This is a genomic window from Micromonospora sp. HK10 (genome assembly GCF_000982955.1).
Classification (GTDB): Bacteria; Actinomycetota; Actinomycetes; order Mycobacteriales; family Micromonosporaceae; genus Micromonospora.
Genome location: NZ_KQ058878.1, coordinates 1 through 57401, shown reverse-complemented (window position 1 = coordinate 57401; position 57401 = coordinate 1). Strand labels below are relative to the sequence as shown.

Here is a 57401-nt window from a genome sequence, read left to right as displayed (position 1 = left end):
GCAGCAGCAGACCCTCGTCGCCGAGGGCGTTGCGGTGCCACAGGTAGGTCGGGGTCTGCGCGGTCAGACCACTCGCCCGCATATCGGCGAACCGTTCCCGCAGGGTGGACATGAGCCGCTCCGGTTGGGCGAGCCGACCGGCCTCGCCGTCGTCGAGCAGTCGCAGGACCTCCCGGCTGAACAGTCCGGTGCGCCGTACCCCCAGGTTGGCCGCGGCCTGGCCGAAGCCGGCGGCGAACAGGACGTCCTGACGCCGGCCGGCGACCGGCGTTCCGACGGGGAAGGTCTCGCTGCCGGGCATGGCCAGGCCCTGCGGTCGATCATGCAACTGGCACGCGTCGATGATCCACACCTGCTGATCGAATGTCGGCACGAGGTCCGACGCGAACGTGGCAAGCATCGAGTCGAGGTCGAGGGAAGCGGGGTCGGTGGCGCTGGCATCGGCGTAGTAGAGCCGCCGGCGACGGCCGGTGTCGACGTAGCCGTGACCGCCCCAGATCACGTAGAGGGTTGATGCCTGCCGCGCCGGCAGTTCCCGCACCAACACCTCACGGACGGTCGCCCGGTCGGCGGGGCGCAGGACAACTCCCGGCGGGACGGCGTCCGGGCCGGGACAGGGCGACGACAGCACGGTCACCTGCCCGGGCGGCACGTCCCGCGCCACGAACCAGCGGGCAAACCGGAGGGCGTCATCGGCCGGCCCGACCAGGCTCCACTCGCGGCCCGCCGCATACTGGTCGATGCCGACCGCGACCACGTGCACCTCGCGCGGATCGTGGTCGCGGCCCATCGTTCACTCCTCATCCACGTGCGCCCACCCGGGGCCCAATTCGCCGTTCGCAGGAGCGTGTCCGGGATCCCGCGCCGGCCGTGTTCTCGTCCCAGGGACTGGCGGTTTCGCCTGAGGCTCCCGCAACAGTAGTGAGCATCGGCCATGCCGGCCATCGGCATCGCGTGACCGGCGGCCGCGGTTCGCTCGGCGGCCGCATTGCCGGCTCATGCGAGGTCAGCCGCCGCCGGGAGGGCGGGAAACCGCCTTGCGCCGGCAGCGCGTCGCGGGCCATAGTCGCACCATGATCTCGTACCGGAAGGGCGGCGACGCCCTGGCGCGTTGAGCGCCCCCACGCGGCGCGACGACGCCGCGAATCCGCCACCGGCCGTTCGCAGCGGCAACCCGCTCGACCTGTGGCAGCAGGCCGTCCGGATCCGCCAGGAATGGCTCGACCACGCCCTGTCCACCCAGTCGGCTGACCCGCCGGCCGTCGAGCGCTGCCTGACCGCCATCTACGCCCGGGCAGCACGGCCGCGACCCCGGTTCGAATGGGTCGACTCGCCGGACCAGGCGCGTCCCCTGATCCGTGGTTGGCCCACCCTCGATCAGCTCGCCGAGCGCATCCGAAGCCCTCGGCCGCGCGGGACACCGCCGCTGGCGAGCGACATCGCCATGGTCGTCGCCCAGCTACGCGGCGCGCTGAGCGCGGGCGTCACGCACACCGATCCCGAGTTGTCGCCGGTACGCCGGGCGAAGACCACGCAACCCTGGCCCGAACTGGCGCCGGCGCAGGCGTTCGACCGTGGCGTGCCGCTCGCCGTGGTGCTGCACCAGGGGGTACGCACGGCCCTGCACCGGAGCCTCGCGCCCGGGTACTACCTGCCGGTGCGGGCGGCGCTGGCGGTCGACGGCCCGGTACCGGTCTGCTGGTACGGGCAGCAGGACGCGTCCTGGATCGCCTACTACGACGTGCTGCACCGGCTCGGCCTCGCCCGGTACGGCCCGGACGAGGCGGACCACCTCGACGCCTGGGCGGGCCTGGCCCGCTCCGGTGGTTGGTGGTGGCCCGGCGAGGACGTCTGCGTCGTGGTGAACCGCCCGCAGGAGATCCGCACCGAGCCGGTCCCCGGGGCGGTGCACGACCAGATCCGGCTGCAACCTCGCGGCGTGCGCTACCGCGACGGCTGGCAACCACGCACGACACCTTGACCTGACCTGAGCCGACGAGCCGGTCACGCGAACGCGACGGCCGGCTGACGGCACCGGACCGGCAGCGCGGTCGGCCCCGTACGGTGGTGCGGTGCCTGCCACCGCGAGAATGCCGATCACGGCCCGTACGGTGCGGCTGCTCATGCCGCTGGCCGCGCTGCTGGTCCTGGGCCTCGCGCTGCTGATCCGCGCTGTCGACGACGGGGCGCTGCGGCAGTACTCGGGCACCGCGCTGTACGCGTCGATGGTCTGGGCCGGGGTGCTGTTCCTGTGGCCGCGGTTGGCGCCGGTGCCGGCCGGGGCGGTCGCCACCGGCTTCTGCTGGCTGGTGGAGTGCGCGCAGCTGACCGGAGTGCCGGCCGAGTTGTCGGCCCGGAGCCTGGCGGCGAGGCTGGCGCTGGGGGTGCAGTTCGATCCGGTCGACCTGGCCTGGTACCCGGTCGGCGTGGTTCCCCTGGTGCTCCTGCACCACCTGGTATGCGCCCGAGCCCGCACCGAGCGGCGGCCGCCGCGCGACGTCCTGCCCGCGCCGGCCTCCGTCCCGTCTGACACCCGCCGGTAGCGGGGAGCGGGAGCAGGCTGGTCAGGCCCGGCCGGTGAGCCGGTTCACGGCCGGGCCTGGTCGGCGAAACCGGGGACGGCGCCCTCGGCCAGCTTGAGTCGGGTCCAGACGTTCATGTTGATGACGATCCCGATGATCTCGAGGATCTGGTCCGGCGGGAAGTGCTCGGCGAGCGCGGTGTGCCGGGCACCGACATCGTCGGCGGCGGTCGCATCCGCGACGCGGGTGATCGCCTCGGTGTAGGCGAGGGCGGCGCGGGCCGCGTCGTCGTGGAAGTCGGTCTCCCACCAGGCGGTCAGGGTATCGATCACCGGTCGGGGAATGCCGGCGTCCCGAGCCGCCTCGTAGTGGAGGTTGAGGCAGTAGGTGCAGTTGTTGATCTGCGACACGCGCAGCCGCAGGAGCTGGGCGAGCCGGCGGTCGACGCGCAGGTCGGCCTGGTAGCCGAAGGCGTCGGCGCCGTGCCGGGCGAGCCGGGTCAGGTCCTCGTTGGCGGAGCTGTCGGCCCGCCGGTTGGTGATGGTCACCTCGCTCACCTGGCTGCTCCTGTCGACGTCGGCGACCTCGCAGCCAACGTACCTGCCGCGAGGCGCGCCGGAGCGGGGGCGACCGAAAGTGGTGAGAGCCAGCGGTGGCTATCGCCGCATGGCGGGCCGCTTGCGGTGGGTCCACGCGCGCAACGCCCATTCGACCGGGCCGTACCGGAACCGCCGCATCCACCACCAGCTGGCCGCCACCTGCACCGCGAAGATCGTCAGCGCGATGAGCAGCGTCTGCGCCGGCGAGGTGCGGCCGGCCAGGCCCAGCCCGACGCCGGTGAAGACGAGCACGCAGATGAGCGACTGGCCCAGGTAGTTCGTCAGCGCCATGCGTCCCGCCGGCGCCAGCGCGTCCGCCACGCGCGTCCGCCGGCTGAACAAGCGCACCAGGGTCGCGGCGTAGGCCCCCGCGAGGAACGGCGCGGTGACGATGCTGACCATCAGTCCGGTCATGTTCGCGGTGCCGCCGCCGATCGCGAACAGGGCGGCGCCGGCCAGACCGACCGGATAGCCGATCCGCTCGCACCGGCGCAGCACGGTCTCGTGGCGGTGGACGGCGACGAGCATCCGGTGCTTGCCGGCGGCGAGACCGACGAGGAAGGCGGCGAAGGCCAACGGCCCTTGCACGGCAAGTGCGCCGAGCATTGCCGGCAACGAGCGCAGATGCTCCAGGACGACATCACCGATTCCGCCGTTCAGGGCCTCCGTCGAGCGCGCGCCGGCGGTGAGCGCGGCGGCCTCGTCCGGGACCACTGCGCCGCCGAGAACCGCGGCCACACCGACCACGAGCGCGATCACGCCCACGATGGTCGCCGCGGTGACCAGGGCGGTGCGCGCCTTGATCCGCCGGACGGCGAGCAGCACGAGGCCGAGCAGCGCGTACGTGGTGAGGATGTCGCCGTGGAACAGCAGCACCGCATGCAGCGCCCCGAGCGCGAACAAGCCGGACAGCCGGCGCAGGAACGGCCGACGGAAGTCCGCCCGACGCCGGGCCGCCGAGTCGAGTTGCAGGGTGAAGCTGTAGCCGAACAGGAAGGAGAAGAGCAGGTACGCCTTCATCGCGAACAGCAGTTCCAGCACGCCGGTGAGCAGCCGGTCGAGCGCGCCGTACGCCGGATCGTCGACCAGGTGGAACTCGTAGCCGGAGCTGAAGTACCACACGTTCACCAGCAGGATGAGCAGCAGCGCGCTCCCGCGCAACGCGTCCACGACGTTGATCCGGGCGTCCGCATCCCCGACCGCCGTCGCCGGGCCGGCGTAGCTGCTGCGAGGCGGGCCAACACGATTGAGATCAGTCATGTCGTACACCGTATTGGTGCACTAGTGGCGGTAGCAGTGGTGCTATCACCCGTATTCATCGTCGGGGTACCGTGACTGAACTAGTGCACAGGAGGTCGTTGTGGAGGAACCGCCGTACCGCCGGATCGCCGCCGATCTCGCGGACCGGATCGCGTCCGGCGAGTTCGCGCCCGGGGCGAGGATCCCGTCGACTCGGCAGCTCATGGCCGAGTACGGGGTCGCGATGGCGACCGCCACCAAGATCCTGGCGACCTTGCGCGAGCGGGGGGTCGTCGAGCCCGTACGCGGCGTCGGCACCGTGGTCGCCGCGGCGAGGGCGGGTAGCGCACCCAACCCCGACCGCGGGCAGGTGGTCGCCACCGCCGTCACCATCGCCGACGTCGAAGGGCTGCACGGCCTGTCCATGCGCCGGCTCGCCGGTCAGCTCGGCATTCCGACGATGGCCGTCTACCGGTACGTGGCCGACCGGGAAGAGCTGGTGCTGTACATGATCGACAAGGTCATGGCCGAGAACCCGCCGCCGGCGCTCACCCCGGCTCGCAACGGCTGGCGGGCCTGCCTCGAGGCCATCGCCCGGCTCCACTGGGCGATGTACCGTCGGCACACCTGGTTGGCCCAGGCGATCTCCTTCACCCGGCCCCTGCCGGCCCCGCACGCCATGGCCCACACCGAGTGGATGATGCGGGCGCTGGACGGGCGCGGGCTCGACCTGAACGCCCAGTTCACGGCGGCGGTGACGGTGGCCAACTACGTGCGCGGCACGGCGGTGAACCGGGCCGAGGAGGCGCAGGCCGAGCAGGACAGCGGTCTGACCGACACCCAGTGGTTGGCGGCCCAGGAGGAACGGATCGCCGCGGTCCTGGCCGACGGTCGACTCCCGTTGATGGCCCGCTTCGTCGCCGCCGACGACGGGGCCTGGAACCTGGACCTGCTCTTCGAGTTCGGCCTCCAGCGCCTCCTCGACGGCCTCGCCCCGCTCCTGCGGTGACGGGCCGCGAGCGGTCGCCACCGGTGGAGCGTCGAATCGTGCCCGGCGCCGGCGCGGCAGCCCGGGTCTCCCTGGGCTGCCGCACCGGTGGCTGCGGTCTACGGGCCGGCGATGACGACCGTGCCGGTGCCCGGGCGGTACATCAGCAGCCGGTCCGGGCGGCCCTCGTGGTCCAGGTCGTAGCTGATCACCTGGTCGGCGGTGCTGGTGAGGTCGAAACCGGCCACGCCCTGACGGGCCTTGAACGCGGCCCCGAAGGTGTCATCTGGTCTGTGCCGCACGACCCAGAGGATCCCGGTGCCGGGCCGGTAGAGGGCCAGGTGGTCCGGATTGCCGGTGTGCTGGTGGTCGAACGCGACGATCCGGTCCTGCGCCGAGGCGAGGTTGAACCCGCCGATGCCGCCGGTGCCGGTGCGGTGGACCGGCCACATGGTGCCGTCGGCCGCCCGGGTCACGATGAACACCGCACCCTGCCCCGGCCGGTACAGCACCAGCGTGTCCAACATGCCGGTGTGGTAGTAGTCGTACGCGATCACCTGGTCGTTCGCACCCGTCAGGTCGAACCCACCGATCCCGGTCGAGGAGCTGAACACCGTCGCGAAGCTGCCGTCCGGCTTGTGCTGCACGATCCGCACGACGCCGGTCCCCGGCCGGTAGATCAGCAGATGGTCCCGTTTCCCGGTGTGCAGGAAGTCGAACGCGACGATCCGGTCCTGCGGCATGGCCGGCTTGAAGCCGCCGATGCCGTTCGCCGAGGCGTACGCGGGCCGCCAGTCCGGGTAGGTCAACGTGTCGGAGACGGCGTCGTACAGTTCCTGGTTCTTCGGGACGTAGTTCTCGTCGACGACGCCGTACTCGCACGCCGGATCGTCGGGGCACCCCGACACGTCACTGAAGGTGAACAGGAACAGCGGCCCGGTGTACGGCAACGAGCGCCACAGCTTGATCCCGTTGACCATCCACTTCTGAAACAGTGCGGCGGGTTGGTTGAGGCTGCCCCGGGCCCCGATGTTGTAACCCCACTCGGTGGCCCAGATCTTCCGCGTGGTGTCCCCGTGACGCACCATCACGTCGTGCAGCCGGGCCAGCTCCCCGCAGAGCCGGCCCTGCGCGTCGGGGTACGGCGGGCCGAACGCGTTGAGCCACGGCTGGGTGCAGTTCGGCTCGTCGGGCGCGTGGAAGTCCGAGTACGGGTGGTGGGCCACCGCGTCGAACGAGTTGCCGAACCCGTTGGCGTACGCCCAGTCGAGCCAGGCCGACGAGGTCCGGTCCGGGTGGCCCGTCATCTCGTGGAGTCCCCCGGAGCCGCCGGCCAGGACCACGCAGGTCGCGCAGCGGGCGTGCACGGCCCGGTAGGCGACGTCGACCAGCTGCCAGTAGCGCAGCCGGGTGGCCGCGTAGTCGGCGCTGTCGAATGTGCCGTCGCCGTTGCCGTCCCACTTGCCGAAGGCGGTCAGGTTCGGCTCGTTCCACACCTCGACCGCGTCGATCAGCGACGACCCGTCCGGCGCCGTGAAGTGCGCCATCGTCCGGTCGACGATGCTCCGCCAGTCCTCGTCCCGCAGCGGGAACCACAGCTCGGGCTGCGGCTCGTCGTTGCGGTGGCCGTTGGCCCAGGGCGCGGAGAGGCCGAACATCAGCAGCACCCGCATCCCGCGGGCCCGCGCCAGGGTCACCTGCCGCTCCACCCGGTCCCACCGGGGTGGGCTACCCGGGATCCCCTCGACGTACCACCAGTCGAACCAGACCCGCACGATCGGTGATCGCCCGGGCACGAACTCCGCCACCCTGTCGAGGTGCCGGGCGACCTCCTGGTCGCTGTCCGCCTGCGGCATCAGGCTGGACTCGGCGAACCCGACGTCCTGGTTGGTGAAGGCCACGGGCGTACCCGCCGCGGTGGCGGAGGTGGACGTCGCCTGCGGCGCGACCACGGGGCCGCTGGCGATCAGGAACGCGATCAGTGTCGCGGTCAGCCGTGCAGAAAGCCTTGCCATTAGTGAGTAGCTCCCCCGCTCCCAACAATGTGGATCACAGGGTAGGCGGACGCGGACCGGAAATGTGTCCCCGAGCCGGTCGCGAGCAGCTCGATCGATTGAGCGTGTTATCGATAACATGCTATCTTTTGCCGCGCGGGCGAAGGGCACGCTCGCGTTCACCGATCCAACCGGCAAGGCGCGCCGAGGGTCAGGCCACCCACGCCGCCTCGCCGGTGGGGTGACCAGTCCGGGCGTTCCGCGGGGCCAGGCGACCACACGTGGTCGCCGGTCGACGCCGGTCCGGTCGCCTGCCCTTCCTCCAGGCCGTCGCGGACGATCCCGGCGCCGACGGACGGCCGCACGCGCGCGGGTGTGCCGGGCCTGGGACACGAGCATGCCGATCGGAGCGGAACGGGCGTCGCCATGCCCATCCGGCGTCGCCGGAGAAGAGCCTTCAGCACCTCGCTGACCCGTCGGTCGCGGAGCGCGCCCAGAGTCACCGGACCCGGCCCTGCACGACACCACCGGTACACGACGACCAATGGCAAGGAGCCAAGCAGACATGAAACGGAGACAACTTCTCTCATCCATCTCGGCCGCGGTGGTTCTCCTCGCCGCGACCGCCGGTGGCGTGTGGAGCGCGGGCTTCGGCAACGCGGCGGAGGCCGCGACGAACGGCACCCTCGCCGCGACCGCGGGCTGCGGCAAGGCGCCGACGCTCACCAACGGCACGCGCACGATCCAGAGCGGCGGGCAGAACCGGAGCTACATCCTGCGGATCCCGGACGGGTACGACCGGAACAACCCCTACCGGCTGGTGGTTGGCTTCCACTGGCTGAACGGCTCGGCGAGCAACGTCGCCTCGGCCGGCTACTACGGGCTCGCGCCGCTGGCGAACAACAGCACGATCTTCGTCGCGCCGCAGGGCATCGACGCCGGCTGGGCCAACACCAACGGTCGGGACCTGACCCTCTTCGACGACATCCTCCGGCAGGTCGAGGGTGACCTCTGCGTCGACACGACCCAGCGCTTCGTGCTCGGTTGGAGCTACGGCGGGGCGATGAGCTACGCCGTGGCCTGTGCCCGGCCCACCGTGGTCCGGGCGGTCGCCGTCCTGTCCGGCGCCAACCTGAGTGGATGCAACGGTGGCACCTCGCCGGTGCCGTACTTCGGCATCCACGGCACCCACGACAGCGTGCTGAACATCTCCATGGGTCGGTCGCTGCGCGACACGTTCGTGCGGAACAACGGCTGCACCGCGCAGAACCCGCCCGAGCCGGGCCAGAACACCCTGCGCCACATCACCACCGTCTACTCGGGCTGCCGGGCCGGTTACCCGGTGCAGTGGGCCGCCTTCGACGGGGACCACACCCCCAGCCCGGTCGACGGGTCGTCCAGCCCGAACGACTCCAGGACCTGGACCTCGGGGGAGATCTGGCGATTCTTCACCCAGTTCACCTCCACCACGCCGCCCACCACCGCTCCCCCGACCACCGCACCGCCGACCACCGCTCCCCCGACCACCGCTCCCCCGACCACCGCACCGCCGACCACCGCTCCGCCGACGACCGCACCGCCGGGCACCTGCGCCGCCACCTACCGCACGATCAACACCTGGCCCGGCGGCTTCCAGGCCGAGGTCACCGTGGCCAACAACACCGCCACCACGATCAACGGCTGGACCGTACGCCTGACCCTGGCCAGCGGCCAGGCCATCAGCAGCCTCTGGAGCGGCATCAACACGGGCACCACCGGCAACGTCACCGTGCGAAATGCCGACTACAACGGCACGCTGGCCGCCAACACCTCGACCACCTTCGGGTTCACCGCGACCGGGAATGGCGCCACGCCGGCCAGCAACATCACCTGCACCAGCCCCTGACCGGGGCACTACCCGGGGCCCGGTGCCGGCTGGCACCGGGCCCGCGGGGCAGGTGGGCCGGGATGGCCGCGGGACACCGCGCACCGCGCCGACGCCACGCGGGGTCGCGGCTGCTGGTCAACCGCCGCGACCGTCCAGGTGGTACCGCCCGGGTGGCCTGCGTGCGGCTCCGCACCCGCCCGACACCGTGGCGGATCAGGCGCCGCGCTCCGCCGGACCCCGGGAAGACCTACGTGACGCGGTAGGCGGTGTAGCGCACCCGGTCGGCCTCGCGGATCGCGGAGGCCACGAAGATGCACTGCTCCAGGACGGCCAGCGCGGGCACCGAGGTCTCCAGTCGTACGCCCAGCCGGAAGTAGTACTCGGCGGGGTCGACCGGGTCGCCCCGGAGCAGCGCCTCGAGGACCTCCGGCCGGCCGCTGCGGACCCCGAAGGTACGGATGTAGACGTGGCCGCCGTCGGCGGTGCGCGCCGAGTAGCGCGTGTCGATCTCGATCCCGCCGTCGGGTCGGACCAGCTGCCAGTCGGCGCCGCCGGGGAGGATGTCCGCCGTGAAGAGGCCGGTGACCTGTCCGCCGACGATCGGCACGACGCGGCGGTGACCGGCCCGGGTCACCCCGTGGTCCTCCAGCGCGCCGAGCCGGGCCTCCACCTCGAACGCGGCCTCCAGACCGGGAACCGCCGGCGCCCTCACGGGGTGCCGACCGGGAGGTCGACACGGCGGGGGCGGGAATGGGGGTGGCGGCCGTCCCGGTCGGCGCGGTGCGCCGGCCGCCGTGGCGGCGTGCTCATGAAGCCTCCTTGACCTGCGTGAGGGCGTCGCGCAGGCGTTCCAACGCGGGCACCGCGGCGGCGAGGGCCGCCCGGTCCGCCGCGGGCAGGGTCGCCGCGGCGCGGGCGACCAGATCTCCGCTCGCCAGGTCGAAGCGGTCGAACAGGTCGAGGGCCTTCTCGGTGGCGAGGACGTCGACGTGCCGGTGGTTGCCGGGACGGGGGCGGCGCTGCACGAGGCCGTTGCCCTCCATGGCGGTGAGCAGGTTGCTGACCGTCGAGCGGCTCAGCCGGAGTCGTTCGGCGAGTTCGCCGGGACCGGCCACCGTGCCCCGGGGCAGCGCCCGCACGATCTCGATCTGCGCGTCCGGGATTTCCGGCAGGTGCTCGGCGGCCCGGGCGGCGGCCAGCAGCGTACGGCGCAGCGGCGAGATCACCGAGGCCAGTCGCGCGGCGTCCAGCTCGGTCGGGTCCGGCCGCGTCACGGCAGGATGCCCGAGAAGACCGTCGGCGTCAGGGAGGCCCGTTCGTTGAGGGCGGCGGGCAGGAAGCCGGCCGCCTTCTTGTAGCCGGTGGCGATCTCGGTGAGTTCGTCCGGCGGGATGACGTCGTGGATGTGCGCGAACCCGTCGGGGGCGCGCTCGTGGGCGAGCACCATCACCTGCTCCGGACCCTGCCGCCGGTTGCTCAGCACGAGCGCGGTGGTCGCCGGTCGCCGGTCCGCCTCGTAGGCGTCGAGCGCCGCCCGGACCGTCGGCGCGGTGGCCAGGTGGAGGGCGAGGGTGCGCGCGTCCAGGATCGCCTGCGACGCTCCGTTGGATCCGTTCGGATACATCGGGTGTGCGGCGTCGCCGAGCAGCGTCGTGTTCCCGTGGGTCCAGGTGTCGAGCGGGTCCCGGTCCACCATGGGGTATTCGAGGATCTCGTCGGCGGCGGCCAGCAGCTCCGGCACGTCGAGCCACGGGAACCGCCAGCCGGCGAAGAGCGAGACGACCGGCGCCGGGTCGACCGCCCGGTTCCAGTCCGCGTTCGGCCCGGCGAAACCGGGACCGCGCCGCTCGGCGACCACATTGATCAGGTCGGGACCGATCGGGTACGCGACGAACTTCTGCTCCGCGTCGCCTGCCATGATCATGGTGCGTCCGTCCAGGAATCCGGGTGCCCGCGCCGTCCCCCGCCACAGCGTCAGCCCGTTCCAGAGCGGCGCGCCCTCGCCGGGCTGGTACTGCCGGCGCAGCGCGGAATGGATGCCGTCCGCGCCGACGATCAGGTCGGCCGCGACGCGGACCTCCCCGGCCGCCGTCTCGAAGCGGGCGACGCCGTCCTCGACGCCGACGAGCCGGTGCCCGGTGCGCACCGCGTCGGCGCCCAGCCGTTCCCGCACCACGCTGAGGAGTTCCAGCTGGAACCGGCCGCGGTGCACGGAGAGCTGCGGCCAGCGATATCCGGCGTCGAGCCCGCGCGGCTCGCTCCAGATCAGCTGCCCGTGCCGGTTGTAGTAGGCCAGCGTGCCGGGTGCGGCGCCCAGGCCTGCCACGCGTTCGCCGAGGCCCAGTTCGGTCAGTTCCCGGACGGCGTGCGGAAGCAGGTTGATCCCGACGCCGAGCGGCCGCAGTGTCGCGGCGCGCTCGTAGACGGCGATCTCGCGGAACCCGGCCCGGTGCAGGCTGAGCGCGGTGGTGAGGCCACCGATACCGGCACCCACGATCACGATCGCCACGCCGCCGCTCCCCTTCCCGCCGCACAACCAACCGCACAGTTTGGTCACAAAATCGTCGCACGTCAAGACGTTTCTCAATGGAAAGTACGACGGGCCGGCACCCCGCTAATCGCAATGCCACCGGTGATATCTGCATTCTTGACAACCAATCTGTTCTGCCTGACGCTGATCGACGCGGCCGGATGGTCCACGTCACCTCGCCGGCCCCCAACTCGTCGGGGCGCACCAGCGCTGCGCACGGAAGGGCTCGTCCATGAAGAAGGTCACCGCCCTCGCTGTTCTCGCCGGCATCACGATCGCCCTGACGGGTTGTACGGATTCCGATGCCACCTCCCCGTCCCCCGAGGCGAGCGGCGACCTGCGGAAGGTCCGGGTGGCGGCGCTGCCCATCAGCGAGACCGCGGCGCTGTGGGGCGGCATCAAGGCCGGCATCTTCCGGGAGCAGGGACTCGACGTGGAGGTGCTGCCCGCACAGGGTGGCGCGCAGGCCATCCCGGCCCTGATCAACGGCGACATCGACTTCGCCATCGGTCAGCCGTTCGGCCCGTTCCGCGCCGATCTGCAGAACCTCGGCGTGGTGATCGTCGGAAACTACGCGTCGTCCTACGCCGACGGTGACGACATCAACGCCGTGGTGGCCTCGGCGAAGTCCGGCATCACCCGGCCGGCCCAGCTCGCCGGCCGCAAGGTGTCGGTCAACAGCCTGGGCGCCGCCGGCGATGTCACCATCATGGCCGCGGTGGAGAAGGACGGCGGCGACCCCACCAAGGTCAAGTTCGTCGAGGTCGCCTTCCCGGACGCCCCGGCCCAGCTCGCGGCCGGCAACATCGACGCCGCCTGGGTGACCGAGCCGTTCATCACCCAACTGCGCAAACGCGGCGACGTGCTGGTGGTCGCGCCGTATCAGGCCACGGTCCCGGGGCTCGCCACCCTCACCACGATCACGTCGGCCAAGCTGACGAAGTCGGACGCCGCCCTGGTCGCGGACTTCTCGGCGGCGATGAAGAAGACCCTGGCCTGGGCCAAGGATCCGGCCAACGAGGCGAGCCTCCGGCAGGCCATCAAGGACAACCTTGAGCTACCGGATGCGGTCGCGGACTCCGTGCGGCTCCCGGCGTTCGGGTGGGAACTCGACCGGGCGAGCCTGCAGCAACTGGCGGCGCTCGCCCAGAAGTACCACGTGCTCGACCGGCAGCCCGACCTCGACCGCCTCATCCAGCAGCAGTAGCCGGCCGTGCGGAAGGTTCTGCTGGGCGCCCTCGGCCTGCTGGGGTTCCTCGTCGGCTGGCAACTGATCCCGACGTTGGGACTGGTCGACCCGCAGTACCTGCCGTACGTCACGGACGTGCTCGGCTGGCTCTTCCATGAGCTGCGGGACCTCGCGTTCTGGCGGCGGCTCTCGTACACCATGACGGCGTGGGCGACCGGCCTGGCGATGGCGACGTTCGCGGCGGTCGTGCTGGGCGCGGGGATCGGGCTGGTGCCGTTCCTCCGGCGGGCGACGCACACGATGGTCGAGTTCCTGCGACCGGTGCCGTCGGTCGCGCTGATCCCGCTCGCCGTGCTGATGTTCGGCCTGCACCTGCGCGCCGCCCTCGTCATCATCGTCTACGCCGCGTTCTGGCAGGTGTTCGTGCAGGTGATCTACGGGGTCGCCGATGTCGACACGGTGGCCCGGGACACCGCACGCAGTTTCCGCCTCACCCGCCGCGAGCGCCTGCGGTACCTGGTCCTGCCGACCGCCCTGCCGTACCTGCTGACCGGCCTGCGCCTCGCCGCGGCGGTCGCACTCATCCTGGCCGTCACCGCGGAGATGGTGATCGGCAACCCCGGCCTGGGGCGCATGATCGAGCTCTCCCGCTCCGCCGGGGACGCCGTCGGCCTGTACGGGCTCGTCGCGGTCACCGGGCTGCTCGGTCTGCTGGTGAACGTCGTGTTCCGCTTCGTCGAACGCCGCTCGTTGGCCTGGCACCAGTCGGTGCTCGCCGAGGGGGCCGCCCGATGACCGCCCTCGGCGCGAAAAAAGCCCGGCTGCCCGGCCCGGTCCTCCGGGCCGTCGAGAACGTCCTGTTCGCGCTCGGGCTGCCCGTGCTGACCGTGCTGCTCTGGGGCATCTGGTCGGCCGGGTCGACGAACCGGTTCTTCGTCGGCCCGCTCACCATCCTCGACGCGTTCCGGCGGACCTGGATCGGCCCGGCGTTCGTCGACGACGTACTGCCGAGCCTGTACCGGCTCGCCCTCGGCCTCGTCGCGTCCATCCTCCTCGGCGTCGCGGCCGGTGTCGTCATCGGCCGGCTCCGCCTGCTCCGCGAACTCCTCGAGCCGCTGCTGGAGTTCTTCCGGGCGCTGCCGCCGCCGGTGCTGATCCCGGTCATGATGCTCCTGCTCGGCATCACCGACACGATGCGGGTCGTCGTCATCGTGTCCGGCGCGGTCTGGCCGATCCTGTTGAACACCATCGACGGCGTCCGGGCGACCGACAGCGTGATGCGGGAAACCGCCGACTCGTTCCGGATCACCCGCTGGGAACGGCTGTGGCTGCTGGTGCTCCCGGCGGCGAGTCCGCGCATCATGACCGGCGTACGGCAGGCGCTCTCGGTGGCGCTGATCCTCATGGTGATCTCGGAAATGTTCGCCTCGTCCGCCGGCCTCGGATACCGGATCGCCTACTTCCAGCGGAACTACCTGGTCGCCGAGATGTGGAGCGGCATCCTCCTGCTCGGGCTCATCGGCGTCCTCCTCGCCGTGGCCTTCGGTCTCGTCGAACGCCGCGTCCTGCGCTGGTACCACGGAATGAAGGAGATCACCCGTGCCTGACGGGAGCCCGCTGCTCAGGGTCGAGCATCTGCGGAAGGTCTACGCCTCGGCCCAGGGCGAGGTCGAGGCGATCGGTGATCTCAGCTTCACCATGGCTCCCGGCGAGCTGATGTGCGTCGTCGGTCCCTCCGGCTGCGGAAAGACCACCCTGCTGAAGTGCCTCGCCGGGTTGCTCCGGCCGACCAGCGGCCTGGTCGAGATGGAAGGCTCGCCGGTGACCGGCCCGAGCCCGGCGATGGCGGTGGTCTTCCAGGAGTACGGCCGCAGCCTCTACCCGTGGCTGACGGTCCAGGGCAACGTGGAGCTTCCGCTTCGCCACAAGAAACTCTCCCGCGCCGAACGCCGGCGGATGGTGGCCGACGCCATCGAGGCGGTCGGCCTGGCCGGGTCCGCGGACAGCCACCCATGGCAGCTCTCCGGCGGGATGCAGCAACGGGTGGCGATCGCCCGTGCCATCGCGTACCAACCCGAAGTGCTGATCATGGACGAGCCGTTCGCCGCGGTGGACGCGCAGACCCGCGCGGACCTGGAGGACCTCGTACGCGAGCTGCACCTGACCCGCGGCATCTCCACCATCTTCGTGACGCACGACATCGACGAGTCGGTGTACCTGGGCCAACGGGTCCTCGTGCTGTCCAACTCCCCGACCCGGGTGCAGGAGGACCTCGTGATCGATCTCCCGGCGGAGCGCGATCAGCTCACCACCCGGGCCCTGCCCCGCTTCACCGAGCTGCGGACCCACGTCTACGCGCAGATCCAGCGGGCCAAGCGCGGGCCGGTCACGGCGCCACCGGTGGCGCGGTGACCACACGGACGACGGGCAGCCGCAGAGCCGCCCGGCGACCACGACCGGCCTGGCCACCGGCGGTTTCTGGACCGCGCACCGCAACGCTGGCCCCGCAGGACGGGACCAGCGTTGCGGAAGGCCTCAACTCCGCAGGCTCCACTGCTGGTTGGTGCCGCCGTGGCAGTCCCAGAGGACGATCTTCGTGCCGTTCGCGGTGCCCCAGTTGTACGCGTCGAGGCAGCGCCCGGACTGCACGCCGCTGATCGTGCCGTTCGCGTTGACGTTCCACTGCTGGTTGGTCCGACCGTTGCAGTCCCAGATGATCACGCGGGTGCCGTTCGCGGTGGCGCCACCCTCGGCGTCCAGGCACTTGCTGCCGAGCACCTGCAGCTGTTTGGCCGTGGTGTAGGTCCACCGCTGCATGGTGCCGCCCCAGCAGTCGTAGAGCTGCACCTGGGTGCCGTTGGTGGTGCTGCCGTTCGGCACGTCCAGGCAGCGCCCGGACTGCGCGCCGACGATCGCGGTGGTCGACCCGCCGCCGGTGCCGCCCGGGGTACCGATGCTGCCGGGGACCGCCTGCAGGGCGGCGTACCAGACGGCGGCCATCTTGTCGTAGCCGGTGGCGGTGGGGTGGATGCCGTCGATCAGGTCGCCGGTCGTCACGGCGCTGTGCATGTCGACGAGGTGGACGTGCTTGCCGGCGTTCACCTTGCCCTGCACGATGCCGGGGATGGCGGCGTTGAAGGTGCGAACGGCCGACTCCTGTCCGCTGTTGGCCAGCGGAGTCAGCTGCGCCACGAACACGTCGGCCGCGGGGGCCGTGTTGGTGATGCGGTCGATCAGGGCGGACAGCCGGTTCGGCGCCGTGGAGACGTTGTAGTTCTGCAGGATGTCGTTGGTGCCGATGTGCAGCAGGACCGTCCGCGGCTGGTAGGCGTTCAGCCAGCCGACGATGTTGGCGTCGATCTGGTCGATGCGCCAGCCGGGGTGGCCCTCGTGGTCGTGGTCGCCCAGACTGCCGGGCCCGTTGAACTGCGAGCCGACGAAGTCGGTGGTGTACCGGGCGTTGGCGAGGCGCTGCCACAGTCCGATCCGGTAGCCGCCCGGCACCTGCGTGCCCTCGGTGATGGAGTCGCCGAGCGGCATCACCCGGACCCCACCGTTGGATTCGGCGTGGGCCGGGGCCACCGCACCGACGATCGTGAGGGCGATCGCGGCGGCCGCGGTGAGCCATCGCGTCATTCTTCTCATGCCTGCTCCTTCCAGATCGCGTACGGCAGGGGGCGCAGAACGACGCTGCGCGGAAGCCATCGTCCTCAGCGGACGGATGTTATCGATAACATCGACGGCAGTAATTAGAACACGGGACCGGGGCGGTGTCGATGACCGCCTCCCCGGCGGCCTCGTGGGCCCTTCCTGGCCGAGGGGTTACGACGTCCGGGGTCGATGCCGGGGCGGGACGCCCCGGGTCGCCGCGCATAATCATGGACCTGCCGATGTCGGCGGCCCAGCCCGATCCCGAGCACCGGAGCGTATCCGTGGTAACGCCGTACGAAATGGAGGACGTGGTCCCCGAGCTCGCCGGCGCCGTGCGACTTCCCCGCCGCCAGGCCGGCAGTTCGCCGCAGGGCCTGGCGATGACCCTGATCGCGGACTACACCGCGCGTACGCGTGCCTGGCTGCCCTCGGCGGCGATCGTCGCGCTGCTCGCCGAGACCGGGGTCAGCACCGCCGGCGCCCGTACGGCCATCAGCCGGCTGGCCCGCCGGGGGGTCCTCGAGAACTGCCGGGACGGGCGGCACAGCTCGTACCGGCTGACCCGGTCGGCCGCCGACGAGCTGATGAGTGGCGGGGCGTGGATCGCCGGGTTCGCCGCCGGCGCCGACTCGTGGGACGGGTGCTGGACGCTGGTCGCCTTCTCCCTGCCCCAGGAGGCGAACGGGCACCGGCGCGCGCTGCGCGACCAGCTGCGCTGGCTGGGCTTCGCGTCGCTCTTCGACGGGCTGTGGGTCTCCCCCGACGCGCTGAACCCGACCGTCGAGACCCGCCTGCGGACCTTCGGCGTCGGTGCGATGAGCATCTTCCGGGCGCGTCACGTGGACCTGGCCAGCCCGAGCAACCGGTCCCCGCTCGAGGCCTGGGACGTGGCCGCCATCGCCCACCAGTACGAGACCTTCATCCAGCGGTGGCAGCCGCTGCTCCGGCCCGTACGAGCCGGGCGGATCACCGGCGCCCGGGCGGTCGCGACCCGCACCGAGGTGATGGACACCTACCGGCGCTTCCCCGTCCTCGACCCGCAGCTGCCGATCCAGCTCATGCCCCCCGGTTGGCCCCGGGCCCGCGCCCGGGAACTGTTCGTGGCGGTCTACGACGGCCTCGCCGCGCCCGCCCAGGAGCATGTCCGCGCGGTCGTCGCCCGGTTCGCCGACGCACCCGACCTGGGCATCCGCGCGCACACCACCCGGGATCTCAGCGCGGGCGCCGGGTAGCGGCCGGTCCGGTCCAGATCGGCAGGTCGATCCGGGACGGGTGGGCGCCGTCGTGGGAGATCTCCTGCTCCGCCCGTACGGTGGTGGCCGCGCTGGCGGCGGGTTCGCCCGTGCCGGGGTTGCGGGCGTAGCGCGGGTGCGCTCCGGAGCTGACCTGCACGGCGATGCGGTGGCCGGCGGCGAAGCGGTGGAATGCCGGCCACAACGGCACGTCCAGCGCCACGAAACCGTCCTCGTCGGGCCGCGGGTCGGTCGCCACGGTGCCGATGCCGCCGATCCGGCGGATGCCGTCGCACACGCTCATCGAGCGGCCGTCGGGGTGCACGTCGCAGATCCGGATGAACAGGTCCGCGCTGGCCGCCGTCGAGCGGAACCGGACCCGGGCGACCGGCTCCCCGGCGAGGACGGTCGCGTGCTCCAGCGGTGCGCTGCGGAAGACGACCACGTCGGCACGGCGTTCGTGCGCGCTGTTGTCGACCGGCCCGGGGTTCGGGCCCATGCTCGGGCCGCCCAGGGCGGGCGTGGGCCGGTCGGGATCGTAGCTGTACCGGGTGACGCCCGCGTCGGGGACGGCCGGATCGAGCAGCCCGGTCGGGTGCAGGTGCCACCGCTGCGCCGCGGTGCCCGGCGGTGGCCAGGCGGGCAGGTCGTGCCACTGCTCCGCGCCGGTGAGAAAGGCGCGCACGGGCGCCGGCCGGGTCGCCGGTGCGCCGGCGAAGTGTTCCTTGAGGAAGGCGACCGACTCGGCGAGAAACGGGTTCTGGTCGCTGTGGTGCCCCCACGGGCCGACGGTCAGCCGCGGCGGGCGACCGGCCGCGACGAGTTGGGCGTAGTTCCGCAGCTGCCAGGGCAGGAAGATGTCGTACCAGCCGGTGGCCAGGTACACGGGCGCACGGACGTCCGGCACCGAGGCGGTGTGCGACTGCTGGGTCCAGTAGTCGTCGGTGAGCGCCTCGTGGGTCAACCAGTCCTGGTACCAGCCGATCGGGTGGCCGGCCACCGCGGTGTCGCCGCGGGACAGGGGCAGCACGTCGAAGGCTTCGGCCAGCTTCCGGTCCGGCCGCCGCGCGAGCCGCGCCCGGACCAGGGCGCCGCGCACTCCCCGCAGGTCCATCAGGCGCGACCAGCCGAGCGAGCCGCCCAGCGAGAAGGCCCCGTTGGTCCAGGTGATCGGGCCGAAGTCGGCCATCGTGACGTTCAGGCACAGGGCGTCCGGGGCGTTCGCCGGGTCGTCGCGCCACATCCGTCCCGCCACCGCCCACTGGGTGTAGCCGAGGTAGCTCTCCCCGTGCGTCGCGACCGTGCCGGTGCACCAGGGCTGCCGGCGTACCCACCGATGGGTGGCCATGCCGTCCCGCTGCTCGTCGAGCTGGGGCCGGAACCTGCCACCGGAGCCGCCCGTGCCCCGGCAGCTCTGCACCAGCACGGTGAACCCCTCGCCGGCCAGCACCGAGGCGTGGGTGAGCGAGTCGTGCCGGCCGTACGGCGAGCGGATGACGATCGTGGGCAGCGGCGGTTCCACCGCGCCGACCGGCAGGTAGAGGTCGGCGATCAGCTCGACGCCGTCGTCCATCGGTACGCGCAGCTTGCGCCGCACGGTGACGGCGTACGGGGGCGCCGTGGCCGCAGGGCGGCGGGCACGCCGGAGCCGACCGGACAGTCGGCGGCGGAGACTTGTCATCACTCATTCCTCGGTTCCGGAGATGATCGACGATACGACGGCCCGGAACCCGGTGCGCGGGAAGGACACCGTGCCGGGCGGGCTATGCAGACACGCGTCCGTGTCGCATGCTGACCCGGCGCCGGCCGCCGCGCCGCGCACCCGCGTCGCGCCCGTACCAGGGAAGGGGTCGAGAGATGGAACCGGTGCCCGCGGAGGGTGACGCCCTCAGCTACCGCAACCCGATCCTCCCGGGTTTCTGGCCCGATCCGAGCATCTGCCGGGTCGGTGACGACTACTACCTGGTGTGTTCCAGCTTCGAGTACACGCCCGGCGTGCCGATTTTCCACAGCCGGGACCTGTGCCGCTGGCGCCAGATCGGCAACGTGCTCGACCGCCCCAGCCAACTCGAGCTGCCCGCCGACACGCTGGCCTCGCGGGGCATCTACGCGCCCACGATCCGCCACCACGACGGTCGGTTCTGGATGGTCACCACGAATGTCACGCTCGGCCGGCACCTGATCGTGACGGCGACCGACCCGGCCGGCCCCTGGTCGGATCCGGTCTACCTGGACCTGCCCCACGTGGACCCGTCCCTGGCCTGGGACGAGGACGGCAACTGCTGGCTGACGGTGTCCGGGGTGGAGTCGTACCGGATCGACCCGCGCACCGGAGAGGTGTTCGAGGGGCCGGTGGCGATGTGGTCGGGGACGGGTGGCCAGTATCCCGAGGCGCCGCACCTGTACCGGGTCGGCGACTGGTGGTACCTGCTGGTCTCGGAGGGCGGCACGCACACCGGCCACGCGGTGAGCGTCGCCCGTGCCCGCTCGCCGCGCGGGCCGTTCCAGCCCGGGCCGGCCAATCCGATCCTGACGCATCGCGGCACCGACCGTCCGGTGCAGGCCACCGGACATGCCGACCTGGTCGAGGCCGCCGACGGCAGGTGGTGGATGGTGCTGCTGGGCATCCGGCCGCGGGGCCAGTGGCCGCCGTACCACGTCCTGGGTCGGGAGACCTTCCTGGTGCCGGTGCGCTGGGTCGACGGGTGGCCGGTGGTCGACCCGGTCCCGACCGACACCGGCGCGGCGGGTACGAGCAGGTGGGACGACCGGGATGACTTCGACGGCGACCGGCTGGGGGCGCAGTGGATCTCTCCCCGGAACCGGTCGGCCTCGGCGTGGTCGCTGACCGACCGGCCCGGCTGGCTGACCCTGCACGCGACCGGGGCGAGCCTGGACCGCAGCGGTGCCACCATCGTCGGCCGCCGCCAACAGCACCACGACTGCCGGGTCAGCGCCCGCATCGATCCCGGCACCGGGCGATCGGGCCTGACGATCCGGATCGACGAGGCGCACCACTACGACCTGGAGATCGCGCGCGGGCAGGCCCGGGTCGTCGGCCGGGTCGGGCCGTTCCGTCAGGTGTTCGGGGAGTGCCCGGTGCCCGCCGGGCCGGTCACCGTGGCCTTGACCATCCGGACCGACAACGTGCTGCCCCCGACGGTCACCTCGTCCGACGCCCTGACGCAGGCGGGAAACGTGGGCGTCCTCGCCGCCGGGAGTGACACGATCAGCTTCGAGGTGGAGACCGGGGCCGGCTGGTCCTGCCTGGCGGAGCTCGACGGGCGCTACCTGTCCACCGAGGTCGCCTCCGGATTCACCGGCCGGGTCATCGGCATGTACGTCACCGAGGGAACCGCCCGGTTCGACTGGTTCGACTACCGACCGGCACGGTGACCGGCCGGCGCCGCCGCCCGCCCGCTGCCGGGCGGGGCGGAGGGCCACCCCTGGTGTCGCCGGCCGCCCGGCCGCGGCCGGGCGCGGACAGCGGCCCCGCGGTGCCGCCGTGGCCGTCGTCGTGGTCAGGGCAGTCGCACCACCCCGGCCTGGATGGGCCCGTTCTCGGCGTAGTACGGGCCGGTCACCACGAGGACGAGGCCGGGTTCGCGCCACGATCCGGTGGTCGCCAGCGGCAGGGTGAACCGGCTGTAGCCGCCCGGGATCGCGCAGGGCACCCGCTCCCAGGCGTCCGGGTCGCCGAGGTCGCGGTTGAGGAACAGGTCCTGGTCGCTGTTGGCGGTGACCACGATCGTCCCCTTCGGGCCGCCGGAGTCCGACCAGGAGACGACCGGGGCCGCCGAGGGGACGTAGCCGGCCTGGTCGTGCAGCACGAGGGCGGGTGCCGGACCGAACGCCTCCGGGTCCTTCGCCAGCTTGTAGTGGACGGCGTAGAAGTTGTCGCCGGTGTCGCCGCCGCCCTCGTACGTCATCACCCACAGGTTGTGGTGCACCTGCGCGACGGTGGTCATGCCGGGGCGTTGGCTGTAGTCCGTGCCGACCGCGTCGTTCACCACCGGGCCCCAGGTGCGCAGGTCCCGGCTGGTCTGATGGGCCAACTTCTGCCCGTACTTCGGGTCCCGCTGATCGGAGTAGTAACAGATGAGCCGGTCCCGGTGCAGCAGCAGGAACGGCTCCCAGATCGGCGTGTACCCGTTCTCCGGGACCGGCGCGCCACCCTCGGCGACCGTGCTGAGGAACGTCCAGGTGGCCCCGCCGTCGACACTCGCGTACAGCTGGATCGTCGTGCTGGAGAAGTTGTCCAGCGAGTTGCCGGCACACAGCACCGCGCCCTTCGGCAGGCCGGCGAAGGCCCGCGGCAGCACGTACAGGTGCGGCTGCAGCCACCATCCCGCGGCCTCGTCGGCGCCCGGCACGTTGCTGTGCCGGTGCCAGGTGTGACCGCCGTCGTCGCTGCGGAAGATCGGGAACCCGGGCGCCCCGAACTGCTGGAAGGTCGCCAGCAGGGTGTTCGATCGCTCGAGCCGCACGGCGCGGGCGTACGACGCACCGTTGCCGGGGTCCGCCACCACCACCGGCCCGAACGGGCCCGTGCCACCGGGCCCGGGCGGCTTCGGCGCCGCGAAGGCCGGTGCCGACAGGCCCAGCGACAATCCGGCGAGCGCGAGCGTCCCCTGCCCCAGCAACGCTCGGCGCGACAGGTGAGGGCCGCGCACCGGCCCTCCCGGTCGAGCGGCGGCCGGGCTCAGCTGGGATCGGATGTCATCCCGCACAGTTACCTCCCGTTGGGCGACACGACGTGATGGAGCGGGCTGACCGGCGGTGCCGGGCCCAGGAACAGCGGCGGCAGCTCATCCCTTGAACGCGCCCTCCATGATTCCCTGCACGAGGCGGCGCCCGACGAAGACGAAGAGCACCAGCAGCGGAATGGTGGCCAGGAATGAGCCCGACATGGCCAGACCCAGGTCGATGTCCCGGTTCTGCTGCAACGCCTTGATGGCGATCTGGACGGTGTAGTTCTCCGGCGACTTCAACACGATGAACGGCCACAGGAAGTCGTTCCACGCGTAGACGAAGGTGAACAGCCCGAGCACGAACGCCGCCGGTCGGACCAGCGGGAAGGCGATCCGCCAGAAGATCTGCCAGGTGGTCGCGCCGTCCACGCGCGCCGCGTGCATCAACTCGTCGTCGATGCTGCTGCCGATGTGCTGGCGCATCCAGAAGATGCCGAACGCGCTGACCAACCCGGGCACGATCACCGCCTGCAGGGTGTCCACCCAGTTGAACTGGGAGATGATCAGGTACTGCGGGACCACGGCCAACTGCGCCGGCACCGTCATGGTCAGCACGACGATCAGGAACAGCGTGTTGCGTCCCGGAAAGGACAGCTTGGCGAACGCGAAGCCGGCCAACGCGCAGAGCACCGCCTGGCCCACGGCGATCGTGGTGGCGACGATGAGGCTGTTCAGCAGGGACTGCACGAACGGCACGATGGTGAACACCAGCTTCGCCAGGTGCAGGAAGTTGCCGCCGGGGGTGAGGTGCGGTGGGAGGCTCGTCGCCGTGGCGGAGTCCGTGGTGGCCACCACGAACATCCAGTAGAGCGGAAAGACACTGATCAGCCCCATGAGGGTGAGCAGCACGTACGACGCGAGCGGGACGCGGTTGGCGTGGCGCCGCCGGCCCCGCGTGGGCGCGGGGGTCGCGGGTCCTGGCTTCATGGGCGCTCCGTGCGGATGCGGGTGGCCAGCAGGTAGTTGAAGGCGGAGAAGGCCACCACGATGACGAAGAGTGCGACCCCGACGGCCGCGCCGTAGCCGAAGTGGAACTGCCCGAAGGACTGCTCGTAGAGGTACAGCGTCACGGTCTGGCACTGCCGTGCCGCCCCGCAGGTGAGGCCACCCACCGGGTTGACCAGCAGCGGCTCGGTGAAGACCTGGAGCCCGCCGATGGTCGACGTCACGACGGTGAACGCGATGATCGGCCGCAACGAGGGGATGCTGACGTGCAGGAACTGCTTCCAGCCGTTCGCGCCGTCGGCGGCGGCGGCCTCGTACAGTTCCCGGGGCACCGCCTGTAGCGAGGCGAGGTACAGCAGGGTGTTGTATCCGGTCCAACGCCAGGCGATCATCGTGGCGATCATGATGTGGCTGCCGAACAGCGACGCGGTGAAGTCGATGTGCTCGAAGCCCAGCAGCTCCAAGAACCAGTTGATCATGCCGTAGTCCCGGTCGAACAGCTGCGCGAAGACGATGGTCGTGGCCGCCACCGAGGTGACGTAGGGAACGAGCACCGACATCCGGAACAGCGTGGCCAGCCGCAGCCGCGCATGGTTGAGCAGGTGCGCCAGGCCGAGCGCCAGGAGCAGCTGCGGCACCGTCGACAGCACCCAGATGCTGAACGTGTTGCGCAGCGCCCCCCAGAAGCGCGGGTCGTGCACGAGCTCGGTGAAGTTCTCCAGCCCCACGAAGCGGTGCTCGCCGATCGGGTTCCAGTCGAACAGGGAGATGTAGAAGGTGAACAGCAACGGGAAGAGGCCGAAGATCAGGAAGAGCACGAAGAACGGCGAGATGTACGCGTACGGCGCCAGCCGCTCCCGTACGCTCTGCTGGACCCGCCGCCGGCGGCCGGGTGTCCGCAGGTGCGGTGCGGCGGCGGCCGGGCTGAGCATGGTGGTCAAGGCGTCACCTTCCCGAGACGCCGCAGCCGGGCGAGACCCGACTGCGGCGCATCAGTCGTCCGTCAGCCGCGTATCGCGTTCTTGACATTGGTCAGCGCGGTGTCCCAGGCCTTTGCCGGCTCCACCTTGCCCTGCTCGACGCTGGTGAGCGTGTTGAGGAACTCGGTGCCGATCGGGCCGTCCTGCGGACCGAAGTAGAACGGCTTGATCCCCAGCACCGACTGGGTGTAGATCTTGCCGATCGGCGCGTTGCTGAAGAACGGGTCGGTCCTGCCGACCAGCTGCGGGTCCGTGTAGACCGACGGCGTGGTGGGCAGCGACCCCTGCATCAGGAAGTGGTCCAGCTGGCCCTTGGGCGACTGCATCTCGGAGATGTAGTTCCATGCCGCCTTCGGGTTCTTGGCGCGCTTGGGGATGGCGAGGAAGCTGCCACCCCAGTTCCCCGAGCCACCGGGAATGGTGGCGATGTCCCACTTGCCGTTCGTCTCAGGGGCGTTCGTCTTCATCTGGCTGAGCATCCAGGACGGCGAGCACACCACCGCGTAGTCGCCCTTTTTCATGGCCGCGGTCCAGCCGGTCGAAAACGACCCCTGCTTGGCGGAGATGCCCGCGGAGAAGGCCTTCAGGGTCAGGTCGAACGCCGCCTTGACCTGGGCGTTGCCGTAGTCCAGCTTGCGGTCGGCGCTGTAGTAGCGCTCGCTGCCCTGGTTGACCGCCTGGAAGAAGACGCTGGTCGGCGTGTTGTCCACGAACGGCTTGCCCGTCTTCTGGACGTACGTCTTGCCGACGTTGATGAAGTCGTCCCAGGTCGGCCAGAGCTTGGCGACCTCTTCCCGATCGGTGGGCAGGCCGGCCGCCTTGAACAGGTCCGTACGGTAGGCGACCGCCAGGCCGCCGACGTCGGTCGGCACACCGATGATCTTGTTGTCCTGGGTGGTCGACTGCGCCATCACCCAGTCGAGGTAGTTGCCCTTGATGTCGCCGGCGCCCATCGTGGTGAGGTCGACGAAGTTGTCCGGAGACTGCATGAACTTCGGCAGGTCGTCGGCCTGGATCAGCACCAGGTCGGGCACCTTGCCACCGGCCAGCGCGGTGGTGAGCGCCTGGGCGGTCTCGGTCGTGCTGCCCACCTCGGTGAGCTTGACGTGCACGTCCGGGTGCGCCTTGGTGTAGACGTCGACGTCGCCCTTCTGGTTGATGTTGGTGAACGACCAGAACTCGAAGGTCTTCGAGTCGGACTTGCCACCCGATCCCCCACAGCCGGCGGCGGTGAGCGCGACGGTGGCGAAGATGGCTGCGGTGGTCAGGAGGCGTTTCAACGGCCCTCCATACGGTGATCGTGAGCCGCGGCGGTCGGGCTGACCGCGCGGATCGGGGTGGCGGTCCCACCCGCGGTGGACACCGCGGACAGGCGCTGGCGAGTGGCCGCATCGACGGGTCAGCGGTGGCCCCGTCGTTGGCGGAATCGCCGGTCGGCGCTGTGAAAATTATCGAGACATTTGCATGTCGCGATTTCGTTCGCTGAGGCTACTAAGTGCCACGTCATCCGTCAACGACCCTGCTGCCAGCAGGACCGCGGGCCACCAGCGCGGCTTGCTTACCGGACGGTACCGAAAGTTTCGGCCCTTTTCCCGGGCGGCCGGGGTCGCCGCGGCCCACTCCGGGCTGGCATGCTCGGCCTCGCCGCCGTCCGGGGCGGCCCGTCGGGCGGGAGCGTGCAGATGCGGGTGGTGCCACCGGAGCTGAGGTTCCTGGCCGCGGCGCAACGCTGGCAGGAGGCGCTGCCGGTGGGCAACGGCCGGCTGGGCGCCATGGTGCACGGCCGGTTCCCGGACGAACGGATCAGCCTCAACGAGGACACCTTCTGGTCCGGTCCGGGTGAGACGGCACCCCCCGACGTGCCCCCCGGACTGCTCGAGGAGGTCCGCGACCTGGTCCGGGCCGGGCGGTCCGTGGCGGCGGGATCGCTGCTGCGCGGCACGCAGGGCGCCGACGCCGAGGCGTACCAACCGGTCGGTGACCTGCGGATCAGCCACCTGGGTCCGGCCCGCCCGGACGGCGCGGCCTACGCGCGCCGGCTGGACCTGCGCGACGGTGTCGCGGTGGTGGAGCGCGGCCCGCTCCGGCAGGAGGTGTTCGCGAGCGTCGGGCACCAGGTGTTGGTCGTGCGGCTGTCCACGACGGACCCGGACGGCCTCCGGCTGGACCTGCGGTGGTCGACGCCGCAGCCCCGGGCGGAGATCCGGGGGTACGGGCCGGCCGGGCTGGCGCTGGCGCTGACCGCGCCGCGCCACGTGGTGCCCTGGCCGCGTACCGACGGGGTGGTGCTGGGCGACGGGGAGAGCCCGGCGATGCGCGCCGCCGCCCTGTGCACGGCCGCGGTCGAAGGGCCCGGGGCCGCCGTGCGGATCGAGGAGCGTGCCGACGGGCCGGTGCTCACCGTACGGGCGGCCACCGCCGTGACGGTGCTCGTCGCGATCCGCACCGGCTTCACGAACTGGGACGTCCCACCCGGCCGCGACGCCGAGGCGTGCCTCGACCGCTGCGCCACCGAGGTGCGCGCGGCGGGCGCGGCCGGGTGGGCGGCGCTGCGCGCGGCGCACGTCGCCGAGCACCGGACGCTGATGGACCGGGTGCGCCTGGTCCTCGACGCCACCGCGCCGGAGCTGTCCACCGACGTCCGGCTGGCCCGCCGCGCCGCCGGCGACCCGGACGAACAGCTGTGCGTGCTGGCCTTCGCCTTCGGCCGGTACCTGCTCGCCGCCGCCTCCCGCCCGGGAAGCCAGCCCGCCACCCTGCAAGGCATCTGGAACGACCAGGTGGCGCCGCCGTGGAACTGCCAGTACACGGTGAACATCAACACCCAGATGAACTACTGGCCGGCGGAGACCACGGCGTTGGCCGAGTGCCACCAGCCCTTGCTGCGACTGGTCACCGACCTCGCGGTGGCCGGCCGCGCCACGGCCCGCCAGATCTACCGGGCGCGCGGCTGGACCTGCCACCACAACACCGACCTGTGGCGCATCACCGTGCCGGTGGGCAAGGGGCACGGTGACCCGAAGTGGGCGCAGTGGCCGTTGGCCGGAGCCTGGCTGTCCCTGCACCTGGCCGAGCACTGGCGCTTCGGCCAGGACCTCGGCTTCCTGGCCGAGGTGGCGCTGCCGGTCGCGCTGGACGCGGCGCGCTTCGTGCTAGACCTGCTCGTCGACGCTCCGGACGGCCACCTGGTGACCTCACCGTCGACCAGCCCGGAGAACGAGTTCGGCACCGGCGACGGCCCGGCCAGCGTCGACGCCGGTACGGCGATGGACCTGACGCTGGCCCGTGAGCTGTTCGAGTTCGTCCTGGAGGCGCAGGCGGCGCTGGCGGCCGCCGGGCTACCGCTCGGCGACGCGGCGATGGCCGGCCTGCATGAGGTACGCGCCGCGCTGGCCCGGCTGGCGCCGCCACGGGTCGGCTCGCGCGGACAGCTCCTGGAGTGGTCGGCCGAGTACCCGGAGGTCGAGCCGCACCACCGGCACCTGTCCCACCTGGTCGGCCTCTACCCGGGGCGGACGATCGCCCGCGATCCCCGGCTGCGGGCGGCGGCGCGCAGGTCGCTCACCGAACGCGGTGACGCCGGAACCGGATGGTCGATCGCCTGGAAGATCGGCCTGTGGGCCCGGCTCGGCGACGGCGACGCCGCGCACCGGCTGCTCGGCGCGTACCTGACCCCGGCCGGCGCGGAGCACCAGGGCGGGGTGTACCCCTCGCTGCTCTGCGCCCACCCGCCGTTCCAGATCGACGGGAACTTCGGCGTCACCGCGGCCGTCGCGGAACTGCTCGTGCAGAGCCACCTCGTGCATGACGCCGCCCCCGTCATCGAGCTGCTGCCCGCCCTGCCCACCGCGTGGGCCACCGGCTCGGTGGCCGGCCTGCGGGCCCGGGGCGCGGTCACCGTCGAGGAACTCGCCTGGGCGGACGGGTCCGTGCTGACCGCGACGCTGGTGGCCACCGCGGACACCACCGTCGAAGCCCGGTGGCGCGACCGGGACGGGAGCCGGCGCGCCCGCCGGCTCACCCTCGCCGCGGGGGAACGCGCCACCCTCGCCTAGTGCGCGGCGCGGGTGGGTTCAGCCGCGCGTGTCGAGGTCGACGGCCTGGGCGAGGTAGTCCCGCAGCGCCGTCTCGTTGATCCCGTCGCGCGTTTTGATTTTCACGTGGCGGGTCTTCTTGCCGACGCCCTCCAGGAGGCCGTGGCGGTCGGTGAACTCCGCCCCGCGCTCGAAGGCGAAGGTCAGGTGGGTCTTGCTCGGGCTGATCACCGCGAGAATCTTCCGGCCACGCCAGGCGGGCGAACCATAGGTGAGGCATTCGGTGGCCTCGGGAGCGGCATCGGCCACCAGGGCCCGGAGGTCGGCGACGATCTCCCGGTACCGGGGGTCAAGCTTGGTATCGACGTACGTGTCGACGTCGCTACTGCTCATGGCTGTTCGCTTCCCTTCGGCGTCGGTCGGACCGCTGGGTGCATCATGATCGCGCGAGCCGTGAGGGTCAAGGTCCGTCCGGTGGCTGCCCCCCGCACAACCAGGCCCGTTCTTCTCCCCAGTCAGGCCGCATTAGCCGCCATACCGGGAAAGCTCCCGCATTGATGGCGTTTTGTATTCATCGGCGACGACGGGTCAGCGTGGCAAGGACCTCGCGGGTACGGTCTCGGCAATCGCCGCTGCGCGCAGCGGCCGTAACGGGGGAAAGGCACACGTCATGAGATGGCTGAAAGCCGGCCTGCTCGCCGCGACACTGGTCGCGGCCACCGCCGTCTACTACCTGCCGGCCGAGCCGGCCCACGCCGCGGTCGCCCTGGTGTCGGATCCGGCGGCGCTGGTCAATCCCCTGATCGGTACGCGATCAGCGGCGGGCAAGGACGCCGGCAACACCTCGCCGGGGCCGAGCATGCCGTTCGGCATGCTGCAGTGGGCGCCGGACACGGCGCCGCGGGTGCCCGGCGGCGGCTACGACCACGCCGCGACCGCCACCTCCGGTTTCAGCGTCAACCGGATGAGCGGGGCGGGCTGCTTCGCCTACAGCAATCTGCCCTTCCTGCCCGTCACCGGCGCGCTGCCCACCGACAAGGACAACGCGACGGTCGGCTTCTCGCACACCGACGAGTCGGCGTCGACGGGCTACTACTCGGTGAAGCTGGCGAACAACGTCCGCACCGAGCTGACCACCTCGCTCCGCTCGGCGCTCGGCCGGTTCACCTTCCCGTCCGGCCCGACCGCCTCTCTGCTGGTCAAGGCCAGCGCGGGAGCCGCCGCGTCGAACGCGGGCGTGACGGTCGCCAGCACGACGGAGATCACCGGATCGGTGACCGACGGCCGGTTCTGCACCAAGGACAACGTCTACACGATGTACTTCGCGGTGAGTTTCGACCGGGCCTTCACCGCCAGCCAGAAGTGGACGCCCCGGCCCTTTGTCACCGGCGACGGCGGGATCGCACTGACCTTCCCGAGCGGCTCTGTCGTCAAGGCCAAGGTGGGCATCTCCTTCGTCAGCGTGGCGAACGCCCGGACGAACCGCGACACCCTCAGCGGCTGGGACTTCGCCGCGACGCAGGCCGCGGCGCGCAGCGGCTGGAACCAACTGCTGGGCCGGGTCGGGATCGGCGGTGGCACCACCGACGAGCAGAAGATCTTCTACACGGCCTTGTACCACTCGCTGCTGCACCCGAACGTGTTCAGCGACGCGAACCGGCAGTATCGCGGCTTCGACGGGCAGGTCCGCACGCTGCCGTCCGGCCAGGACGACCAGTACGCCAACTTCTCCGGCTGGGACGTGTACCGGTCGCAGGTGCAACTCGTCGCGTTGCTGGCTCCGAAGCGGGCCAGTGACCTGGTGCGGTCGATGCTCAACGACTACGACCAGAGCGGGCGGCTGCCGAAGTGGTCCGTCGCCAACGGCGAGTCGTACATGATGGTCGGCGATCCGGCCGTGCCGGCCATCGCCGCCATGTACGCCCTCGGGGCACGCGACTTCGACACGGCCAAGGCGCTCGCCGCGATGGTCGCGCAGTCCGAGCGGCCCGGCAACGCCCGACCGGGCACCGTCTACCTGGACGACCCCGGCTACCTGCCGGAGGACGGCGGCTACGGCTGCTGCAACCACAACGCCACCACGGCGACGTCCCTGGAATACCACAGCGCCGACTTCGCCCTGGCGGCCTTCGCCAAGCAGCTGGGTGACACCGCGACGCACGCCCGGTTCGCCTCCCGGGCACAGGGCTGGCGGTACCTGCTGAACCCCACCAGCGGGTTCGTCCAGCCCCGCCGCCAGTCGGGCGAGTGGCGGCCCGGCTTCGACCCCACCGATCCGTCCTACGACGACTGGGCCGAGGGCAACTCCTGGCGGTACACGCTCATGGTGCCGTTCAACGCGCGGGGCCTGTCCGCCGCCAAGGGCGGCAACGCGGCCGTGAACCAGTACCTGGACACGCACTTCACCACGCTCAACAACACCGCCGGCTCCGGGGCCTGGATGGGCAACGAGCCGAGCTTCGGCGCCCCCTGGCTGTACGCCTACACCGGCCAGCCCTACAAGACCCAGCAGGTCGTGCGGCGCGTCCAGACCCAACTGTTCCGCAACGCCCCCGACGGCCTACCCGGCAACGACGACCTCGGCTCGATGTCGTCGTGGTACGTGTGGGCGGCGCTGGGCATGTACCCGGCCGTGCCCGGCACCGCCGATCTCGTCCTGGGCAGCCCGATGTTCCCGCAGACCGTGCTGACGCTGCCCGGCGGCGGCACGTTGACGGTCAACGCACCGGCCGCCCAGGCGTCCGCCCCGTTCGTCCAGTCGATGCAGTTCAACGGCGCCACCTGGAACAAGGCATACCTGCCGACGACGGCGCTGACCACCGGAGGCACCCTCGACGTCGCCCTCGGCACCGCCGCGAACACGACCTGGGCGGCGGACGCCGCCGCCGCGCCGCCCTCCTACGACACCAACGCGGTGGCCGTGGCGGACAACGCCGGCAGCAGCGCCGACGGCGCCCCGGGCGGAAGCAACTACGACCAGTGGACGTCGAGCTACTCCGCCGAGGCGCTCGCCGCCGCAGGCATCGTGCCCGGGAGCCGGCTGGTCCGCGACGGCGTCACCTACACCTGGCCGAACGTCAAACCGGGCCAGCCGGACAACGTCATCGCCCAGGGCCAACGGCTCACCGTCAGCAGCCCGCCCGGGGCCGCCGCGATCGGGGTGCTCGGCAGCGCCGAGGGGCACGTCGACGGCGCCGCCGGCACCGCGACGATCCACTTCTCGGACGGCACGAACCAGCAGGTCGCCCTCGGCTTCAGCGACTGGACCCTGGCCGCGGGCCAGACGACCCCCCGACCCGGGACCACCGTGGCGGCCACCATGCCGTACCGCAACCAGGCCCTCGCCGGCGGCAAGGACCCGGTCACCACCTACCTCTTCGCGGCCTCCTTCGCGATCAGTCCGGCGAAGACCGTGGTCGGGCTGACGCTGCCGACGCCGGCCGCCGGCCGGCTGCACGTGTTCGACGTCGGATTCGGTGGGCACCGCACCAACGCGGGCATCAGCGACGACGCGTACCCGGGCGGCGCGGACGTGGACGGCGCCAGCTACAGCTACTCCCGCCAGGCCCTCGCCGCCGCCGGGCTGAGCGCCGGCGCCACCGTCACCCACAACGGGGTGAGCTACGTCTGGCCCAGCCTTCCCGCCGGGAAGCGGGACAACTACCGCTCGGACGGTCAGCGCCTCACCGTGGCGCCCGTGGCCGGCGCCACGAAGATCGGCTTCCTCGGAGCGGCCACCGGCTGGCCCGACGGGGTGGCCGGCCAGGCGACGATCACCTACACCGACGGGACCTCCCAGCAGGTCACCCTCGGCTTCAGCGACTGGACCCTCGGCGGTGGCAGCCGCGCGGTCGGCCACGGCAACACCGTGGTGGCCCGGGCCGCCTACCGCAACAGCGCCCGCTACGGCCGGCAGACCGCCACCACGTACGTCTTCGCCAGCACCTTCGCGCTCAGCGCCGGCAAGACGGTGGCCACGGTGACGCTGCCCAGCAACACCTTCGGGCAGCAGCACGTCTTCGCGGTCGGCACCGGCTGAGCCGACACCGGGCCGCGCCCGGCGCCCGGACAGACGAGTGAGCTGTCCGGGCGCCCGGCCGCGCCCGGCGCCGGACACTCCGACCAGACCCGGGTGTCCTCCTGACAGCTCCGGCTGATGATCCGGTCGGTCTATCGCCAGACTGTTTCGGCCGTGTCACTGTGGGTCGACGACAGGGCTGCGACGGCTTCACCTTCCTCCGGGTCGAGTGCCACGCCGTGCGCGAACGCTTTCATCGCCGGGCGACGAGAGGACACCGATGGCCGAAGCCGACGACGAACTGCAGGAGATGATCCGGTCGCTGGATGAGCGGATCGTCGAGGTGCGGGCGAGGGTGGCGCACGCGACGGTGCAGGGCGGGTCGCCGGCCCCGCTACCCGAACGGTCCGCGCTGATCGCGGCCATGTCCGCGGCCGCGCTGGCGGCGGCCAACGCCGACACGGCCCAGGTTCCCGTCGCGCTCGGCAAGACGAGGGTCGACGGGGCGGCGACGGCGGCCGCCGAGGCCGTCTTCAACCGGTCCGCGCTGCGGATCCGGGTGACCGCCGGCGAAGGAGAGCGCGACGGCAGCCCCGGGGCCAGCAGCGGGCAGACCCTGGGCCGGCAGACGGGTGGCGACGGCGTCCTCGACGGCGTCTTCGACTACGTCGACGGCACCACGCTGGCGGTGCTGGGCGAGCCGGGGGCGCTCGCGTTGGGTGGCCTGGGCGGTGGGCTGCGGCCGGTGCCGGACCTCTCCGCGTACGCCGTACTCGCGCCCCAGCCGGTCCTGCCCGAGCTGGACGTGCTGACCACGCCGGAGACGCATGCGCTGCCGATCCTCCGGCGGATCGCGGACGCGACCGGGAAGCCCCTCGACACGCTGACCGTCTTCACCCACTCGATCGCCGGGAAGCCGTTGCACCGCACGCTCGTGGACCTCATGCGGCCCGCCGTGGGCCGGGTGATCGTGCCGCCACTGGTGACGATCGAGCCGCCGTACCTGCTCACCCTCGCCGGTCTCGCCGAACCCCGGATCGACGCCATGGTCGGCAGCATCGGACTGTCCGAGTTGGCCTTCGCCGCCCTCCTGCTCGATCTCGTGGCACCCGATCACGGTTTCGTCTTCCGGGTCGCTTCGGTGGCGGGGCCGCGACGCCACCCGGCGTCGGTGACGCTCGACCCCCTCTTCGCCTTCACCGACGAGGAGGAGCGGCAGTTGACGGCAGCCGGGTGGCGTACGGACCGGCAGTACACCAGCGCCGACCTCGTTCCGGCGGGCAGCGCCCGGCTGGCGGCGATCTTCGCCGTGACGGACGAGCCGATGCTGGGCCTCGCCGGAGCGGGCCCGGCGAGCGGCGGCCGTACCCAGGGGCTGCTCCTGGAGCCGGGCGGGCAGGTGACCCGGATCGACGTCCACTACCGCTGACCGCCCCCGACGATCAGGCCCCCTCGGCGACCTCCCGCCGCGTCGCCAGCGAAGGTAGGTACCAGTGAACTACGACACGACCATCCTCGCCTCGCCGAACGACGTGCCGGCACCTCCGAGCACCGACCGCCTCTCGATCAGTGGCTGCACGGTCATCTGCTATCACGCCCACCGCCTGGCCTCCCCGGCGCACCTGTCCACGGCGTTTGAGCGCGGCGCCCTCCAGGCGATCGACGACGACCGGTCGTACGCCTCGAAGCTGCGACCGGGAGCCGGGCTGGAGTACTCCACCTTCATCGATGCCGGACCGATCCCGGCCGCGCTGGCCCGCATCGTGCACAGCAGCCACGCGTCGAGATTGCAGCAGTCCGTGCTGTGGCTCGGCGAGGAGTACGTGGTGTCGGCCATTCCGATCCTGTTGTCCATGCCGCGTCCGGAGCGGGTCGGAGTGGAGCTGAACGCGCCGCTCACGGTGGACCGCCTGTTGCGGTTCCTGTCACTGCTCGCCGATCCGGATGTCGCCGGGACGCTCCGGCAGCAGTCGGCAGCGGCCATCGTGGCGCAGATCGGCATCACCGCCGACGAGATCGAGCGCAGTTGGTCGGTTCCCGGGTCGTTCGCGATCCAGATCTGGAACCTTGACGGCACCGATGGACGGGAGACCACCAGCCTGTACGAGGGCATCCGCGAGTCGGCGGAGTACGCGTGGGAGATTTCCGCGATCCTGTCCTACAGCTCCGACCACTTCAAGGAAGACGGACTGTGGCTGCGCCGCAGCCGGCAGCAGATCTACGGGCTGGTGCGATCAGGTTTCAGCTTCTTCGACGACCACATGGTCTTCGTCAACGCCGACTGCTGCCTGGAGATGGCCCATCTGCCGGCCTGGCTGCGCGACCGCTCCGACTTCCGGTTGCGGCAGTACGGGTACGACTCCTCCTCGATCTTCGTCTGGTGCAGCGGGGTGCTGCGGGCCGCGATCGCCGAGGATCTCAGCGAGCGCTACCGGGATGCGCTCGGCGAACTCAGCACCCGTCAGGACGTCACCGCGGGCGAGCAGGTCGACATGATCCGGCTCCACATCCGGCACACCCGGTTGTTGGATCGGATCGTCAACTTCCGGGAGCAGCTCGTCGAGGCCCGCAACCGGGCGCTGGACGAGCAGATCATCAGCAACCGGTCCAGCAACCGCGCCTTGAACGCGCTGACCAGGCACATGGACAAGTACGGGGCGCTGGCGGTCAGCCTGCACCGCGTGCACGAGGAGCGGGAACGTTCCCGCCGGGACTCGCTCATCGCCGTGCTCGCGGTCGTCCTCGCCGTCGTCCAGATTCCCAGCTTCGTGGAACAGATAGGCGACTGGGCGGACGAGCACGCCTGGAGCCGACTGGGCGTTTCCGGCGCGCTCATCGTCGCACCGCTGGTCCTGGTGTGGCTGGCGCTAAGACGCGCCACGCGGTGAGGCGGCCGGTGCGGATCCCAGCAGCACCACCGGTCCGGCCCGACGCAGTCGACCGAGGTCGTCGCGGTGCGCCAGCACCAGCTCGCCGAGGCGTCGCACCGCGGGCGCCAACGCGCTGTCGTCGTGGGTGACGATCTGCGCCGCCGACAGCTCGGCGACGAGCCGGGTCAGCAGGCGCTCCCGGAAGGCGTTGTCGGTGCTGGCCAACGAGCCGGAAAGGATCAGCGTCGGCTGGCCGCCGTCGGCACCTACCGCGCGTAGCACGGTCCGGACCCCGACCAGCACCTCGCCGACGGCGTTGTCGACGAGAGCGCCGGCAACCGGATCCCCGTGCGCGGCGACGGTGAGAACGCTCCGCGCGAACGACGCCACCGTGGGGCGGGCAGGCGTCTGATAGACCTTTCGGAACAGGTCCTCGCGCAGCGAACCGGATGGGGAACCGCCGCACCAGTCCCGGGCCGACCCGGTCAGCGCCGTCGCCGGGCCCCGTCCGTCCAGCGCCCGGGCCACCGCCCGCAGCCCCTGCAGCCCGAGGTCGAACCCGCCGCCCTCGTCGGTCAGCAGATAGTCCAGTCCGCTGGCCGCCGCGAACCGGTCGGTGCCGTGCCGGGCCAGGTACTCCGTGCCGGTCCCCACGATCACGGCGACCGTCAGCGTCGCGTCCACGCCGAAGAGCAGCGGCAGGATGTCCCCCGTGACCGCGACCGGGGCCGCGACGCCGGCCTGCCGCAGCGCGCCGTCCAGGAGGTGGGCGAACTCGTCCGCCGCCGCCGTGGTCGAGGCGGCACCGTGCGACGCCACGGCGAACGTCACGGCGTCCGGCCGGGTGTCGGCGGCCGCGAGCGCCGTGGCGACGAGGTCATGCAGGGTCCGCGCCGCCTGCGCCGGGCCGACGCTGCGCGGGTTGGTGCTGTCTCCATCGGCCCGACCGGGACCCGGGCCGGTCACCACCACCGTGGTGCGGCTGCCACCACCCTCGACGATGATCCAACAGTCCGCGTCGGCGTTTCCGGGCTGCGGGATCGCCTCCATCGCCGAATAATATCCCGATGCGCAGCATGCTCCCGGTTCCGTTTCCGGACGACGCGGCGGCACCCTCGGTCGCGCGGCCCCGGAAGGGCACGGGTCAGCGGCCGTTGTGGGTGCCGGTCGGGATCGACGGCTGAGTGAGCCGTGGACAGCGGACCCGACAGCCGTCTTGCCGTACCGTGGCGGGAGCTCCGCCGCCGCACGGCCTACGAGCGCTTCGGCCGGGCCGTCGTGGAGGTGGACTACCGTCTCCCCTCCGGTCGGGACGAAACCTTCAGCATCCGCGCCGAACGGGACACCGTTGCCGTGCTCGCGCTCACGCCCACGAGCGAGGTGATCCTCACCCGACAGTTCCGGCCCGGGCCGGGGCGGTTCATCTACGAGTTGCCCGGCGGCTATCTGGAGGACGGTGAGGACCCTTCCGACGCCGGCGCCCGCGAGCTGCTGGAGGAGACGGGGTACGCGGGCCGGGTGGACATCGTCGGGCAGTGCTACGGCGACTCGTACTGCACGGCCCGCAAATACTGCGGGGTCGCACGCGACTGCCGTCCGGAACGCGCGCAGCAGTTGGACGCGGAGGAATTCGTCGAGGTCGTACTCGTGCCACCGGTCCAGTTCCGTGAGCTACTGCGGGCCGGCGAGACCATCGACGTCGACCTGGCGTATCTGGCCCTCGACGCGCTGGCCATGTTGTAGCGTTTCTTGCCGGCCACCGGTAGACGACCGGTACGCGAGGAGGACACATGCCGCCCAGTGGCAGGCCGCCGCGGGCACTCGGTGTCATGTTCGACCGTGCCCACCGGCCGACGGCACTTCCCGACTTCGTACGCACCCTCGACGCGATGCGGGTCGACGATCTGTGGCTGGTCGAGGACATCGGCTGGGCCGGCTCGGTCGCACTCACCGCGACGGCACTGGCCGTCAGCTCCCGGTTGCGGATCGGCATGGGCATCTGTCCCGTTCCGCTCCGCAATCCGGTCGTGCACGCCATGGAGCTCGCCGCGCTCGCCGAGATGTACCCCGGTCGCCTGGTGGCCGGGCTCGGACACGGCACGGCGGCTCGCCTACGCCGCATCACCCGCCCGGCCCGGAGCCGGCTCGAGCAGCTCGACGCCACGTTCACCGCCGTACGGGGACTGCTCGCCGGCGAACACGTCACGCTCACCACCGACACCATCGCGCTGACCGACGCCTGCCTCGAACACGTGCCACCGGTGCCGCCTCCGCTGTACGCCGGAGTGGTCGGGCCGCGTTCCCTCGCCCTGTCCGGGCGGATCGCCGACGGCACCATCCTCGCCGAGGGCACCACGCCGGAGATCCTCGGCCGCGACCTGGCGCACGTCCGGGCCGGCGGGGCGGGTCGACCACACGAGATCGTCGTCTACCTCCACCTGCTCGTCCATCCCGACCCGGATCATGTGGCTGCCGTGGCCGCGCCGATCGTGAGCAAGTTCGCCGACCTGCACCGGGCCACGCCCACCCCCGCGATGGTCGCCTCGGGGACACCGAAGTCAGCGGCACAGCGGATCGCGGCGCTGTGGGAGGCCGGCGCGGACACGGTCGTCCTCCGCCCGGTCGGCGACGACCACCTCGGCCAGGTGAGCCAGGTCCTCGACGCGCTCGGGCGCTGAGCACCCGCCGTCCCTCCACCTGACGGCGGGACCGGGGACGTGGGGCGCGGAGCACCCGCCGTCCCCCTACCTGACGGCGGGACCGGGGACGTGGGGCGCGGAGCACCCGCCGTCCCCCTACCTGACGGCGGGGCCGGGGGCCGGGTCGCCGGACGCGGCCGGCCGCAGCACCGCGTGCACGACCCGGTCGATCTCCTCATCGGTCAGGTCCGCGGAGGTGGGCAACCAGGCGCACGACCGCGAGACCGCTGCCGCGACCGGCCACGGCCGGGGTGCCCGGTCGCGGTACAACGCCAGCTCCGGCAGGGCCGGCCAGATGCCCCGGACATCGACACCGCTGGCCCGACCCAACCGCACCAACCGCTCCCGGGTGCCCGGATCGGTCGCCACAGTGTGCAGCCAGCACGACGCCCGTACCCCCGGCCGCACCGGCCGGCGGCCGAACCCGAGCCCGTCGGCGTGGGCGGTGTATCGCTCGCCGACCCGACGGCGGGCCGCCACCAGTTCCTCCCACCGTTCCACCTGGGCCAGCCCGAGCGCTGCGGTCAGGTTCGTCATGCGCCCGTTGCGGCCGGCGACCTCGTGGACGTACGGCCGCTGCGGGGTCATCCCGTGATGGGCCAGCAGGCGTACCCGGGCGGCAAGCTCGGCGTCGTCGGTGGCGACGCAGCCCCCCTCGCCGGAGGTGACGGCCTTGTTCACGTGGAAGCTGAACACCGACGCGAGCCCGAAGCTGCCCGCCGGGGCGTCACCGACCGCAGCCCCGTGCGCCTGCGCCGCGTCCTCGATCACCGGCAGGCCGAGCCGGGCCAGCGCCGGATAGTCGCACGGATGTCCCAGCACGTCGACGGCGATCACCGCTCGGGTGTGCGTCGTGATCAGCTCGCCCGCTGCCACCGGGTCGAGTGTCCAGTCCGCTGGCGAGACGTCACACAGCACCGGTGTCGCGCCCACCGTCAGCACGGCCGCCGCCGGGGCGGCGAAGGTGAGCGCGGGCACGATCACCTCGTCCCCAGGCCCGACACCCAGGGCCGCGAGCGTCAACTCGAGGGCCGTCGTACCGCTGGAGACCGCGACGACGTGCGACCGGCACAGCCGCTCGGCGAGGGCCGCCTCGAACCGCTCCACGTACGGCCCGGTGCCGGACACCCAGCCGGAGGCCAGCGCATCCTGGACGTACGCCTGCTCACGCGGCCCGAGGCTCGGCCGGGACAGCGGTACCAGGGTGGTCACTTCCGCACGTCCAGCTGGAGCGCTTTCGCGCCGCCGGATGGACTTCCGTCGCCGGTCGCCGCCGTCAGGGCCGCCAGCACGTCGGAGAGCGTGCGGGTCAGCGGCCGGCGCGCCTGCCAGCCGATCTCACGGTTGATGCGGGTCGGATCGCCGACCAGTGACCGGGCGTCGAGCCGGCGTTGCAGCGCCGGGTCCGGAAGGACGGTCAACTCCGTGTCCGCCAGCGCGCACAGCTGGCGGGCCAGCTCGGCGATGGTGGTGCCGACGCCGGTACAGATGTTGTACGTACCTCCGGGGGCACCCAGCTGGGCGATCCGGGTGAGGGCGACCACCGCGTCTCGCACGTCGACGAAATCACGCTTCGCATCCCAGTTGCCGCTGGTGATGCTGGACAGCCCGGCGGCCCGCGCACCGAGGATCCGCCGGGACAGCGCGGGCACCACGTAGGACGGATGCTGGCCCGGTCCGATGACGTTCGTCGGGCGGGCGATCAGCACGCGCATCCCGTAGGCAGCGGAATAGTGCCGGGCGAGGGTCTCCGCCATCGCCTTGCTCGTGCCGTACGGTGAGATCGCCTGCACCGGTCGAGCCTCGTCGACCGGGCCGTCGAGCGCCGCGCCGTCGTAGACACTGGCCGTGCTCATCACCAGCACCCGCGCGGTCGGCGCGGCCATCCGCGTCGCCTCGAGCAGGGCGGCCGTGCCGAGCACGTTGGTGGACCAGGTCTCGGACGGTCGCGCCCACGACTCGGTCACGCTGGCGATCGCCGCCAGGTGGTAGACCGTTTCCGGGCGCACCCGGGCGATGATCGAGCGGAGCCCCTCGGTGTCCCGGACATCGCAGTCGACCAGGTCGATCGGTGTGACGTCGGCCCCGAGCTGATCGAGGAGCCGGCAGAGGTACGTGCCGATGAACCCCGCAGCTCCCGTCACGAGCACCTTCATCGACGCCCATCCCCGCTGCTCGTGCTGACCGTGCGATCGAGCATAGCGATCTATAGGGACCGGGACGAGTCTGTCACCGTGCCGGATGGACGGTGCCGCTCGACGCCCGGTACCCGTACCGGCCGGGCGGCGTCGCCTACCGGACGTCGAACACGCCGCGGGCACCGCGCTCGGCGTCGACCATCGCGTGGTTGACGAAGGGGTAGTGCCCGGCAGCGGGGAACGTCAGCTCGACGAACCCCCCGGCCGCCGGACCGAGCTGGAGCACCTGCGCGCCGCCCGGGTCGGTTGCCCGGTTCTCCCAGTGCCCCTCCCGGTAGACGGTGTCGAACTGGGCGCCGACGACGTGGAACGAGGTGTCCCGGTTGGGTCCGGCGTCGAGCAGCCAGACCCGGACCCGCTCCCCGGGGCGGGCGGTCAACGGCCGGTGGTCGTACTGGGCGGCGTAGCCGTTGAAGACCACCGCGTCGGGGCGCTCGGCCTGCATCTTGGCCAGGTCGCCGGGCTCGCCGTCCGGCCCGAGGTAGAGCTCGGACTGGACGAGCACGTACTCCCGGTCCACCCGGGGCAGGTCGGGCGGGTCGATGATCACGGTGCCGTACATGCCGTTGCCGATGTGGTGCAGCATCGGCATGGTCGAGCAGTGGTACATCCAGATGCCGGCCCGGGTGGCGGTGAACCGGTAGGTCAGCCGCTGCCCGGCGTCGATCGGGCGCATCACCTCGTCCGGGGCGACCGCGCCGGCGTGGAAGTCGATGCCGTGGTCCAGCGTGCCGTCGTTGACCAGGGTGATCTCGAACGTGTCGCCGACCCGGCCGCGCAGCACGGGTCCCGGCACGGTGCCGTCGAAGGTCCAGAGCCGCTGGCGTACGCCCGCGGCGACCTCGCGCACCACCTCCCGTACGTGCAGTTCCCGGCGGTGCAACCGGCCCGGTGGGGTGGCCGGCGCGACGGCGTCGCGGGCGGTGAAGGCCGGCCCGGGGTCGGCCATCACGTCGATGCTCGGCTGCGGCGCCGCCGACCCGGTCGGGGCGTGCGCCGCCGCCGACCCGGTCGGGACGATCCGCAGGGCCATGCCCGCCTGCCGGTGTCCCGGCAGCGAGCACCAGCCCTCGGTCGGGCCACCGATGATGCCCGCGTCGAGGCGGGCCGACCCGCCCTGGCCCAGCAGGGCGGTGCGGGCACCGTTCTCCAGGATCAGGTCGTGCCGGCGGTGGTCCCGGTTGCGGAACTCGACCACCAGGCGGTCGCCCGGGGGCACCTCGATCCGGGCCGGGTGGTAGCGCATGCCCTCGGCCACCACCTCGACGGTGGTGGTGTGCCCGGTGGGGGTGACCGCCGTGGCGGCGCCGGCCGCGGACGGACCGGCCGTCATCCGCTGCGCGGCCACGCCGACCAGCACGGCGACCAGGACGAGGGCGAGGCCGGTGGCCACGCCGCCGAGCGGGCGGGCCGGGGTGGGTGCGGTGGTCACGGGGTCATCTCCGGGCGGTGAGCAGGACCCGGGCGGCCGGTGCCAGGAACTGCACCAGCGCGGCGAGGATCAGCAGGGACGTGGTGATGCGGACGTACGGCGGGCTGGGCAGCGCGAAGACCGCCAGCGCGGCGTTGGCCATGGCCACCCGCTGCGGCCCGTGCCGGTCCAGCAGCGCGGCCCGGGCCCGGACGGAGGCCGGTCCCCCGCCGAGGACCACCGGCAGCAGGTACGTCAGCGCGCCGACCAGCACCTGCCCGACGAAGCCCACCAGCAGCGGGACCAGCACCTGCCCGAAGCGGTCGGCGGCGGTGACGGGCCCCGCGGCGGCCAGCAGGGTGACCGCGTCGACGCCCAGGGCGACCAGGAGCCAGCCGGCCGCGGCCGCGAGCGACCAGGTGGCGAAGGCGTACGGCGGGCGCGCCCGCGCCACGGCCAGCGCGGGCCGCAACGCGACCAGGACGCCGAGCACGAACAGGCCCAGGCCGACCGCGGCGACAGCTCGCCACCAGGCGAGCAGCCCCAGGCCGAGCAGGACCAGGCCGACCGAGGCCGGCGGAAGGGCGACGGCGGCGAGCCGGGCCGCCCCGTCGACCATCCGGGTACGCAGCATGGTCGGCCAGAGGGTGAGCAGCGTGCCCAGCACGGTCAGGGTGACCCAGCCGAGCAGGTTGACGTGCGCGTGGAACAGCAGCAGCCGGGGCCGGTGGGCGTCGTCGACCACGAGCATGCCGGCGCCCACCGGGACCCCCGCGAGCAGCGCCAGGCCGGCGGCCAGGTAGTAGCGGACGGTCACCCGGAACCGGGCCGGCAGGGCCCGGCGCAGCCGCCGCGCGAGCCACGCGAGGTGGGCTGCCACCGCGGCGAAGACGAGGGCCGCGCCACCGACCGCGATCCAGGGCCGGCCGGCCGTCCCGCCGACGAGGACGGCGCACACCCCGAGGTTCAGCCCGGCGAGGCGGACCGCCTCCGACCGGCGCCGTCGCGGCACCGGGGCGCGCAGCACCGCGGCGGTGAAGTGCGCGGACCAGACCAGGATGGCGTTGGTGACCGCGCCGAGCAGCAGCAGGTGGATGGCCAGCCAGCGCCAGGACGGCAGGAACGGATGGACGAAGCCCAGGACGACGAGCCCGCCCAGGTAGGTGACGGGCAGCAGGCCGACCCGCCGGTGCCAGCCGGCCCGGCCGGTGCTCGCCGCCGGCCCGGTGCTCCCGGTCGGCCCGGCGGGCGGGGGCGACGGGACGGCGGCGGTGGACGGGGCCGGGCCGACGCCGGCGGCCGGCGCGGGGCCGGCCGTCGAGGCGGGACCGGCCGTCGAGGCGGGACCGGACGTCAGTGCGGGGCCGGCCAGTGGGGTGCGACCGGAGGCCGGGGTGCGATCAGCCGTCGGCGCGGGGTCGACCCGCGCGGCGGCGGGCCGGGGACGGCTCATGGGTGCACCGCCGGTACGGGCGCAGCGGTGGGCCGCCGTCGGACGCCGGTCAGGACGCCGGCCGTCGCGCAGCCCAGGAAGGTGAGGACGGCGAGGACGTTGACGACGCCCGCCCAGCGCCAGACCGGCTCGACGGCCAGCCCGTCGCCGAGCACGAGCCGCACCAGCAGGCTGCCGTGCAGCAGGGCGAGCGGCGCGTAGAGCCAGGGCCGGTAGGGCAGCGGACGGCGGAGCACCCCGGGCAGGATGACCGGGGCGTGCACGAAGATCATCGACATGGTGAAGCCGAGGAAGGCGGCGTGCAGGGTGGCGTCATAGCGGGGACCGGCGGTGACCGGGCCGGCACCGGCCCAGAGCAGGCCGGCGACCGCCAGCCAGGCGTACCCGGTGAGCAGGCCGACCGCGACGAAGCGGGGCAGGCCGCGCCCGCGCACGGTGCGGCGGGCGACGTCGTACGCCACCAGCCAGCCGACCACGGCGAGCAGGCCCACCCCGAACAGGTGCGCCCCGGCGTCCGGCCACAGCACGGTGGCGGTGACCCCGGCGGTGAGCGCGCCGAGCGCGACCAGGAACCAGCGGACCCCGTGCGGCGGCAGCGCGAGGTGGGCCAGTTCCAGGCGCTCGCCGGCGATGGTGGCGACCACGAAGGTGGCCAGCCACGGCACGATCTCCGGCACGGCGGCGCCGGCCAGCCAGAGCAGGGTGGCGGCGTACCAGGCGAACGCGCCGAGCCCCTGCGCCAGCAGGGACGGGCCGGGCTGCCGGTGCCAGAGCCGCCGGTAGACCAGCAGGAGCAGTACGGCGGCGAGCATCAGCAGCAGCCGGGCGGCCAGGCTCGGGCCGCTGAGCAGCAGGGCCACCCCACCGGCACCCGAGCACGCCGGGGCGGACAGGGCCCACCGGGTGCCCAGCGCCACCGCCCGTTCCAGGGCGATCAGCGTGCCGACGAAGCCGAGCACCATCAGCGGGCCGTGCACCTGCTCCAGCGACGCCCGCGGGGTGGGCAGCGGCAGGCCGAGCAGCAGCAGCGCGGCGTACAGGCCGCTGAGCAGGGCGAGGCCGCCGGCCGCGAGGAGCGGGAGCCGCGGCCCAGTCCGGGCGCTCATCGGGGGGTCGGTGCGACGCCGGGCCGGCGGCGGCCCCGGGCCGGCGCGGGCTCCGGCAGGGCCAGGCGCACCACACAGGCGTCGGGTGCGCCGAACGGCTCGACCACGGCGCCGGCCGGCGGTGCCCCGGCGTGCTCCAGGGCACCCCGGACCACGCCGACGTGCAGGTTGCAGATCGCATCGGGGTTGCGCTTGACCAGCTCCAGGAAGGGACAGGTGTGCAGGTGGATCTCGGTCCGACCGTCGCCGCTGTGGTGCAGCCGAGGGCTGAAACCCAGGCTGCGCAGCACCTCGAAGAGCGTGTCGAGCGGGTCCGCGCCGGGCGGGGTGGCGGCGGCCAGGTGCCGGCCCCAGTCCTGGCCGGCCCGGGTGGCCTCGGCGCGGACGTCCCCTCCGGTGCGCCGGGACAGGTGGTCCAGCAGGGCGGCGGCCAGCGCCCGGTACGGCGCCGGCGCGGGGGCCTCGTTTCCGGCGGCGAGCCGGTAGCGCCACGCCGGCCGGCCGGGTTGCCCCCCGCTGGCCCGGGCCTTGACCAGCAGACCGGCGCCGACCAGCCGGTCGAGGTGGGCGCGGGCGGTGGACGGGTGCAGCCCGGTCCGCTCCCCCACCTCGGCGATGGTCACGCCGCCCTCGGCCGCCCGGACGATGCCCAGGATCGAGACCCGGCTCTCGGTGCCCAGTGCGCGGTGCCGGTGCGGGTCGATCGTCTCCCCGACCGGCCCTGTTCTCAGGGTTTCCACGGTATATAACGTTACAACGTCGTCTGACGTCAAAACTACGGGAGTCGCCATGTCCCACACCCGCTCCACCGCCGACCGCGCCGCCGCCCGGGCGGTGGTCGGCCACCACGGCCAGCTCGCCGCGGCGCTCGACCGGTACGTCCAGGATCTGCTGACGGCGGCGGCCCAGGGCGACGCCGGCCGGGCCGACCAGGTCCGCGACGACCTGACCGGCTGGCTCCGCGACGAGCTGCTGCCGCACGCGCACGCCGAGGAGACGGCCCTCTACCCGGTGGCCGCGGCCCGGCCGGAGGCGACCCTGCTGATCCGCGGCATGCAGGCCGAACACCGGGCCATCACCGGCCTCGTGGTCGCGCTCGAAGCGGCCGAGGAGCCGGTCCGGGCGGCCGCCACCGCGCAGGCCCTCGCCGGCGTCCTCGCCGTCCACCTGGTCAAGGAGAACGAACTGGTGGTACCGCTGCTGGTGGACGCGGCGGACGTGTCGTTGGCGGCGCTGCTGGACGGCGTGCACGACCTGCTCGGCGTGGCGGACGCGGCGGACTCCGCGGGTTCGGCGGGCTCGGCGGACTCCGCGGGTTCGGCGGGCTCGGCGGGCTCGGCGGGCGGCTGCGGCGGAGCCTGCGGGTGCGGCGGGGACCGGGGTGCGGCGGACGCCCCGGCCCCGACCTTGACCATCGACCCCCGGCTCGACGTCCGGACGCTGCCGCACGACCGGCGGCACGCCACCGTGCTGGCGGCGCTGGACGCGCTGCCGGACGGCGGGGCGCTGGTCCTGGTCGCGCCGCACGCGCCCCGGCCGTTGCTGGCCGAGATCGAGTCGCGCTACCGGGGTGACATGGCCACCGAGTGGCTTCAGGACGGACCGGAGACCTGGCAGATCCGGCTGTCCCGCCAGCCAGCCACCGCCTGAGCGGCCCGCCGCCGGGACGGCCGGGTCGGGGCCGCTGCCTGAGCGGCCCGCCGCCGCTGGGACGGCCAGGTCAGGACCCGCCGTCCCGGCGCGCCGGGCCGTTCGGCCCTGTCCGCCGCGATTACCGGCGAGCAGCCTGGGTTGGGACCGGGACGGCGTACGGCCACCCGGAGGGGGAGGCGATATTCGGTGTGCAACTACTGCGGATGCCGGGACTTTCCCCTGATCGGCCGGCTCTCGACCGAGCACGAGTCGATCTCCGACGCGGCGGGCCGGTTGCGGTCCGCCATCCTGCGCGGTGACCCGGCCGCCCTGCGGGTGCTCGACGACCTGCTGGCCCTGCTCACGCCGCACACCACCGTCGAGGAGGACGGCCTCTTCGCCGAGTTGCGCGCCGAGGGCAGCCTCGCCGAGGCGGTGGCCCGGCTCTGCGCCGAACACCGCGACATCCACGGCGTCCTCGGCGCGGTCGACCGCGCCGCACCGGACTGGCCGGCGGTGCTCGCCGCCCTCGACCGGTTGCACCGGCACATCGACAACGAGGAGCACGGCCTCTTTCCCGCCGCGGTGATCGCCCTGCCGATCCCGGCCTGGGACCGGATCACCCCGACCGCCACCCCGGCCACCGGGAGCGCCCGGTGAGCTGCCGTCCCCGCGCCTGCCCGGCCGCCTCGGCCGTCGGCCCGCGCCGGTTGGCGGGTCGCCGCTTCGCGGTGCCGATGGCCGGCGCCCACGTGCGGCGGGTCTTCGACGAACGGTGTCGCCCGGCCTGACCCGGCCTCCCCCTCCCGGCCCGCGACAGCGACCGGTCCCGGGACGCCGGCACGCCGGTCCTGTCCTGCGGGCCGGTCGCTTCCCGCGCCGGCCCCCTCTCCCGGGGCAATGACACCCATGCTCGACGACATCCGCGCGGCGGCTGTCGGCGCCCACGGTGCCCGGCCGCCCGCTACACCCTACGGCACCGGCTCGAAGCCCAGCTGCGCCGCCACCACCCGCAGCTGCGCGGCGTCGTCGACGTGGCATCGGATCGCGCGCGAGGCACTGGCCGAGCACCAGCGGCAGAAAGATGATCCCGAGTGCCCCCATGGGTTCGGGGGCACGGCCAGGTTGTCGCGCGCTACCAACTTGATGACCCAGACGATTCACGGTCAGGCTCGCCTCGCGGTGCTGCCGGCATTCGCGGTCCCGGGACGGGGAACCGGGGCTCCCCGGCCGGGTCCGCCGGACTGAGTCGTTCACGTCATCAAGTTCGCAGCCGCACCGCGAACGGCCGTCGAGGACCGGCCGAAGGGACAGCAGGCGGACGGGCGGTTGGCGACGCAGCCCGTCCGGAGCACCGCGGCTTCACTCCAACTCGCCGTCGCCACGCTCGGCTTCCTGGTCAACTTCTGGGCGTGGGCGCTGCTCGGGCCGCTCGGCCGCGTCCCGCGGGGTGCTCGCGGGTCCACGAGTAGTTCGGCCAGGTGTGCCAGCCCTCGGGTGCCCGGCAGCGCGGTGCCCTCGGGATCCACCACCACGGGTACGACGGGCCCGGCGGCGTCCAGCCAGTCGGTGCGCCATCGCCGCGAGCGGCGCCAGCCGGTCGTGGTCAGTGGTATTCCGTTGGGGGCCGTCGTCGCGCCGAGGATCCGGGTGGTGTGCAGCGGCGCGGGGTTGCCGAACCCGGGTGGCGGCAGCTCCGGCGAGCTGAGGTACGGCCTGATGGGGTAGGGCGGATAGGTGAGGCTGGCGACGAGGGCGCGCACGTCGTAGGCGTTACTGAGGTGCTGGCCACGCACCCAGATGGCGTCGAACAGGAGACGGCGCAGGTCGTGCTCGACACCGTCGGTGACCGCCTCGGCGTATGCGGAGACGGCGGCCAGCGTGTTGCTGACCAGGGTGGGGGCCGCCTCGGGCGGGTGCTCGCCGGGCAGGGCGAGCAGCTGGCTCTCGACCAACTCGCGTCTCCACCCGTCCGGGTCGGCGGCGACCGGGGTACCGGTCATCGACAGCCCGGGGTTGTGCTCGACCGCCCGCCAGGCGACCTCCGCACGGCGCTGTCGCAGCAGCGCGTCGACGCGTTGGCTGGCCAGGTAGGAGTAGGGACAGTTGAAGTCGCCGTAGACGATCAGACGCATCGGTGCCTCCCGGGAGACCGGGTCGTGGCGGTGGCTAGGTGCCCTCGCCGGTCAGGGTTGTCGGGCGGGGATGTCCGGCGACGAGCGGAGTGTCCACTGCCAGCCGGCCCACTTTGGCGGCCCCGCCCGGAGACCCGAGTGGGGCGGCGGCTCCCGGCAGCGGCTCAGCGAAGAACCGGGCGTTGTCGTCGGTGAACACGGACCACCGCTCGGGAAGGTCGTCTTCGTAGAAGATCGCCTCGACGGGGCAGACCGGTTCGCAGGCGCCGCAGTCGACGCATTCGTCCGGGTGGATGTATAGCGCCCGGCCGCCTTCGTAGATGCAGTCAACCGGGCATTCCTCCACGCAGGCCCGGTCGAGCACGTCGATGCACGGCTCGGCGATCACGTAGGTCATGGCGCCTCCTGGGGTTTTTACTATGGGCATCGTATAAAACAGCGGGGTGCGGGGCGAGGTGATGTACCGCGCACTTGGCCACTCGCTGCCCGGCACCCGTTCCGCGACGAGCAGTCAGGCGGCGCACCGACCACGCGCCCGTCGATCTGCGCGACGACCGGCAGGGTCGCCAGGTCACGGGTGACTGCCGGCGGGGCGGGTCCGACGGCCCGCCCCGCCGGGCCTTCCGCATCTACCCGCCGGTCCGCCGGCGCCGTGCAATGAGGGCATGGCTGATGGGATGAGCCGTCGTCTCCTCGCCGGCACCGGCCGGGAACGCCCCCTGGACAACCGCGGTCACCTTCCCCGGCTGCAGGCCTGGCCATGAGAGCCCGTGCGGTACCGACGTCGCCGATCTCCCCCGTGCACGACGTCCTGAGGGCGGACACGCCCCGACCGCCGGGCGATCCCGCCGCCCGCGGGCGTCAACGGGAAGACCAGGAACCGAGAGCGGAAGGGGAGGATTGCCATGGCGAGGGTACGCCTTGACAACGTGACGAAGGTGTTCCCGGGTGGGACCCGGGTGCTCGAGGGCGTGGATCTGACCGTGCCCGAGGGCGAGTTCCTCGTGCTGGTGGGGCCGTCCGGCTGCGGCAAGTCCACCCTGCTGCGCGTCATCGCTGGCCTGGAGGAGGCCACCTCCGGGACGGTCTCGTTCGACGACGAGGTCGTCGACCACCTCTCCCCGAAGGAACGCGACGTCGCGATGGTGTTCCAGAACTACGCCCTGTACCCCCACCTGTCGGTGCGGGACAACCTCGCGTTCGGTATGCGGCTCCGGCACGTCCCCGCCCCCGTCCGCGAGCGGCGGGTCCTCGACGTGGCGCAGCTGCTGAGCATCGAGGAGCTCCTCGACCGCAAGCCCAAGGCGCTGTCCGGCGGGCAGCGGCAGCGGGTGGCCGCCGGACGCGCCATCGTCCGAAATCCGCGCGTCCTGCTCATGGACGAGCCACTGTCCAACCTGGACGCGCTGCTGCGCGTCACGATGCGCGCCGAGCTTCGGCGCCTGCACGCCGAGCACCGCACCACCACCATCTACGTCACCCACGACCAGGTCGAGGCGATGACGCTCGGCGACCGCATCGCGGTGCTCGAAGGCGGCCGGGTGCAGCAGATCGGGACGCCACACGACCTCTACCACCGACCGGTCAACGCGTTCGTCGCCGGGTTCATCGGCTCGCCGAGCATGAACCTCGCCGTGGTGCCGGTGCACGCGGGCGCCCGGCCGAGCATGGAGGTGGGCGGGCAACTCTGGCCCGTGCCGGACCCGCGGGCAGCGGGCCTCGCCGCGCTCGCCGGGGGCCCGCTGCTGCTCGGCCTGCGACCGGACGCGTTCACCTGGCCGGCTCCGGACGGTGCACCGGCGCTGGACGTCACCGTGGCCGCCGTCGAGTTTCTCGGCAACGCCACGCTCGTGCTCTTCGAGCCGCCCGGCCGGGGGTGGCACCCGGCGGACGACAGCGATCCGGCGGACGAGCACTGGACCGCGCGGCTGGACGGCGATGTCCCGGTCCAGGTCGGTGGCCGCCTGACGGTGGGGGTCGACGTCGACGCCGCGTACCTCTTCGCGCCGGACACCGGCCTGGCCCTGCCGTATGCGGAGGCGATGGTCGCGGCGGCGGCCTGACCGCCGGCGCGGGTCACGCCTGCCGCCGGGCACCCGGCGCGCGCTGGCCACGGCGACCTCGAACGCCGCGGCGACGGCCGCTGGAGCCCGGCCGTCCGCGCCCCGTGCGACGAGCGGCGACGGCCCGACCCGATGGACAGGTCGAAGGGCCTGACGCGGAGGGCCCTCCGCGCCTACCCGCATCGCCGACGACGGGTCTGCGATGGGTCAAGGACATGGAGGGAGTGAGGGAGATGACCGACAACTATCTGATCGTCGTCGGCGTGGACGGCTCCGACGGCGGGCGGCGCGCCCTCGACTGGGCTACCCGGGAAGCGACGACTCGCGGTGGCACCGTGCAGGCGGTGATCACCTGGCGGTGGGACGGGGTCGAGTCCGGCCCGGCGACCGCGACCAACCCCGGCGACGAGAAGCAGCACGCCCGCGCCATCCTCGACCGCGAGATCCAGGCGGTCACGGCCGGTCGAGCCCCGTTGTCGCCGGTCGCGGCCGAGGTCGTGGAGGGCAGGGCCGCCGACGTGCTGACCCATGCCGCTCGCGGCGCGGATCTGCTCGTTCTCGGCAGTCATGGTCACAGCCGGTTCCGGCACACCGTCCTCGGGTCGGTGAGCGAGGAATGCGTCCGCAAGGCGAGCTGCCCGGTCGTGGTCATTCCGGTACCCGTGCCGGCGCCGCCCGCCCCGGCGGAGCTGGCCGTGCCGAGCTGACCGCCCACGTTCGGCCGCCCCCGGTGAGCGGCCATTGTCGCGGTTACCGGGTGTCGGGACGGTGGCGGTAGCAGCCGCGCCATGCCCCCACGGGGTGCCCGCGGCACGGCTCCGGCTCCCACCGGGCCGCCGTGCTGTCAGACGCCGCCGTGCTCGCACGGCGCGGCTTCGGCGTGCTGCTGCTCGACGCCCGCGGTCAGGGCCGGCGCGAGCACCTGATCCGCGCCGTGGTCGGCGAGGGCGCGACCAGCAGGCCGACACGGCGTTCTTCATTCAGGGGTACGCGCGCCGCCGGCTGCGGCAGGTGCGCGACTGGCTTCTGCCGGCATGCGGGGACGCTCTCCCCCGGCCCGGCATCTCGCACGAGAAGGAGCGAACGATGGGCAAGAAATGGAGTGAGCTGCCCCGCTGGCAACGCACCGCGACGGCGGTGCTCGCACCGGTCGAGGTGGTGCTGACGGTCGTGGCCGCGATCGACCTGGCCCGGCGTCCGGAGCGGGAGGTGCGCGGCCCCAAGGCGGTCTGGTGGCCCCTGCTGTTCGTGCAGCCGGTCGGGCCGGCGGCCTACCTCGGCTGGGGGCGGCGCCGGCCCGGCAACTGAGCGGTGCGGCGTCGGTTGCCGTCGCGGCGGTCTCATGCCGGTGTCGTTCAGGTCGGCGATCCGTCCGTTCCTGGTCGGCCGCGGCGGACGCCGGGACGACGGTCCCGGCGCCGGCCGCAGCGAGGCCTCCGTTCTCAGGTCACTCCGCCCTGGCGAACTGCTCGGTGAGCTCGACGAGCCGGTTGAGGTAACCCCACTCGTTGTCGTACCAGCCGAAGACCTTGACGAACGTGCCGCCGGACTGGGTCAGGCTCGCGTCGAACACGCACGAGGACGGATCGCCGACGATGTCGCGGGACACCAGCGGCGCCTCGGTGTAGCGCAGGATCCCCCGCATCGGCCCGGCCGCGGCCCCGGCCATCGCGGCGTTGATCTCGTCCCGCGTGGCGGCACGGGTCAGCTCGCACGTGAGGTCACTGATCGAGCCGTCCTCGACGGGCACGCGCAGCGCGACGCCGTCGAGCCGCCCGGCCAGCTCGGGCAGCACCAGGCCCACGGCCTTCGCGGCTCCGGTGCTGGTCGGGATGATGTTCACGGCCGCGGCGCGGGCCCGGCGCGGGTCCTTGTGCGGCGCGTCGAGCACCAACTGGTCGTTGGTGTACGCGTGCACGGTGGTCAGGTAGCCGCGCTCCAGCCCGAACGTCTCGTGCAGCACCTTCACCATCGGCGCCACGCAGTTGGTGGTGCACGAGGCGGCGGAGAGGATCCGATGCGCGACCGGGTCGTACCGATCCGCGTTGACGCCGGGCACCAGGGTCGCGTCGGCGCCCTTGCCCGGAGCGGAGATCAGCACCCGCTTCGCGCCCGCCTTGAGGTGCAGCGCGGCGTCGTCGCGGGCGCGCAGCTTGCCGGTCGACTCGATGACCAGGTCGACGCCGAGGTCACCCCACGGGAGGTCCTCGGGGCTGCGCTGCCGGAACGTCGGGATGGTCGCGCCAGCCACGGTCAGCGCGGCGTCGCCGACGCCGACCTCGTGCGCGAGCCGGCCGAACGTGGAGTCGTGCACCAGCAGGTGGGCCAGCATGCCGGTGTCCCACAGGTCGTTGATCGCCACCACCTCGTAACCGGCGCCGAACATGCCCTTGTCGAGCAGGCAGCGCAGGTAGTTGCGGCCGATCCGCCCGAACCCGTTGATCGCGATGCGGTAGGTCATGGTGGTCCCTCCTCGTGGTCCAGAGGTCGTCGCCGACCGGGGCGTCGTGCGTCCTGTGCACGGGCCGGCCGCGAAGCCGGGTCCCGGCCGACGGCGGGCCTCCACCATCCAGCCTCCTGCCGGGTGCGCCCCGGGGGCAGAGTCGGCGGGCACGCGGGCCAGGGACCTATGGCCCGGCTCCGGTTTGGGCCTTTGCCGCACGACCAGCACGGATCCGTCCGATGTGATCATCGGTCGTCCGTCGCCGGCACCCTGAGCATCGCCCCGTCGTTCGACCGGCACCGGCGTCGGGTCCCGGCCCCCAGAACCGTCCGGCTGTCAGACGGGCACGCCGGCCGGCTCCCCGGCGGTGGGTTGCTGGCCGGCCAACCTCTCGGCGCGCGCCTTGATGCCGAGCAGCATCTTGCGCTCCATGACCCAACTGCCGGGCTCCATCACCGCGCGGTCGAACGCGGTCCGCAGCAGCGACGGCCTCGCCGTGACGATCCGGTTGCGGCTGACCAGCCGGGTGCCGCCATCGCATCCCGGCGTCAGCCGGAAGCTCCACAGCCAGCGGTGGTCGTCGGAGAGGAACGCCAGGGCGCGCTCCGGCTCCAGGACGGCGCAGCGCAGCACCGGGCCGTCGGCACCGACCGGCAGGCCGTCGCCGACCGTCAGGTCCTGGAACTGCGGCAGGATCGTGTCGGCGCTGTGCATGTCCAGACCGAGCAGGTTCTCGATCCAGTCGTAGCTGTACGCACCACCGCGGCCGCTGCCCATCTGCACCAGCCACGGCCAGACCGCGCTGGGCGGGGCGGCGATGGTCACCGCTCGGGTCGTTTCGAGGTCCGGCCCTTCGATCAGCTCGTCACCGGGCATCTCACCGGTGATCTCCTTGCCAGTGGCGCCCCAGAAGCGGAGCCAGCGTCGCACCGGCACCGGGTAGGCGGCCGCCGCGACCGCGGCGAGCAGTGCCGCGCCGCCGACGACCCGCGCTGCCTGTCTCTTCATCACAACCTCCGTCCGTCGTCGTTCCAGCCGATCGTCACGCGGCGCAACCCAGGGACGGCAGGGCCGGAGGTCGGCCGGCGCCGGAGCCGGAGGACCCGTCAACGCACGGCGGGCGGGGCACCGGCTGAGACATCCGGGGTGCCCGTACCGGCGCTCAGCCGGGCGGTGGGGCGGCGCTGTCCCGGATCACAAGCTCGGCCGGCAGCACGTGATGCCGCGGAACGTGCGCGACACCGGCGCGCGCGTCGGCGATCGCCGCGATGAGGGCGGCGGCCGCGGCCTCGCCCTTGGCTTCGATGTCCTGGTGGACGGTGGTGAGGGCGGGGCGGAGCTGGGCGGCCAGCGGGTTGTCGTCGAAGCCGACGACGGACAGGTCCCGGGGCACGTCGATGCCGAGGTCGACCGCCGCCCGCAGGACACCGTGGGCGGTCGCGTCGGAGAAGCACAGGACGGCGGTGGGCCGGTCCGGGCGATCGAGCAGCAGCCGGGCCGCGGCCCGCGGCTGCTCGGGGTCCGCGCCGGGCTGCCGGGCCACCAGCGGGGTCACGCCCGCCTCGCTCAGCGCGTCGCACCAGCCGAGCAGCCGTTGCCGGGCGGCGTATCCGTCGATCGTCACGTCCGCCGGGTCGATCAGGCCGTGCGGAGGGTGCATGCCGGACATGAGCAGGCCGATCCGCCGGTGGCCGAGGTCCAGCAGGTGCCGGGCGGCTGCCCGGGCGCCGGTGCGGTCCGCCACGTTGATCGTCGAGACGGTGGCCAGTGGCTCCTGGTCGACGTACACCAGCGGCAGCCGGCGGCGGGTCAGGTGGTCGACCGCCGCCGAGGTGGGGTCGCAGGAGTAGATGAGCGCGCCGTCGAGGGCGACGTCCCGGGCGGGGATGACGTCCCCGGAGTCCGCGGAGGTCAGCAGGGTGAGGGCCAGCCCGGTCGGGGCCAGCCGTTCGGCGATGGCCCCGAAGAAGCTGGTGGCGACGAGGTCGGTGAACGCGAATCGGAGCGAGGACGTGAGCACGATGCCGACGGCGCCGGTGGTGCCCCGGGCGAGGGCACGGGCCGCCGGGTCGGGGCCCACGTAACCCAGGTCGTCCGCGGCGGCCAGGATCCTGCGTCGCAGGCTCGGCGAGAGCTGGTCGGGCTTCGAGAAGGCGTTGGAGACGGTCATCCTGCTGACGCCGACGTGGTCGGCGATGGTCTGCAGTGTCACCCGCCGGCCCACGACGCCACCTTCCGGAGCAGTTCACCCGCCGACTGAGCACCGGCGATCCCACGCTACCAGCGGCGCCGACGGAGACCGGGGGCGTGCCGCGGCGGCGCTATACCGGTACAGTAGCGTCTACTGTACCGGTACAGAAACCGAGCCGGAGAGGCCGCCGCCACCATGAGCGACACCCCTGCCCTCGACCCCGACCAGATCGCCCGGCTCCGCCTCGCGACCACCATGTTCTTCGGCGCCGGTGGGTTCCTGTTCGCGGGCTGGACCGTCCGGCTTCCCGCGATCAAGGAACAGGTGCACGCGTCGGCCGGGGAACTGGGGTTGGCCCTGCTCGGCATCTCCGGCGCCGCGGTCCTCACCATGGCCGTGACCGGGCGGCTGTGCCGGCGGTGGGGCAGCCGGCGGGTGACGGTGGCCGCCGCCACGCTGCTCTGCGTGGCCGCGGTCCCGCCCACCCTGACCCGATCGGTGCTCGCCCTGGGCCTCACCCTGGTTCTGTTCGGAATCGGCTACGGCGCCGTCGACGTCGCCGTCAATAGCGTCGCGGTCGACCTCGTCGCCCTCGTGCGGCGGCCGATCATGTCCGGCCTGCACGCGGCGAACAGCATCGGCAGCCTCACCGGCGCCGGTCTGGGCGCCGTGCTGGCGCTGTGGCTCAGCCCGTTCGCCCACATGCTGGTCGTCGTGCCGATCGGCCTGGCCGCGACGTTCTGGTCGGCCGGGCTCCTCCTGTCGGCGCCGTTGCCACCGGCCCGGCAGCCACCACGGACGGTCGCCGACCGCGGCCGCGGCCGTCACCGCGGCTTCGTCGTGGTGATCGCCGCCGCGACGGCCCTCTGTGCCGCGTACGGCCAGGGTGCGCTGGATACCTGGGTTCCGCTGCACATCGAGACCGACCTGGACGGACCCTCGGCGGTCGCGGCCGCCGGATACGCCACCGTGACCGCGAGCCTCACCATCGGACGGCTGGCCGGCGCACGCCTGATCGAGCGCTTCGGGCAGGCACCGGTCGTGGTGGGCGGCGCTGTCGGGGCGAGCATGGGCGTGCTGGTGATGGCGCTGTCCCCGGCGCTGTGGCCGGTCTTCGCCGGTTTGGTCGTCACCGGGCTGGGGCTGGCCAACATCTTTCCGTGGGCCCTCGCGCTGGCCGGGGCGACGGGAGGCCCGGACGGCATCGCCCTGGCGTCCACGCTCGGCTACGCCGGCATCCTGCTGGCGCCGCCGACGATCGGTCTGCTGGCCGACGGGATCGGGTTGCCGCGCGCGCTCACCCTCGTCGCGGCCACGCTGCTGGCCGCGGGGGCGCTGGGCTTCGTGGTCCGCCACCACAGCGACGACGCCGGCGCAGCCGACGATGCAACGGACGACGCCGGGCAGGACCCTGACACCCGGCAGGCGGGAAACCGACCGGTCGCCGGGCCGGCGGCGCGCTGAGCACGGTCGTCGGTGTCGCCGCGAGCCCTGGCACCCCGGGTCGCGCCACCCGTCCCGCACGCGGCATAGTGGCCGGCGGCGCATCGACCGGTGTCGCCTGCCCGTGGAGAAGGTGGTGCCCGCGTGACGACACGCCCAGGTGTCCGGTGGACGGGAGTGGCCGCGCTGCTGGCGCTGGCCGTGGGGACGCTCGTGGTGCCGGCGGCGCCCGCGACGGCCGCCCCGGAGACCGTCCGCATCCTCAGCGTGTCGGCGGAGCACGTGAAGCCCAACGAGACGGTACGGGTGCGCTACCGCGTCACCAACAACGGCAACCGGGCCGACACGGCCATCGTGGTGGTCGGCGGGGGCCTGCGGTGCTCCTCCGGATGTCGGGTGGAGCCGAAACTCGGCGCCGGCCAGAGCCTGACCTTCGACACCACGCTCGTCGCCCCCGAGGCGCGCCCCGGTGAGGTGACCGGTCTGAACATCTCGATCGGTGTGCGGCTCGCCGGGCAGAACAGCTATGCCCACACGATGGTCTACGTGCACGGCCCGGGCACGTCGACCTCCGGCGGCGACAAGCCGGCGGCCGGGGTGAGCGCGGTCTCCGGCACCGTCCGCGACGCCGGCGGTCGGGCCGTCGGCGGCGTGGACCTCACCATCCGGGACAGCGCCGGGCACGAGTACCGCACGACCAGCGGCCGCAGTGGCCGGTTCTCGATCACGTCCAGCGCCGGCCGGACGATCGCCGCGGGATCCATCACGGTCCGCGCCACCCTGGACGGTTACCGCACCGCCCGCACGACGGTACGGGGCAGCGCCGGTGACGTCGCGACCGTACGGCTGACCCTCGCCGCGGTGGCAGCGCCCACCACGGTGTCGCCGCCCACCGAGGAGACGAGCCCGCCCGCCGCGGCGGGCGACGGGGCCGCCGGGGCGGTGCCGCCGACGCTCCGGGCGGTCAGCGACGAGGGCCGCAGCCCGATGCCGTTTCTCCTGCTGGGCGGCTTGTTGATCGCCGCGGGCCTGGGCGCGCTCGCGCTGCTGGTGATGCGGCGGAGAAGGGCATCGGACGCGGTGGCGGCGGCCGGTGGCCCGTCGACGGCCCAGTTGCCGGCCGGCGGTGGGCTGGCCGACGCCCCGACCGCTGTCCTGCGCCCGGTGGGCGGCGGGTTCCCGAGCCCGCCGGGCGGGCCGCCGCTGGGCGGCGGGTTG

Annotated in this window: 49 protein-coding genes (1 of these 49 running past the window's edge); 23 read left to right on the top strand and 26 right to left on the bottom strand. The window is 72.7% G+C overall.

The annotated features are described in order from the left end of the window. Positions 1 to 790, bottom strand: the 5' portion of a protein-coding gene (locus tag LQ51_RS25780; protein ID WP_052745061.1) for an effector-associated domain 2-containing protein. It extends 338 nt beyond the left edge of the window; only the first 790 of its 1128 coding nucleotides appear in the window; its start codon is at positions 788 to 790; its stop codon lies off the left edge, out of view. Positions 791 to 1111: 321 nt separating this feature from the next. Here LQ51_RS25780 and LQ51_RS25775 point away from each other — a divergent pair, with 321 nt between their 5' ends. Beyond that, the gene (locus tag LQ51_RS25775; protein ID WP_046570043.1) at positions 1112 to 1981 is read left to right on the top strand and encodes a DUF6745 domain-containing protein; all 870 of its coding nucleotides are present in this window, start codon (positions 1112 to 1114) and stop codon (positions 1979 to 1981) included. Positions 1982 to 2072: 91 nt separating this feature from the next. Beyond that, on the top strand, positions 2073 to 2543 hold the full coding sequence (locus LQ51_RS25770; RefSeq protein WP_197087917.1) for a ribosomal maturation YjgA family protein: 471 nt from the start codon (positions 2073 to 2075) through the stop codon (positions 2541 to 2543). A gap of 44 nt (positions 2544 to 2587) precedes the next feature. On the opposite strand, the gene LQ51_RS25765 is transcribed toward LQ51_RS25770, so the two are convergent. Together LQ51_RS25765 and LQ51_RS25760 are read right to left on the bottom strand one after the other, a co-directional pair. Further along, positions 2588 to 3079 (bottom strand): carboxymuconolactone decarboxylase family protein, encoded by a 492-nt coding sequence (locus tag LQ51_RS25765; protein WP_197087916.1) that lies wholly within the window; start codon positions 3077 to 3079, stop codon positions 2588 to 2590. A 99-nt stretch (positions 3080 to 3178) separates the two neighbouring features. Continuing rightward, positions 3179 to 4381: a DUF418 domain-containing protein gene (locus LQ51_RS25760; RefSeq protein ID WP_046570039.1), complete on the bottom strand. Its 1203-nt coding sequence runs from the start codon at positions 4379 to 4381 to the stop codon at positions 3179 to 3181. Between the two features lie 100 nt (positions 4382 to 4481). Here LQ51_RS25760 and LQ51_RS25755 point away from each other — a divergent pair, with 100 nt between their 5' ends. After that, positions 4482 to 5369: a TetR/AcrR family transcriptional regulator C-terminal domain-containing protein gene (locus tag LQ51_RS25755; protein WP_046570037.1), complete on the top strand. Its 888-nt coding sequence runs from the start codon at positions 4482 to 4484 to the stop codon at positions 5367 to 5369. Between the two features lie 98 nt (positions 5370 to 5467). Here the strand turns inward: LQ51_RS25755 and LQ51_RS25750 are convergent, their stop codons facing one another. Next, entirely contained in the window at positions 5468 to 7363 is a 1896-nt protein-coding gene (locus tag LQ51_RS25750) for a hypothetical protein (protein WP_156313226.1), read from the bottom strand. Between the two features lie 544 nt (positions 7364 to 7907). On the opposite strand from LQ51_RS25750, the gene LQ51_RS25745 reads away from it, so the two are divergent. Next, entirely contained in the window at positions 7908 to 9227 is a 1320-nt protein-coding gene (locus LQ51_RS25745) for a CE1 family esterase (protein WP_046570035.1), read from the top strand. Between the two features lie 229 nt (positions 9228 to 9456). Here the strand turns inward: LQ51_RS25745 and LQ51_RS25740 are convergent, their stop codons facing one another. The 3 genes from LQ51_RS25740 to LQ51_RS25730 all read right to left on the bottom strand — a co-directional run bounded on the left by LQ51_RS25740 (position 9457) and on the right by LQ51_RS25730 (position 11718). Then, positions 9457 to 9921: a DUF3237 family protein gene (locus LQ51_RS25740; protein WP_046570031.1), complete on the bottom strand. Its 465-nt coding sequence runs from the start codon at positions 9919 to 9921 to the stop codon at positions 9457 to 9459. Between the two features lie 94 nt (positions 9922 to 10015). Then, the gene (locus LQ51_RS25735; protein WP_197087915.1) at positions 10016 to 10483 is read right to left on the bottom strand and encodes a MarR family transcriptional regulator; all 468 of its coding nucleotides are present in this window, start codon (positions 10481 to 10483) and stop codon (positions 10016 to 10018) included. Beyond that, positions 10480 to 11718, bottom strand: a complete 1239-nt coding sequence (locus LQ51_RS25730; protein ID WP_046570029.1) for a flavin-dependent oxidoreductase — start codon at positions 11716 to 11718, stop codon at positions 10480 to 10482. Before LQ51_RS25730 ends, LQ51_RS25735 begins: the two co-directional genes overlap by 4 nt. Positions 11719 to 11971: 253 nt before the next feature. On the opposite strand from LQ51_RS25730, the gene LQ51_RS32990 reads away from it, so the two are divergent. The 4 genes from LQ51_RS32990 to LQ51_RS25710 are packed head-to-tail and all read left to right on the top strand — an operon-like array spanning position 11972 to position 15340. Beyond that, positions 11972 to 12946 (top strand): ABC transporter substrate-binding protein, encoded by a 975-nt coding sequence (locus LQ51_RS32990; RefSeq protein WP_046570027.1) that lies wholly within the window; start codon positions 11972 to 11974, stop codon positions 12944 to 12946. 6 nt (positions 12947 to 12952) lie between these two features. Next, entirely contained in the window at positions 12953 to 13723 is a 771-nt protein-coding gene (locus LQ51_RS32985; protein WP_046570025.1) for an ABC transporter permease, read from the top strand. Beyond that, a complete protein-coding gene (locus LQ51_RS25715; protein WP_046570024.1) occupies positions 13720 to 14535 on the top strand; it encodes an ABC transporter permease in 816 nt (271 codons plus the stop codon). Before LQ51_RS32985 ends, LQ51_RS25715 begins: the two co-directional genes overlap by 4 nt. Next, positions 14528 to 15340 (top strand): ABC transporter ATP-binding protein, encoded by an 813-nt coding sequence (locus LQ51_RS25710; RefSeq protein WP_046570022.1) that lies wholly within the window; start codon positions 14528 to 14530, stop codon positions 15338 to 15340. The genes LQ51_RS25715 and LQ51_RS25710 overlap by 8 nt, the downstream gene beginning before the upstream one ends. A 123-nt stretch (positions 15341 to 15463) precedes the next feature. Here the strand turns inward: LQ51_RS25710 and LQ51_RS25705 are convergent, their stop codons facing one another. Beyond that, on the bottom strand, positions 15464 to 16573 hold the full coding sequence (locus tag LQ51_RS25705; protein ID WP_046570021.1) for an RICIN domain-containing protein: 1110 nt from the start codon (positions 16571 to 16573) through the stop codon (positions 15464 to 15466). Between the two features lie 305 nt (positions 16574 to 16878). On the opposite strand from LQ51_RS25705, the gene LQ51_RS25700 reads away from it, so the two are divergent. Continuing rightward, positions 16879 to 17811, top strand: coding sequence for a PaaX family transcriptional regulator (locus LQ51_RS25700; protein WP_231605886.1), 933 nt, complete (start codon positions 16879 to 16881; stop codon positions 17809 to 17811). Here LQ51_RS25700 and LQ51_RS25695 read toward each other — a convergent pair. Next, entirely contained in the window at positions 17792 to 19492 is a 1701-nt protein-coding gene (locus tag LQ51_RS25695) for a CocE/NonD family hydrolase (protein WP_082159648.1), read from the bottom strand. The genes LQ51_RS25700 and LQ51_RS25695 overlap by 20 nt on opposite strands. Before the next feature lie 176 nt (positions 19493 to 19668). On the opposite strand from LQ51_RS25695, the gene LQ51_RS25690 reads away from it, so the two are divergent. Further along, on the top strand, positions 19669 to 21207 hold the full coding sequence (locus LQ51_RS25690) for a glycoside hydrolase family 43 protein (protein ID WP_082159647.1): 1539 nt from the start codon (positions 19669 to 19671) through the stop codon (positions 21205 to 21207). 125 nt (positions 21208 to 21332) lie between these two features. On the opposite strand, the gene LQ51_RS25685 is transcribed toward LQ51_RS25690, so the two are convergent. The 4 genes from LQ51_RS25685 to LQ51_RS25670 form a co-directional block, all read right to left on the bottom strand. Next, entirely contained in the window at positions 21333 to 22484 is a 1152-nt protein-coding gene (locus LQ51_RS25685) for a sialidase family protein (protein WP_231605885.1), read from the bottom strand. A 135-nt stretch (positions 22485 to 22619) separates the two neighbouring features. Then, complete coding sequence (locus tag LQ51_RS25680) at positions 22620 to 23489, bottom strand: carbohydrate ABC transporter permease (protein WP_046570018.1); 870 nt, start codon at positions 23487 to 23489, stop codon at positions 22620 to 22622. Beyond that, positions 23486 to 24439: a carbohydrate ABC transporter permease gene (locus tag LQ51_RS25675; RefSeq protein ID WP_052745064.1), complete on the bottom strand. Its 954-nt coding sequence runs from the start codon at positions 24437 to 24439 to the stop codon at positions 23486 to 23488. Before LQ51_RS25675 ends, LQ51_RS25680 begins: the two co-directional genes overlap by 4 nt. A gap of 71 nt (positions 24440 to 24510) precedes the next feature. Next, the gene (locus LQ51_RS25670) at positions 24511 to 25767 is read right to left on the bottom strand and encodes an ABC transporter substrate-binding protein (RefSeq protein WP_046570017.1); all 1257 of its coding nucleotides are present in this window, start codon (positions 25765 to 25767) and stop codon (positions 24511 to 24513) included. 402 nt (positions 25768 to 26169) lie between these two features. Here LQ51_RS25670 and LQ51_RS25665 point away from each other — a divergent pair, with 402 nt between their 5' ends. After that, positions 26170 to 28542, top strand: a complete 2373-nt coding sequence (locus tag LQ51_RS25665) for a glycoside hydrolase family 95 protein (RefSeq protein ID WP_046570069.1) — start codon at positions 26170 to 26172, stop codon at positions 28540 to 28542. Between the two features lie 18 nt (positions 28543 to 28560). Here the strand turns inward: LQ51_RS25665 and LQ51_RS25660 are convergent, their stop codons facing one another. Continuing rightward, a complete protein-coding gene (locus LQ51_RS25660) occupies positions 28561 to 28914 on the bottom strand; it encodes a DUF1801 domain-containing protein (RefSeq protein WP_046570016.1) in 354 nt (117 codons plus the stop codon). 277 nt (positions 28915 to 29191) lie between these two features. Here LQ51_RS25660 and LQ51_RS25655 point away from each other — a divergent pair, with 277 nt between their 5' ends. From LQ51_RS25655 to LQ51_RS25645, 3 genes are all read left to right on the top strand, one after another. Beyond that, positions 29192 to 32560 (top strand): GH92 family glycosyl hydrolase, encoded by a 3369-nt coding sequence (locus LQ51_RS25655; RefSeq protein ID WP_052745058.1) that lies wholly within the window; start codon positions 29192 to 29194, stop codon positions 32558 to 32560. Between the two features lie 259 nt (positions 32561 to 32819). Then, positions 32820 to 33968, top strand: a complete 1149-nt coding sequence (locus tag LQ51_RS25650; protein WP_046570015.1) for a fructose-bisphosphatase class II — start codon at positions 32820 to 32822, stop codon at positions 33966 to 33968. Between the two features lie 64 nt (positions 33969 to 34032). Beyond that, positions 34033 to 35427, top strand: coding sequence for a hypothetical protein (locus LQ51_RS25645; RefSeq protein WP_046570013.1), 1395 nt, complete (start codon positions 34033 to 34035; stop codon positions 35425 to 35427). Here LQ51_RS25645 and LQ51_RS31535 read toward each other — a convergent pair. After that, entirely contained in the window at positions 35407 to 36459 is a 1053-nt protein-coding gene (locus LQ51_RS31535; RefSeq protein ID WP_052745057.1) for an N-acetylglucosamine kinase, read from the bottom strand. The genes LQ51_RS25645 and LQ51_RS31535 overlap by 21 nt on opposite strands. A 141-nt stretch (positions 36460 to 36600) precedes the next feature. Here LQ51_RS31535 and LQ51_RS25635 point away from each other — a divergent pair, with 141 nt between their 5' ends. Together LQ51_RS25635 and LQ51_RS25630 are read left to right on the top strand one after the other, a co-directional pair. Continuing rightward, positions 36601 to 37152, top strand: coding sequence for an NUDIX hydrolase (locus tag LQ51_RS25635; RefSeq protein WP_046570007.1), 552 nt, complete (start codon positions 36601 to 36603; stop codon positions 37150 to 37152). Between the two features lie 86 nt (positions 37153 to 37238). After that, entirely contained in the window at positions 37239 to 38087 is an 849-nt protein-coding gene (locus tag LQ51_RS25630) for an LLM class flavin-dependent oxidoreductase (protein WP_197087914.1), read from the top strand. 117 nt (positions 38088 to 38204) lie between these two features. Here the strand turns inward: LQ51_RS25630 and LQ51_RS25625 are convergent, their stop codons facing one another. The 6 genes from LQ51_RS25625 to LQ51_RS25600 form a co-directional block, all read right to left on the bottom strand. Beyond that, positions 38205 to 39320, bottom strand: a complete 1116-nt coding sequence (locus tag LQ51_RS25625) for a DegT/DnrJ/EryC1/StrS family aminotransferase (protein ID WP_046570001.1) — start codon at positions 39318 to 39320, stop codon at positions 38205 to 38207. Beyond that, positions 39317 to 40264, bottom strand: a complete 948-nt coding sequence (locus LQ51_RS25620; protein WP_046569994.1) for a GDP-mannose 4,6-dehydratase — start codon at positions 40262 to 40264, stop codon at positions 39317 to 39319. The genes LQ51_RS25625 and LQ51_RS25620 overlap by 4 nt, the downstream gene beginning before the upstream one ends. 136 nt (positions 40265 to 40400) lie before the next feature. Then, positions 40401 to 41738 carry a multicopper oxidase domain-containing protein gene (locus tag LQ51_RS34415; RefSeq protein WP_046569990.1) on the bottom strand — a complete coding sequence of 446 codons (1338 nt, stop codon included), beginning with the start codon at positions 41736 to 41738 and terminating at the stop codon, positions 40401 to 40403. Positions 41739 to 41742: 4 nt separating this feature from the next. Continuing rightward, positions 41743 to 43170, bottom strand: coding sequence for a YML083C domain-containing protein (locus tag LQ51_RS25610; RefSeq protein ID WP_231605883.1), 1428 nt, complete (start codon positions 43168 to 43170; stop codon positions 41743 to 41745). Beyond that, positions 43167 to 44276: a hypothetical protein gene (locus tag LQ51_RS25605; RefSeq protein ID WP_046569989.1), complete on the bottom strand. Its 1110-nt coding sequence runs from the start codon at positions 44274 to 44276 to the stop codon at positions 43167 to 43169. The genes LQ51_RS25610 and LQ51_RS25605 overlap by 4 nt, the downstream gene beginning before the upstream one ends. Then, on the bottom strand, positions 44273 to 45007 hold the full coding sequence (locus LQ51_RS25600) for a helix-turn-helix transcriptional regulator (protein ID WP_197087919.1): 735 nt from the start codon (positions 45005 to 45007) through the stop codon (positions 44273 to 44275). Before LQ51_RS25600 ends, LQ51_RS25605 begins: the two co-directional genes overlap by 4 nt. A 58-nt stretch (positions 45008 to 45065) precedes the next feature. Here LQ51_RS25600 and LQ51_RS25595 point away from each other — a divergent pair, with 58 nt between their 5' ends. Together LQ51_RS25595 and LQ51_RS25590 are read left to right on the top strand one after the other, a co-directional pair. After that, entirely contained in the window at positions 45066 to 45926 is an 861-nt protein-coding gene (locus tag LQ51_RS25595; RefSeq protein ID WP_046569986.1) for a DUF2249 domain-containing protein, read from the top strand. Between the two features lie 189 nt (positions 45927 to 46115). Beyond that, positions 46116 to 46568 carry a hemerythrin domain-containing protein gene (locus tag LQ51_RS25590; protein ID WP_046569984.1) on the top strand — a complete coding sequence of 151 codons (453 nt, stop codon included), beginning with the start codon at positions 46116 to 46118 and terminating at the stop codon, positions 46566 to 46568. Positions 46569 to 47161: 593 nt separating this feature from the next. Here LQ51_RS25590 and LQ51_RS25585 read toward each other — a convergent pair. Together LQ51_RS25585 and fdxA are read right to left on the bottom strand one after the other, a co-directional pair. Continuing rightward, the gene (locus LQ51_RS25585) at positions 47162 to 48043 is read right to left on the bottom strand and encodes a DsbA family protein (RefSeq protein WP_046569982.1); all 882 of its coding nucleotides are present in this window, start codon (positions 48041 to 48043) and stop codon (positions 47162 to 47164) included. Positions 48044 to 48077: 34 nt separating this feature from the next. Further along, positions 48078 to 48440 carry a ferredoxin gene (fdxA, locus tag LQ51_RS25580; protein ID WP_046569980.1) on the bottom strand — a complete coding sequence of 121 codons (363 nt, stop codon included), beginning with the start codon at positions 48438 to 48440 and terminating at the stop codon, positions 48078 to 48080. 508 nt (positions 48441 to 48948) lie between these two features. Between fdxA and LQ51_RS25575 the strand changes: the two genes are divergently transcribed. From LQ51_RS25575 to LQ51_RS25565, 3 genes are all read left to right on the top strand, one after another. Beyond that, complete coding sequence (locus LQ51_RS25575) at positions 48949 to 50106, top strand: ABC transporter ATP-binding protein (protein WP_046569979.1); 1158 nt, start codon at positions 48949 to 48951, stop codon at positions 50104 to 50106. Positions 50107 to 50339: 233 nt separating this feature from the next. Then, on the top strand, positions 50340 to 50813 hold the full coding sequence (locus LQ51_RS25570) for a universal stress protein (RefSeq protein WP_197087913.1): 474 nt from the start codon (positions 50340 to 50342) through the stop codon (positions 50811 to 50813). A gap of 379 nt (positions 50814 to 51192) precedes the next feature. Then, on the top strand, positions 51193 to 51414 hold the full coding sequence (locus LQ51_RS25565) for a PLDc N-terminal domain-containing protein (protein WP_046569975.1): 222 nt from the start codon (positions 51193 to 51195) through the stop codon (positions 51412 to 51414). Positions 51415 to 51553: 139 nt separating this feature from the next. Here the strand turns inward: LQ51_RS25565 and gap are convergent, their stop codons facing one another. The 3 genes from gap to LQ51_RS25550 form a co-directional block, all read right to left on the bottom strand. Beyond that, positions 51554 to 52567, bottom strand: a complete 1014-nt coding sequence (gene gap / locus LQ51_RS25560) for a type I glyceraldehyde-3-phosphate dehydrogenase (protein WP_046569973.1) — start codon at positions 52565 to 52567, stop codon at positions 51554 to 51556. Positions 52568 to 52885: 318 nt separating this feature from the next. Further along, positions 52886 to 53557 carry a hypothetical protein gene (locus LQ51_RS25555; RefSeq protein ID WP_046569972.1) on the bottom strand — a complete coding sequence of 224 codons (672 nt, stop codon included), beginning with the start codon at positions 53555 to 53557 and terminating at the stop codon, positions 52886 to 52888. Positions 53558 to 53711: 154 nt separating this feature from the next. Next, positions 53712 to 54773: a LacI family DNA-binding transcriptional regulator gene (locus tag LQ51_RS25550; protein ID WP_082159644.1), complete on the bottom strand. Its 1062-nt coding sequence runs from the start codon at positions 54771 to 54773 to the stop codon at positions 53712 to 53714. Positions 54774 to 54935: 162 nt separating this feature from the next. Between LQ51_RS25550 and LQ51_RS25545 the strand changes: the two genes are divergently transcribed. Further along, positions 54936 to 56204 (top strand): MFS transporter, encoded by a 1269-nt coding sequence (locus LQ51_RS25545; RefSeq protein WP_082159643.1) that lies wholly within the window; start codon positions 54936 to 54938, stop codon positions 56202 to 56204. A 123-nt stretch (positions 56205 to 56327) separates the two neighbouring features. Next, a partial coding sequence (locus tag LQ51_RS25540; protein WP_046570053.1) for a carboxypeptidase regulatory-like domain-containing protein occupies positions 56328 to 57401 on the top strand: 1074 nt, incomplete at its 3' end.

Excerpts from the sequence above, each read along its gene's own strand:
- LQ51_RS25760 (WP_046570039.1), bottom strand. The coding sequence starts at position 4,381 with ATGACTGATCTCAATCGTGTTGGCCCGCCTCGCAGCAGCTACGCCGGC.
- LQ51_RS25750 (WP_156313226.1), bottom strand. The coding sequence starts at position 7,363 with ATGGCAAGGCTTTCTGCACGGCTGACCGCGACACTGATCGCGTTCCTG.
- LQ51_RS25745 (WP_046570035.1), top strand. The coding sequence starts at position 7,908 with ATGAAACGGAGACAACTTCTCTCATCCATCTCGGCCGCGGTGGTTCTC.
- LQ51_RS32990 (WP_046570027.1), top strand. The coding sequence starts at position 11,972 with ATGAAGAAGGTCACCGCCCTCGCTGTTCTCGCCGGCATCACGATCGCC.
- LQ51_RS25715 (WP_046570024.1), top strand. The coding sequence starts at position 13,720 with ATGACCGCCCTCGGCGCGAAAAAAGCCCGGCTGCCCGGCCCGGTCCTC.
- LQ51_RS25705 (WP_046570021.1), bottom strand. The coding sequence starts at position 16,573 with ATGAGAAGAATGACGCGATGGCTCACCGCGGCCGCCGCGATCGCCCTC.
- LQ51_RS25700 (WP_231605886.1), top strand. The coding sequence starts at position 16,879 with ATGGAGGACGTGGTCCCCGAGCTCGCCGGCGCCGTGCGACTTCCCCGC.
- LQ51_RS25695 (WP_082159648.1), bottom strand. The coding sequence starts at position 19,492 with ATGACAAGTCTCCGCCGCCGACTGTCCGGTCGGCTCCGGCGTGCCCGC.
- LQ51_RS25690 (WP_082159647.1), top strand. The coding sequence starts at position 19,669 with ATGGAACCGGTGCCCGCGGAGGGTGACGCCCTCAGCTACCGCAACCCG.
- LQ51_RS25680 (WP_046570018.1), bottom strand. The coding sequence starts at position 23,489 with ATGAAGCCAGGACCCGCGACCCCCGCGCCCACGCGGGGCCGGCGGCGC.
- LQ51_RS25675 (WP_052745064.1), bottom strand. The coding sequence starts at position 24,439 with ATGCTCAGCCCGGCCGCCGCCGCACCGCACCTGCGGACACCCGGCCGC.
- LQ51_RS25665 (WP_046570069.1), top strand. The coding sequence starts at position 26,170 with ATGCGGGTGGTGCCACCGGAGCTGAGGTTCCTGGCCGCGGCGCAACGC.
- LQ51_RS25660 (WP_046570016.1), bottom strand. The coding sequence starts at position 28,914 with ATGAGCAGTAGCGACGTCGACACGTACGTCGATACCAAGCTTGACCCC.
- LQ51_RS25655 (WP_052745058.1), top strand. The coding sequence starts at position 29,192 with ATGAGATGGCTGAAAGCCGGCCTGCTCGCCGCGACACTGGTCGCGGCC.
- LQ51_RS25650 (WP_046570015.1), top strand. The coding sequence starts at position 32,820 with ATGGCCGAAGCCGACGACGAACTGCAGGAGATGATCCGGTCGCTGGAT.
- LQ51_RS31535 (WP_052745057.1), bottom strand. The coding sequence starts at position 36,459 with ATGGAGGCGATCCCGCAGCCCGGAAACGCCGACGCGGACTGTTGGATC.
- LQ51_RS25630 (WP_197087914.1), top strand. The coding sequence starts at position 37,239 with ATGTTCGACCGTGCCCACCGGCCGACGGCACTTCCCGACTTCGTACGC.
- LQ51_RS25620 (WP_046569994.1), bottom strand. The coding sequence starts at position 40,264 with ATGAAGGTGCTCGTGACGGGAGCTGCGGGGTTCATCGGCACGTACCTC.
- LQ51_RS25610 (WP_231605883.1), bottom strand. The coding sequence starts at position 43,170 with ATGAGCCGTCCCCGGCCCGCCGCCGCGCGGGTCGACCCCGCGCCGACG.
- LQ51_RS25605 (WP_046569989.1), bottom strand. The coding sequence starts at position 44,276 with ATGAGCGCCCGGACTGGGCCGCGGCTCCCGCTCCTCGCGGCCGGCGGC.
- LQ51_RS25595 (WP_046569986.1), top strand. The coding sequence starts at position 45,066 with ATGTCCCACACCCGCTCCACCGCCGACCGCGCCGCCGCCCGGGCGGTG.
- LQ51_RS25585 (WP_046569982.1), bottom strand. The coding sequence starts at position 48,043 with ATGCGTCTGATCGTCTACGGCGACTTCAACTGTCCCTACTCCTACCTG.
- fdxA (WP_046569980.1), bottom strand. The coding sequence starts at position 48,440 with ATGACCTACGTGATCGCCGAGCCGTGCATCGACGTGCTCGACCGGGCC.
- LQ51_RS25575 (WP_046569979.1), top strand. The coding sequence starts at position 48,949 with ATGGCGAGGGTACGCCTTGACAACGTGACGAAGGTGTTCCCGGGTGGG.
- LQ51_RS25570 (WP_197087913.1), top strand. The coding sequence starts at position 50,340 with ATGACCGACAACTATCTGATCGTCGTCGGCGTGGACGGCTCCGACGGC.
- LQ51_RS25565 (WP_046569975.1), top strand. The coding sequence starts at position 51,193 with ATGGGCAAGAAATGGAGTGAGCTGCCCCGCTGGCAACGCACCGCGACG.
- gap (WP_046569973.1), bottom strand. The coding sequence starts at position 52,567 with ATGACCTACCGCATCGCGATCAACGGGTTCGGGCGGATCGGCCGCAAC.
- LQ51_RS25555 (WP_046569972.1), bottom strand. The coding sequence starts at position 53,557 with ATGAAGAGACAGGCAGCGCGGGTCGTCGGCGGCGCGGCACTGCTCGCC.
- LQ51_RS25545 (WP_082159643.1), top strand. The coding sequence starts at position 54,936 with ATGAGCGACACCCCTGCCCTCGACCCCGACCAGATCGCCCGGCTCCGC.